The 42,635-nt window shown below is 68.2% G+C and carries 40 protein-coding genes and 2 tRNA genes; 32 read left to right on the top strand and 10 right to left on the bottom strand.

The annotated features are described in order from the left end of the window. Positions 1 to 23: 23 nt before the first annotated feature. On the top strand, positions 24 to 851 hold the full coding sequence (locus ON33_RS05680) for an enoyl-CoA hydratase (protein ID WP_051151683.1): 828 nt from the start codon (positions 24 to 26) through the stop codon (positions 849 to 851). A 157-nt stretch (positions 852 to 1,008) separates the two neighbouring features. Here ON33_RS05680 and ON33_RS05685 read toward each other — a convergent pair whose 3' ends face one another. Then, positions 1,009 to 2,064 (bottom strand): Hsp70 family protein, encoded by a 1,056-nt coding sequence (locus tag ON33_RS05685; RefSeq protein WP_040856033.1) that lies wholly within the window; start codon positions 2,062 to 2,064, stop codon positions 1,009 to 1,011. A gap of 76 nt (positions 2,065 to 2,140) precedes the next feature. Then, a complete protein-coding gene (locus tag ON33_RS05690; RefSeq protein WP_040856036.1) occupies positions 2,141 to 2,683 on the bottom strand; it encodes a MarR family winged helix-turn-helix transcriptional regulator in 543 nt (180 codons plus the stop codon). 128 nt (positions 2,684 to 2,811) lie between these two features. Here ON33_RS05690 and ON33_RS05695 point away from each other — a divergent pair. Continuing rightward, positions 2,812 to 2,886 (top strand) — tRNA-Cys (locus ON33_RS05695). Positions 2,887 to 2,929: 43 nt separating this feature from the next. On the opposite strand, the gene ON33_RS05700 is transcribed toward ON33_RS05695, so the two are convergent. Next, positions 2,930 to 4,336 (bottom strand): metallophosphoesterase, encoded by a 1,407-nt coding sequence (locus ON33_RS05700; protein ID WP_040856039.1) that lies wholly within the window; start codon positions 4,334 to 4,336, stop codon positions 2,930 to 2,932. A gap of 7 nt (positions 4,337 to 4,343) precedes the next feature. Then, positions 4,344 to 4,787: an Rv0361 family membrane protein gene (locus ON33_RS05705; RefSeq protein ID WP_157184418.1), complete on the bottom strand. Its 444-nt coding sequence runs from the start codon at positions 4,785 to 4,787 to the stop codon at positions 4,344 to 4,346. A gap of 180 nt (positions 4,788 to 4,967) precedes the next feature. Here ON33_RS05705 and ON33_RS05710 point away from each other — a divergent pair, with 180 nt between their 5' ends. From ON33_RS05710 to ON33_RS05735, 6 genes are all read left to right on the top strand, one after another. Further along, complete coding sequence (locus tag ON33_RS05710; protein ID WP_051151685.1) at positions 4,968 to 5,990, top strand: iron ABC transporter substrate-binding protein; 1,023 nt, start codon at positions 4,968 to 4,970, stop codon at positions 5,988 to 5,990. A gap of 44 nt (positions 5,991 to 6,034) precedes the next feature. Next, entirely contained in the window at positions 6,035 to 7,582 is a 1,548-nt protein-coding gene (locus ON33_RS05715; RefSeq protein WP_040856107.1) for an ABC transporter permease, read from the top strand. Further along, the gene (locus ON33_RS05720) at positions 7,579 to 8,697 is read left to right on the top strand and encodes an ABC transporter ATP-binding protein (RefSeq protein WP_083868622.1); all 1,119 of its coding nucleotides are present in this window, start codon (positions 7,579 to 7,581) and stop codon (positions 8,695 to 8,697) included. Before ON33_RS05715 ends, ON33_RS05720 begins: the two co-directional genes overlap by 4 nt. 123 nt (positions 8,698 to 8,820) lie before the next feature. Next, complete coding sequence (locus tag ON33_RS05725) at positions 8,821 to 9,174, top strand: hypothetical protein (RefSeq protein ID WP_040856041.1); 354 nt, start codon at positions 8,821 to 8,823, stop codon at positions 9,172 to 9,174. 204 nt (positions 9,175 to 9,378) lie between these two features. Further along, a complete protein-coding gene (locus ON33_RS05730; RefSeq protein WP_040856044.1) occupies positions 9,379 to 10,704 on the top strand; it encodes a hypothetical protein in 1,326 nt (441 codons plus the stop codon). Between the two features lie 9 nt (positions 10,705 to 10,713). After that, positions 10,714 to 11,313: a TIGR03086 family metal-binding protein gene (locus ON33_RS05735; protein ID WP_040856046.1), complete on the top strand. Its 600-nt coding sequence runs from the start codon at positions 10,714 to 10,716 to the stop codon at positions 11,311 to 11,313. A gap of 3 nt (positions 11,314 to 11,316) precedes the next feature. Here ON33_RS05735 and ON33_RS05740 read toward each other — a convergent pair whose 3' ends face one another. The 4 genes from ON33_RS05740 to ON33_RS05755 form a co-directional block, all read right to left on the bottom strand. Continuing rightward, complete coding sequence (locus ON33_RS05740; protein ID WP_083868623.1) at positions 11,317 to 12,594, bottom strand: alpha/beta hydrolase family protein; 1,278 nt, start codon at positions 12,592 to 12,594, stop codon at positions 11,317 to 11,319. A 480-nt stretch (positions 12,595 to 13,074) separates the two neighbouring features. Then, positions 13,075 to 13,150: transfer RNA gene (locus ON33_RS05745), tRNA-Arg, on the bottom strand. 123 nt (positions 13,151 to 13,273) lie between these two features. After that, a complete protein-coding gene (locus tag ON33_RS05750; protein ID WP_040856113.1) occupies positions 13,274 to 13,987 on the bottom strand; it encodes a DUF305 domain-containing protein in 714 nt (237 codons plus the stop codon). 11 nt (positions 13,988 to 13,998) lie between these two features. Beyond that, a complete protein-coding gene (locus ON33_RS05755; RefSeq protein WP_040856049.1) occupies positions 13,999 to 14,952 on the bottom strand; it encodes a thioredoxin-like domain-containing protein in 954 nt (317 codons plus the stop codon). A 122-nt stretch (positions 14,953 to 15,074) separates the two neighbouring features. Between ON33_RS05755 and argS the strand changes: the two genes are divergently transcribed. The 9 genes from argS (at position 15,075) to prmC (ending at position 27,474) form a co-directional block, all read left to right on the top strand. Beyond that, positions 15,075 to 16,733, top strand: a complete 1,659-nt coding sequence (gene argS / locus ON33_RS05760) for an arginine--tRNA ligase (protein WP_040856051.1) — start codon at positions 15,075 to 15,077, stop codon at positions 16,731 to 16,733. Continuing rightward, positions 16,734 to 18,155: a diaminopimelate decarboxylase gene (gene lysA / locus ON33_RS05765; RefSeq protein ID WP_040856053.1), complete on the top strand. Its 1,422-nt coding sequence runs from the start codon at positions 16,734 to 16,736 to the stop codon at positions 18,153 to 18,155. After that, positions 18,152 to 19,507, top strand: a complete 1,356-nt coding sequence (locus ON33_RS05770; RefSeq protein WP_083868624.1) for a homoserine dehydrogenase — start codon at positions 18,152 to 18,154, stop codon at positions 19,505 to 19,507. The genes lysA and ON33_RS05770 overlap by 4 nt, the downstream gene beginning before the upstream one ends. Further along, positions 19,504 to 20,592, top strand: a complete 1,089-nt coding sequence (thrC, locus tag ON33_RS05775) for a threonine synthase (RefSeq protein WP_040856058.1) — start codon at positions 19,504 to 19,506, stop codon at positions 20,590 to 20,592. Before ON33_RS05770 ends, thrC begins: the two co-directional genes overlap by 4 nt. 25 nt (positions 20,593 to 20,617) lie before the next feature. After that, positions 20,618 to 21,574, top strand: a complete 957-nt coding sequence (gene thrB, locus ON33_RS05780; protein ID WP_040856059.1) for a homoserine kinase — start codon at positions 20,618 to 20,620, stop codon at positions 21,572 to 21,574. Between the two features lie 475 nt (positions 21,575 to 22,049). Beyond that, complete coding sequence (rho, locus tag ON33_RS05785; protein WP_040856061.1) at positions 22,050 to 23,975, top strand: transcription termination factor Rho; 1,926 nt, start codon at positions 22,050 to 22,052, stop codon at positions 23,973 to 23,975. Positions 23,976 to 24,855: 880 nt separating this feature from the next. Beyond that, on the top strand, positions 24,856 to 25,077 hold the full coding sequence (rpmE, locus tag ON33_RS05790) for a 50S ribosomal protein L31 (RefSeq protein ID WP_040856062.1): 222 nt from the start codon (positions 24,856 to 24,858) through the stop codon (positions 25,075 to 25,077). Positions 25,078 to 25,302: 225 nt separating this feature from the next. Further along, entirely contained in the window at positions 25,303 to 26,385 is a 1,083-nt protein-coding gene (gene prfA / locus ON33_RS05795) for a peptide chain release factor 1 (RefSeq protein WP_040856064.1), read from the top strand. A gap of 210 nt (positions 26,386 to 26,595) precedes the next feature. Beyond that, the gene (gene prmC / locus ON33_RS05800) at positions 26,596 to 27,474 is read left to right on the top strand and encodes a peptide chain release factor N(5)-glutamine methyltransferase (RefSeq protein ID WP_040856066.1); all 879 of its coding nucleotides are present in this window, start codon (positions 26,596 to 26,598) and stop codon (positions 27,472 to 27,474) included. Positions 27,475 to 27,484: 10 nt separating this feature from the next. On the opposite strand, the gene ON33_RS05805 is transcribed toward prmC, so the two are convergent. Then, the gene (locus ON33_RS05805; protein WP_040856069.1) at positions 27,485 to 27,778 is read right to left on the bottom strand and encodes a DUF427 domain-containing protein; all 294 of its coding nucleotides are present in this window, start codon (positions 27,776 to 27,778) and stop codon (positions 27,485 to 27,487) included. 90 nt (positions 27,779 to 27,868) lie between these two features. Here ON33_RS05805 and ON33_RS05810 point away from each other — a divergent pair, with 90 nt between their 5' ends. From ON33_RS05810 to ON33_RS05860, 11 genes are all read left to right on the top strand, one after another. Beyond that, positions 27,869 to 28,534, top strand: coding sequence for an L-threonylcarbamoyladenylate synthase (locus ON33_RS05810; protein ID WP_040856116.1), 666 nt, complete (start codon positions 27,869 to 27,871; stop codon positions 28,532 to 28,534). Positions 28,535 to 28,544: 10 nt separating this feature from the next. After that, positions 28,545 to 29,741, top strand: coding sequence for an MraY family glycosyltransferase (locus tag ON33_RS05815; protein ID WP_051151686.1), 1,197 nt, complete (start codon positions 28,545 to 28,547; stop codon positions 29,739 to 29,741). Positions 29,742 to 29,743: 2 nt separating this feature from the next. Next, entirely contained in the window at positions 29,744 to 30,181 is a 438-nt protein-coding gene (locus ON33_RS05820) for a Cg1360 family ATP-synthase-associated protein (RefSeq protein ID WP_174391485.1), read from the top strand. Positions 30,182 to 30,543: 362 nt separating this feature from the next. After that, complete coding sequence (gene atpB, locus ON33_RS05825) at positions 30,544 to 31,323, top strand: F0F1 ATP synthase subunit A (RefSeq protein WP_505790874.1); 780 nt, start codon at positions 30,544 to 30,546, stop codon at positions 31,321 to 31,323. Between the two features lie 75 nt (positions 31,324 to 31,398). Continuing rightward, entirely contained in the window at positions 31,399 to 31,644 is a 246-nt protein-coding gene (locus ON33_RS05830) for an ATP synthase F0 subunit C (RefSeq protein WP_040856073.1), read from the top strand. A gap of 26 nt (positions 31,645 to 31,670) precedes the next feature. Further along, positions 31,671 to 32,222, top strand: coding sequence for a F0F1 ATP synthase subunit B (locus ON33_RS05835; RefSeq protein ID WP_040856076.1), 552 nt, complete (start codon positions 31,671 to 31,673; stop codon positions 32,220 to 32,222). Between the two features lie 19 nt (positions 32,223 to 32,241). Beyond that, positions 32,242 to 33,051 (top strand): F0F1 ATP synthase subunit delta, encoded by an 810-nt coding sequence (locus ON33_RS05840; protein ID WP_040856078.1) that lies wholly within the window; start codon positions 32,242 to 32,244, stop codon positions 33,049 to 33,051. Positions 33,052 to 33,139: 88 nt separating this feature from the next. Beyond that, positions 33,140 to 34,777, top strand: a complete 1,638-nt coding sequence (atpA, locus tag ON33_RS05845) for a F0F1 ATP synthase subunit alpha (RefSeq protein ID WP_040856081.1) — start codon at positions 33,140 to 33,142, stop codon at positions 34,775 to 34,777. 56 nt (positions 34,778 to 34,833) lie between these two features. Then, complete coding sequence (locus ON33_RS05850; protein WP_040856083.1) at positions 34,834 to 35,805, top strand: F0F1 ATP synthase subunit gamma; 972 nt, start codon at positions 34,834 to 34,836, stop codon at positions 35,803 to 35,805. A gap of 18 nt (positions 35,806 to 35,823) precedes the next feature. Beyond that, the gene (atpD, locus tag ON33_RS05855) at positions 35,824 to 37,254 is read left to right on the top strand and encodes a F0F1 ATP synthase subunit beta (RefSeq protein WP_040856086.1); all 1,431 of its coding nucleotides are present in this window, start codon (positions 35,824 to 35,826) and stop codon (positions 37,252 to 37,254) included. 6 nt (positions 37,255 to 37,260) lie between these two features. Next, positions 37,261 to 37,641 (top strand): F0F1 ATP synthase subunit epsilon, encoded by a 381-nt coding sequence (locus ON33_RS05860; protein WP_040856089.1) that lies wholly within the window; start codon positions 37,261 to 37,263, stop codon positions 37,639 to 37,641. Between the two features lie 115 nt (positions 37,642 to 37,756). Here ON33_RS05860 and ON33_RS05865 read toward each other — a convergent pair whose 3' ends face one another. After that, a complete protein-coding gene (locus tag ON33_RS05865) occupies positions 37,757 to 38,848 on the bottom strand; it encodes an NAD(P)-dependent alcohol dehydrogenase (protein WP_040856091.1) in 1,092 nt (363 codons plus the stop codon). A gap of 518 nt (positions 38,849 to 39,366) precedes the next feature. On the opposite strand from ON33_RS05865, the gene ON33_RS05870 reads away from it, so the two are divergent. From ON33_RS05870 to murA, 4 genes are all read left to right on the top strand, one after another. Further along, positions 39,367 to 39,513 (top strand): hypothetical protein, encoded by a 147-nt coding sequence (locus ON33_RS05870; protein WP_157184419.1) that lies wholly within the window; start codon positions 39,367 to 39,369, stop codon positions 39,511 to 39,513. A 440-nt stretch (positions 39,514 to 39,953) separates the two neighbouring features. Then, positions 39,954 to 40,376, top strand: a complete 423-nt coding sequence (locus ON33_RS05875; RefSeq protein ID WP_040856125.1) for a DUF2550 domain-containing protein — start codon at positions 39,954 to 39,956, stop codon at positions 40,374 to 40,376. Positions 40,377 to 40,525: 149 nt separating this feature from the next. Next, positions 40,526 to 41,119: a cob(I)yrinic acid a,c-diamide adenosyltransferase gene (locus ON33_RS05880; protein ID WP_040856096.1), complete on the top strand. Its 594-nt coding sequence runs from the start codon at positions 40,526 to 40,528 to the stop codon at positions 41,117 to 41,119. A 10-nt stretch (positions 41,120 to 41,129) separates the two neighbouring features. Beyond that, positions 41,130 to 42,392 (top strand): UDP-N-acetylglucosamine 1-carboxyvinyltransferase, encoded by a 1,263-nt coding sequence (gene murA, locus ON33_RS05885; protein WP_083868627.1) that lies wholly within the window; start codon positions 41,130 to 41,132, stop codon positions 42,390 to 42,392. Positions 42,393 to 42,635: the final 243 nt, after the last annotated feature.

The following is a 42,635-nucleotide window of genomic DNA, read 5'->3' on the forward strand; positions in this document are numbered from 1 at the left end:
AAGCGATCTGAAGGGGAGAGCAAATGACCGTATCGCGCAGCGATTCCGTTGGGGGCGGCGGCGGGGCGACGGGCGGGCCGGACTTCGAGACCATTCTGCTGGAGCGCAAGGGGCGCGTTGCCCTTATCACGCTGAACCGGCCGAAGGCCCTGAACGCGCTGAACTCGCAGGTCCTGACCGACATCTCGGCGGCGCTGGACGAGCTGGAGAACGACGACGAGGTCGGCGCGGTCGTGCTGACCGGGTCCGATCGAGCCTTCGCGGCCGGCGCGGACATCAAGGAGATGCAGACCAAGTCCTACATGGACATGTACCTGACCGACCACTTCGCCGGTTGGGACCGACTGGTCGCGTTCCGTAAGCCCATCATCGCCGCGGTCGCCGGCTACGCCCTCGGCGGCGGCTGCGAACTCGCCATGATGTGCGACATCCTGCTCGCCGCCGACACCGCCAAGTTCGGGCAGCCCGAGATCAAGCTCGGCGTCATCCCCGGCATGGGCGGCTCCCAGCGCCTCACCCGCGCTGTCGGCAAGGCCAAGGCCATGGACCTCATCCTCACCGGCCGCAATATGGACGCCGAGGAGGCCGAGCGCGCGGGCCTGGTCTCCCGCATCGTCCCGGCCGCCGAGCTGGTCGCCACCGCCATGGAGGTCGCCGAGACCATCGCGTCCATGTCGCTGCCGTCGGTCATGATCGCGAAGGAAGCTGTCGACCGCGTCTTCGAGACCACCCTCGCCGAGGGCGTGCGCTTCGAGCGCCGGGTCTTCCACTCGCTCTTCGCGACCGAGGATCAGAAGGAAGGCATGACCGCCTTCGTCGAGAAGCGCCCCGCGAACTTCACCAACAAATAAGCGCGACAACTACTCTCGTCGCTCTCGTGCCCCGCTGCCGGATGGCAGCGGGGCACGTTGACGAGAGCGGACGGGCATTGCCCGGCGCGCCTCGTGGCCCAGGCGCCATCGGCGCGGGGTACCGGCCGTGGAGAGCGGGCGTGCGGTTCGGAGTCTGTCAGCCGTGTTTGGGCGGGCCTACAACCTCGACGGTGGGAGGTTTGCCGTCGGTGTGATCGGCGCCTTCGCGGTTCATGGCCAGCGCGCCGACGATGGTGCCGCCCAGGGTGGCGGTAACCGCCACGGCCGCAACGAGTTTGCGGCGGGAGACGGGGGAGGGGGGCGGCGGCTCGTGGGTAGTGGCGGCCGGAGGCCGGTGGACGCTGCGGATACTGCGCGCCGACGGGCGTTCGGCGGCCAGCAGCACCGCGCCGCGGGTGGAGACGAAGTCGGGCTCGGGATCGTAGATGAGCGGATAGCCCAGCTGCAGCTTCAACTCGTCCCGGATGCTCTTGTTGCGGGTGCAGCCGCCCAGCAGGGCCATACCGGTGGGCTGGATGCCGGTCTCGTCGATCATGTGGCGGACGAAGGACGCCGAGTGATGAATGCCCGCTTCGACGAGTTCGGCGAAATCACTGCGGGTCACCACGGCACGCTGCCCGGTGATCGGATCGCAGACGGCCAGAACGCGTTCGGAGGCCAGCGCCTCCTTCTGCCGGCGCGTGGTGGCCAGATCCACGGTCACCCCACCCCGGGTGAGCAGCCAGCGCAGCAGGGCATCGTGGCCGTCACCGCCCAGAACGGTGCTGCGCTTGGTGGCGAGGACGGCATCGGTTCGGCAGTCGATCTGGGTGAGGGTCAGTCCCGACGCGCCGAGGTCGTAGAGCAGGACCGAACCCTCGGTGGGTAGCTTCCGGGTGAATCGCAGGTACCGCAGCTGAGCCACCGGCTCGTCGATGACGGTGAGGCGATTGCGGCCCGCGGCGGTGCGAATGGCCTCGGCCTGCGTGGTGCTCCGGCAGGTCACGGCGATCCCGGTGATGAACTCGTCGCGCTCGGCGGCCGACTTCCGCATCTGCTGAATGGCTTCGAAGACCGTCTCCTCCATGCGCTCGCCACCGGCGCGGCGCGGCACCTTGCAGCGGTCGATGGGGGGCAGGTGTGGCTGGTCGGAATGGGTGAGCATGGCACGTGCGCCAGCACTGCCCGCCGACACCCCGAGGACCAGCACCATGGCCTCAATGGTGAACCTTTTGCGGGCCGAATCCAAGACTATGACGCAGGAAATTGGCTGCCGAGTCGCTGAGCGGTTACTGACCGGCCCATCGTGTCGGCGAGCTACCCGGGTCGAAGTCGCCGGCGCTCTGCCGGAACTCCGCCAGCAATTGCAGCAGTAGATGCAATCGTTCCGGCGGCAGCCCGGCCTCGGCGAAAACCCGCCGGTTCAGCTCGGTGGTGGCCTTGGCCACCAATTCTCTTCCGGCATCGGTGATTTCGATGAGCGTCGCCCGCCGGTCACTGGGATGTGGCACGCGCTTCACCAAATGGGCCGCTTCCAGCCGGTCCACGGTGTTGGTGACGGAGGTGGGATGCACCTGCAGACGGGCGCTGGCCACCGCCATCGGGAGCGCGCCGGTTTTGCTGAAACTCAGCAACATCAGTAACTCATACCGGGAGAAGGTCAAACCGGACGGCCGCAGGGCTTCGTCCACCCGCGCCATCACGATCTGCTGGGCCCGCACCAGCGACGTCACCGCCGCCATCCCGTCGGCCACGTCGCCCCAGCCGTGCTCGATCCACTGACGATGCGCCTCCTCGATCGGATCGAGCGGCAGCGGACGTGGTCGGGACATGTCCCGATCATCGCACGTCGCGAACCCGTAGGTCGCAGCGCCGAGCCGATCCGCCGGGTCGCATAGGAATCACGGTGATTCAAAACCTCGGCCGCAGGCCCGATTCGCCGCATTATCGAACACGCCCCGCGGCTGTGTCCGAGTTGGTCAGGAGCAGGCCTGCAAAGCCTGTCACACGGGTTCGAGTCCCGTCGGTCGCTCCATCGGAGAACGCCTCCCGTGCCCGCACGGGAGGCGTTCTCCGCATCAGAGCGCGGTCACGCCGGTGAGATCGCGCGATACCGCGAAATTGCGGTCGGCGATCGTGCCCAGGGTGTATTCGGGCAGCAGGCCGAAGTATTCACCGCGCGAGCGCGTGCTCCAGCGCCGCGCGCCCTCGGTGCGGGTCTTGTAGAAGTTCACCAGGTAGCCGCCCTCGAAGAGACGCAGCAGTGTGTAGCCGCCCGGATACTCCTTGGCCGCCGCGACTTCCAGGAATTCCACTGGAATGGGCAGATCGGGCCGGGTGCGGCGGTTCCGGTGGGTGTGCCCGGCGTGATGCAGGAAGACGCCGGGGGCCGACCGGTAGATCGACTGCAGCTCGGCCGCATTCGCGGCATCGAGGATGAAGCCCGGTCCGGCCAGATTGGACCAGCCGGACTCGGTGGTGACCGGGTGGTGGCCGAAAACGAGTGTGGGGCGGTCCGGGTCGGCGATGAGCCGGTCCCGCAGCTCGTCGAGCTGGGAGCGGTCCAGGGTGCCGCCGGCTGCGTCGAGCTGGGTGGTGTCCAGGGCGATCAGGCGCAACTCGCCGACCTCGTGGGCCGCCAATTGCTGTCTGACGGTGAAGGAATCGCCCCAGCAGTCGTAATGGTCGAGGTACGGGGTGCAGTCCGCGTAGTCCGCGCCCAGGTGCGGGCGGTCGTGGTTGCCGCGGGCCGCGAACCAGTCCCGGCCCGGCGCACCCCAGTTCGCGAGGTGGGTGTGGACGCCGCGCACCTGGTCCGGGGTGGCCTCGGCGGTGAGGTCACCGGCCAGCAGCAGATGGTCGACGGCCCGGTCGGGACGGTGCATATCGTCGAGCAGAGCGGTCAGCATGACCTCGGGGTACGGTGCGAGACCGGGCTCCTGACGCAGGCCGGGCGGCAGACCGGCGGCGATGAGCCCGCTGACCTCCTCGCCGTAGTGAATATCGTTGGACAGGGCCAGGGTTCGCAGCAGCCGCCCCGGCGGCGGCACCAGCGTGGTGAAGACGCCTTGCGATTCCGGCGTATTCGGCACGCGCGTGGCCACATTCGGCGCGGGCGCGGCCGGGATACCCTGCGAGCGGGCCTCGAATCGATAGGCGCGCCCGGGTTCCAGGCCGGTGACCTCCGCGTAGTGGTAGGCGGTCGGCTGCGCGGCGCCGAAGACCTGCCGGAGTCCGGATCCGTCCGCGGGACCCAGCCACACCTCGCTGTCGGTCTCGACGGGAACGGGATCGCCGGCCGCGTCCGGGCCCAGCGTCGTCCAGGTGAACACGGCCGACTGCTCGGTAACGGTGACCACCTCGAGATCGGTCACCACCAGCGAACCCGCCTGTGCCCGAGCCGTTCCCGGCCCGAACATCGGTACCGCCGCGGCCGCTGCCAGCAGGCCCAGGACCTGTCGTCGATTCGGCCCGCAGCAGCTCATGACGGTCCTACTTCGCGTCGGTGGAGCAGACCTTCCATACGCCGTCTTCCTTGCGCAGGTGTTCGTTGGTGGAGCGCTTGCTGTCGGGGGCGCCGGGCAGGGTGAGGATGCCGAAGGTGGTCGCGGTGGCGTGGTCGCCGGTGATGACGATGCCCTGCACCGAATCGACCTTCATGGCGATCTTGCCCTGGTCCATGGCTTTCTTGTTGGCCTCGGGCAGCGCGTCGTACTGGGCGCGATCGCCGGCGCAGGTCTTGCCGACGGCCTGCGAGGCGCCGCCGGTGCCGAGCGTGTCGTAGAAGTCGCGCACCGCGGTCTCGACCCGCTTGTCGTCGCTGGTTCCGGAGTCCTTGCCGTTCAACGTCACCGCGGTGGCGATGCCACCTCCCACGAGTACCACGGCGGCGACGCCGAGTCCGATGGTCAAGGGGGTACGCCGCTGCAAGCTCATCGAGATCCTTCGACTCCGGCCGATCTTCGGTTGGAACGCACGCAGACTACAGCGATTCCGTGTCGATTGGTGGGGTGGCATTTGAACCCGTGACGTGGGACGGTACGTTGGTTAGGCAAACCTCAGAGGTTGTTTCCTGGATCTCCGGGAACATGAGGCTGGGCAGAGGAAAGGACGGTCATGACGGCGGCTCGATGGAAACTGGTGTCCGGTGCACTGGCGGCGATCGCGGTGCTGGGCGCGACCACCGCCTGCACCGGTTCGTCCAAGGACGACAACGAGATCCTGGTCTACAACGCGCAACACGAATCCCTCACCAAGGAGTGGATCGACGCGTTCACCAAGGACACCGGCGTCAAGGTGACCATTCGCAACGGCGGCGACACCGACCTGGGCAACCAGATCGTCGCCGAGGGCAAGAACTCGCCCGCCGACGTCTTCCTCACCGAGAACTCCCCGGCCATGGCGCTGGTCGAGAACGCCGGCCTGTTCTCCGACGTCGACCAGAACACCCTCGCGCAGGTCCCCGAGCAGTTCCGCCCCTCCACCGGCAAGTGGACCGGAATCGCCGCGCGCTCCACCGTTTTCGTCTACAACACCGCCAAGCTCCCGGCCGACCAGCTGCCCAAGTCGCTGCTCGACCTGCAGCAGCCGCAGTGGAAGGGCCGCTGGAGCGCCGCCCCCTCCGGCGCCGATTTCCAGGCCATCGTGGCCGCCCTGCTCGCCCAGAAGGGCGAGGAGGCCACCAAAGCGTGGCTGAAGGGCATGAAGGACAACGCGGTCACCTCGCAGAACAACACCACCGTCATGAAGGGCACCAACAGCGGCCAGTTCGACGGCGGCGTGATCTACCACTACTACTGGTACCGCGACCAGGCCAAGACCAAGGAGAACAGCGGCAACACCCAGCTGTTCTACTTCAAGAACCAGGACCCGGGCGCCTTCGTCTCCATTTCCGGTGGCGGCGTGCTGAAATCGAGCAAGAAGCAGGCCAACGCCCAGAAGTTCCTCGAGTTCATCACCTCCAAGAAGGGCCAGCAGGTCCTGCACGACGGTGACTCCATGGAATACCCGGTGGCCTCGGACGTCGCGGCCAACCCGGCGCTGCCGCCGCTGGCCTCGCTCGACGCGCCCAAGATCGACCCGAGCAAGCTGGACGCCAAGAAGGTCACCCAGCTCATGACCGAGGCGGGCCTGCTCTAACCGTGGCTGTTCGGACCGCTGTACCCAACCGGGCCGGGAAGGACCTGCCCAGCAGGGCTTCCCGGGCTTCGGTCATCCGGCCCGGGTCGCTCGTCACGGTCGCCGCCCTGCTCATGGTGGCGGCCACCTTCGTGCCGCTCGGGTACATCGTGTCCACGCTCGTCTCGACCGGCTGGCACGACACCGCGCAGCTCGTGTTCCGCCCGCGCGTGGCCGAATTGCTGCGCAACACCGCCGAACTGGTGGTGCTGACCGTGCCGATCTGCGTGGCGCTGGGCATCGGCCTGGCCTGGATCGTGGAACGCACCGACGTGCCCGGCGCGGCCTGGTGGGGCCCGATCTTCGCGGCGCCCCTGGCGGTTCCGGCCTTCGTCAACAGCTACGGCTGGGTCAGCGCCATCCCCTCGCTGCACGGACTCTGGGCGGGTGTACTCGTCTCGACCGTCTCCTACTTCCCGCTGGTCTACCTCCCGGCGGCCGCCACCCTGCGGCGGCTGGATCCCGCCGTGGAGGAATCGGCCCGGGCCCTCGGCTCCGGGCCGGTCGCCGTGTTCGCGCGCGTCGTCATGCCGCAGCTGCGACTCGCGATTCTCGGTGGCGGACTGCTGATCTCACTGCACCTGCTGGCCGAGTACGGCGCCTTCGCCATGATCCGGTTCGACACCTTCACCACCGCCATCTTCCAGCAGTACCAGTCGAGTTTCGCGGGCGCGGCGGGCAGCACGCTCTCGGGCGTACTCGTGGTGCTGTGCCTGGTGCTGCTGGCCGGCGAAGCCACGGTGCGCGGCCGGGCCCGCTACGCCCGGATCGGCGGCGGCGCGCAGCGATCCGCCAACCGGATTCGCCTGGGCCTGACCAAGATTCCCCTGTTCCTCGTGCTGGCCGCCGCGCTGGCGGCGACGCTGGGCGTGCCGCTGTGGACCATCGGCCGATGGCTGAAGATCGGCGGGTCGGCCGTCTGGAACACCACCGGCATCGGTGAATCCCTCGGCCAGACCCTCGGTTTGGCCGCCACCGCCGCGGTCGTGACCACCCTGTGCGCCTTTCCTGTCGCCTGGGTCGCGGTCCGCTCCACCTCGCGGTTCGCGCGGATCATCGAGGGCGCCAACTACATCACCAGTTCGCTGCCGGGGATCGTGATCGCACTCGCCCTGGTGACCGTGTCGATCCGCTGGTTGCCGGCCCTCTACCAGACGGCCGCGACCATCCTGGCCGCCTACACGCTCATGTTCCTGCCGCGCGCCCTGGTGAGCGTGCGCGCCGGACTGGCCCAGGTGCCCGTCGGGCTGGAGGAGGCCTCGCAGGTGCTCGGAAAGTCCCCGGCCGCCACCTTCTTCCGCGTCACCCTGCGGCTCACCGCGCCCGCGGCGGCCGCGGCGGCGGCCATGGTGTTCGTGGCGGTGGCCACCGAACTCACCGCCACCCTGCTGCTGGCCCCCAACGGCACCACCACCCTCGCCATGCAGTTCTGGCAGCTGTCGGGCGAACTGGACTACGCGGCGGCGGCGCCGTACGCGCTGATCATGATCGTCGTCTCGGTGCCGGTCACCTATCTGCTGTTCACCCAATCCAGGAAGGCGGCGGGACTGTGAGTCGTCTTGTCGTAGACCAGGTTCGCAAGACCTTCGGGCAGACGCCGGTGCTCGACGGCATCAGCCTCGACGTCGCCGACGGCACCGCCACCGCGGTGGTCGGATCCTCCGGATGCGGCAAGACCACGCTGCTGCGGGTGATCGCCGGATTCGAGAACCCGGACGCCGGATCGGTGTCCGTCGGCGGGGAAACCATTACCCGCCAGGGCTTCTCGGTGCCGGCTCACCGCCGCCGGATCGGCTACGTGGCCCAGGACGGGGCGCTGTTCCCGCACCTGACCGTGGGGCAGAACATCGCCTACGGGCTCGGCGGCGGCCCCGGCGCGCGGCGCAAGCACCGGCAGCAGGTCGCCGAACTGCTCGACATGGTCTCGCTCGACGCGTCCTTCGCGGACCGGCGGCCCCATCAGCTCTCCGGCGGACAGCAGCAGCGGGTCGCGCTGGCCCGCGCCATGGCTCGCAAGCCCGCCCTCATGCTGCTCGACGAACCCTTCAGCGCCCTGGACACCGGACTGCGCGCCGCCACCCGGCAGGCCGTCGCCGAGACCCTGCGCGCCGCGGGCATGACCAGCATTCTCGTCACCCACGACCAGGAGGAGGCGCTGTCCTTCGCCGATCAGGTCGCGGTCATGTGCTCGGGCCGGTTCACCCAGGTCGGCACGCCGGAACAGGTGTACGCGGCCCCCGCGGACCTGTTCACCGCCGGATTCCTCGGCGACACAGTGCTTCTCGACGCCACCATCGGCGCCGAGACCGCCGAGACCGTGCTCGGCCGCATCCCCGTGCAGGTGAACGCCCCGACCGGGGCGGGCGCGGTCATGATGCGGCCCGAACAGCTGCTCGCCCGCGCGGCCGCCGCCGGCCACACCGGCTGCGCCACCGTGCGCGCCCTCGAATTCCGCGGCGCGGACGTCATGCTCACCCTCGACCTCGACGGCTGCCCCGAGCTCATCCACGTGCGCCGGGTGAGCGTGGACGCCCCCGCGGTCGGCGACCGGGTCGAGCTCGAAGTCCTCGGCGCGGCAGTCGCTTTCACCGCCGAGCAGTGCGCCGCCGCCGGTCGGTCGCCCGGCGAGGTCGCCGTGAGCCTGTCCGACGCGGCCGCCGCGGTCTGACCGATCGGCGCCTCCGGTCGTCCGGAATGTGACCGATCCGACCGGGGAGTACCTATAGTGGCGCGGAGGCCGAATCGTCGGTCGCTGAGGCGAACCGCCTCAGCCAATCCCGAAGGAGACCCGGTGCGCCGCACGCCGCTCGTCACATCCGTCCTCGCCGCCGCGTGCGCCCTGACCCCGCTCGCCGCCGCGGAGCCGCCGGCCGATCCGGCGCTGAAGGTGCAGGCGGTCTTCGGACCCGAGCAGTTCCCCATGGCCGGCGTGGCCGCCGACATCGCGCCCTGCGGCGGCGGCGCGAACGTGGCGAGCCTCACCACCGGCGCCGACGGCACCGCGGTCTACACCGGCGCGCTCGGCTGCTACCGAGTTCAGGTCAGCACCCCTATCGGCTGCGCGCTGGACGGCGATCAGGCCGTCCAGGTCACCTCGGCGCCCGGCGTCACCCCGGTCGCCAACTTCCGTTTCCGCTGCGCATGACGGTGTCGCGGACCCGCTCCCGGCCCGCGCGTGAACTGTGACCGCCTCCACATCTCGGGATTCGCATACACCGCAGCTGTTAATCTCGCGAGGGATAGCTGCTCGTTATTGCTGTAACGCGGAAAGCGTCGCATCACCGAGGGAGTAGGTGACGAGATGGGCGCGAGATTCGCGTTGGCACACCCGCCGGACATGACAGCGCCTATGACGCTCCGACGCTACGCGGTCCCGATCGAAGCCCTGGCCGCCCTGCTGGCCGCAGCGGTGGCCGGTCTGCTGCTCACGGCCCCCCTCGATCTCGGCTGGACCTCCGAAGGCCCGGTGCTGCAGCTGGACCTGCTGGTCCTGAACATGCCGCGCGCGGCCGCCGCCGGCGCGGCGTTCGCGGTGGTGTCGGCGGCGCTGGTGGTCGCGCTCGGCCGGAAGACCGCCTGGATCGTGTCGGGCGGCAGCATGGTGGTGCTGCTGGTGGACCAGTTGTGGAACCGGGACGCCGCGACCACGGGCAATCTGACCACCGCCAACTACATCGACGCCATCTTCAGCGGCATCCTGCTCGGCGCGCTCGCGGTCGCGGTCTTCGGTAAACCCGTCGCGACGGGCGCGTACCTGATCGGGGCGCTGTCCGCGATCCTGATCGGCGACCAGACCTCGCTGCCCGTCGGCCACGGCAATCCGCTCATCTCCTGGGCTTCCGCCGGAACTCCACCGGCGTGGCTGTTCGTGCTGGCCGGTGCGCTGCTCGTCGCGGGGATCGTCGTGCAGCGGCCGGAACCCGCGGGCGAGGAGGTGAACACCGATCTGGCGATCGGCCCGATCCTGTCCGCGCTGGTGCTGATCACCGCGACCACACTGTCCGCGGAATGGTTCGTGCGGCACGCGGGCACGCTCGTGCAGATCGGGGCGGCCGCGGCCATCACGATCTGCGCGGCCATGGTCGCGGCGCTGCTGCTGCCCGGACGCGAGGGCACCCTGGTGCTCCTGACGGTCGCGGTGGCGGGCGCGGGCAGCGCGATCATCGCGGTGCCCCGGCCGGATTGGACCGCGCCGTTCCCGGTGCTGGCCGTGGTGGCGGGGCTGGCGGCGGGACGCCGGTGGCGTTCGCCCTGGATCGCGCTGGCCGCGACCGCCGGACTGGCCGTCTTCGCGGCCGGCACCGCCGGTTTAGCGCACGAGTACCCGCTGATCCCGGTGGTCGGGGTGATCCTCACCGCGCTGGCCATCGGCTTCTGCTTCGGCGCGGCGGTCCCGAAGACCGCGGGCAGCGTCGTGGTGGCGCTCGCGGTGCTGGTGGTGCCGTGCCTGGTGGTGGCGCTGCGGGGCAGTGCCTTCGGCCGGGTCGCCTACTCACCGCGCTGGTACCGGGATCCGAGCGGCGCGGTCTCGGCCGTTCCGGGCCTGGTCGCCCTGGTGATCACCGTCGGCTGCGCGGCCGGGCTGTACCTGCTGTGGCGGATCCGCTCCCCGCAGGCCGCGCCACGGGTGATCGCCGTGCCCGATGCGGCGCGGAACGTCTTGTCACAGGGCTAGTCTGGCCGCATGGCCGACACGTCACCGGTGGACCCCACGATCGAACTCCTGGAGCGGGCCGTCGCCCAGATGGGCGATGTCATCGCCGCGATCACCCCCGACCAGGCAGCGCTGCCGACGCCGTGCGAGAACTGGCACGTGCGCCGGCTGCTGGACCATCTCGTGGGCCAGATCCTGCGCGACTTCACCATCGCCGCCCGCGGCGACATGCCGGACTGGGGTGCGCCGCACGACCCGGTCGGCGCGGACTGGTCCGCCGAGTTCCGCGCCGGCGCGCAGCCGCTCCTCGAGACGTGGCGCGCCGCCGATCCGGACCGGCTGGTGCCAGGCATGGGCGGGGAGTCCCCGCTGCGTGGTCGCGCCGATCAGCAGATCACCGAATTCGCCATGCACGCCTGGGATCTCACCCGCGCCACCGGTCAGGGCCGCACCCTGGATCCCGAACTCGCCGAGCACGGCCTGGCCTGGTCCAAGCAGATGCTGAAGCCGGAATACCGCGGTCCCGGAAAGGCTTTCGGGCACGAGGTGCCGATCGCCGCCGACGCGCCCGCCTACGACCGGCTGGCCGCGTGGTTCGGCCGCGATCCGGGCTGGACGCCCGCGGCCTGACCGCTACCGGCCGAACCGGGCATTCACCCAGGCCAGCGCGTCATTGAACGACGCGTCGAGCACGCCGCGGTGGTCCGCGCCGGCATAGTTCAGGTACTGCACCGGCCGCCCGCCCGCGAGCTGCTGCACCACCATGGCGTCCGTGGCCGGCGCCGGCACCGTGGTGTCGGCGCGGCCCTGCAGCACCAGCAGCGGCTGCGTGAAAGACAGTGCGCTGGGATCGTTCTCGTTCAGCACCCGGGTCAGCGCGGAGAGGTCGCCGTCGCGGGTGAAGACGTCGTCGGCGGTGAGTCCGCCCCACGAATCCGGTTGCCGCAGCCGGCCGATGCATCCGCTGTCGGCGAGCGAGAGCATGGATTGTGCACGGGGCGTGAGGAATCGGGCCGGATCCAGCGCCGATACCGTCTGCGCGCCGCGAATGAGCAAGGGCAGGAACGACACCGCCCCGCCGGTGAGCGGGGCCAGCGCACCCGCCACGCCCGCGCTGGTGGCCAGCTGCGAGGCCTGCAGCCCGAGGCCCTGATGGGAGGCCGGCGCGAGCGCCACCGAACCGAGTAGCTGCAACGCCGGGGCCCACCGCTGGGCCTCGGCGTCGGTGAAGATGGCGGCCTGACCGCCCTGGGAGTGCCCCATCGCCACCCAGCGGACCCCGATGTCCGGGTCGACTTCCCGTGCGGCCCTGGCCATATCGGTGACGGCGCGCTGTTCCGCGGTGCCGATCAGGTAGCCGTGCGGGCCGGGCGTGCCCAGCCCCTGATAGTCGGTCTGGGCGACGGCGTACCCGGCCGCGATCCAGCGTTCCTGCAGGCGGCGCACCAGCGAGGTGTAGTCGTGGGCGGGGAACTCGGGGGAGGTGTCCTGGGAGGGCGCGCAGACCTCGGCGACGCCGGTGGTGCCGTGCGCCCATGAGATGAGCGGCCAGCCGCCGGGCGGCGCGGTGCTGTCCGGGACCGCGAGCGTGCCCGACACCGCGACCGGGTTGCCCGCCATGTCGACCGAGCGGTACAGCACCAGGTAGTTGCGTGCCCCCGCGAGGGCGGGATCGCCTGTGAGCGGCCGCAATTGGATGACCGAACCAGGGGTGCCCGGGACCCGGTCCCCGGCCGGGAAGTAGAACGAGGCGAGGTTCGTCTCCTCCGGGGCGATCGGGGCGGCGGTGACCGGCGCGGCCAGGCTCAGGCCCGCGATGGCGGCCGTCAGGACCATGCTGAATCCCCCGGCGAGCCGGCGTGAGACGCGACGCTGCGGCTGTTCTGCACGGGCGCTCTCGTTGTCCGACACCTGTCAGAACATACCGGCCTGTTCTTGTTTCAGATGGCAAGCGGGGCCGCTCGCACTGCGAATGAGTCGGCGGCGTGACCGGCGGCGTCTTCACCACCATTCGCGCCGAGCCCTCCGGCCGCGTCCCGCTCCCCGCACTCCACCTGATTCCGGTGATCGCTGCCATGGCCCCGAAAACGTGGCCCGACCGCCCGGCATCGAGTTGGGCCGCACCCCGCGCGGTCCGAAACCGTCAGCGTCCCAACCGATACCGTGTACCTGGCGTGGCATCGGTCCGAAAAACGCGGTCGCGGTGTCCGGCTGCCTCCTGCACAACCGGACACCGCGATGCGCAACTCCTACCTTTGCCCCCGAACCCTCGAATCGGAATACTGATCGGCCACGATGGCACGAAAAGTCAGTCGCCCCGCGCCGGATCGTGCCCGACACCCCCGTCAACGAGCAAGGCCCCGACCGTGATTCATGGTCGAGGCCTTGCTGTGGTGCCCTCGGCAGGATTCGAACCTGCGGCCTTCTGCTCCGGAGGCAGACGCTCTATCCCCTGAGCTACGAGGGCGGGGATGGTCCCGTCCGGTCTCCCGGTCGGGCTGGGAAAGCGTATCGCATCGGTCGCGCTGCGCCAAAAACAAACCCGGACCGGGCGTTTCTATGCCCGGTCCGGGTTCGTGACGGAGCTTTCTCAGTTCAGCGGCAGCGGTGTGACCTTGCGCTCGGCCAGCATCTGGGTCATCAGATCGGCCTCGCTCTTCTGGGTCTTGGCCATGCTCTCGGCCAGCGAGCGCACCGCGTCGGTGTCCGCGCGCTGGGCGGCGTACTCGATCATCGGCATGCCGCCCTGGTGGTGGCGCAGCATGAGCTGCAGGAACAGCGCGTCCAGGGCCGGACCGGTGGCCTGGCCCAGGGCGGCCATCTCCTGATCCGACGCCATACCGGGCATGGCCTGCACCGCGCCCGAGTGCATGGCGGTGCCCGAGTGCTGATGCGTGGACATATCGGTCATCCAGCCCATGTAGCCGTCGGGGGAGATGAGCGGCTTGTCCCACTGCTGCAGCCAGCCCTGCATGCGGCCGGCCTGATTGGCCTGAGTAGTGAGGATGTCGTAGGCCAGGCGCTTCACCGCCGGGTCCGTGGTGCCGGACAGCGCGACGCCCGACATCTGGACCGCCTGGGCGTGGTGCACCGACATGTCCTGGGAGAAGCCGACGTCCACCGCGCCCGGGGTCTCCGGGCCGTGGTGCATGGCATTGCCCACCAGCAGCCCGGCCATGAAACCGATGAGGAGTACCGCGACCACCCCGATGGCCATCAGGGCCGACCGCTGATTGCGGCGCGTTTGCGGCACCGGTTCGGCGGCGGGATCGGGCTCGGAGCTGCGGTCTGGGATGTCGGACATGAACGGCGGCACTACTGCGTCGGAGCCGGCTGATCCGGCTGCGTCGGGCCGTCGGTCGGGGCCGGGATGGATGGGATGCCGCCGGGCAGGCTCGGGCTACCGGTGGGCAGACCCGGCACGCCGTTCGGCAGGCCCGGGATACCGCCGGCGGGCATGCCCGGAATGCTGCCGCCGCCCAGCTCGCTCGAATCCTGCTGCAGGCCCTTGCCGTCCATCGGCACGGCGTCGGGGCCGGGCGCGGTCGGGTCGAAGGCCGGCGGGTTGTCGACATTGAAGGTCGGGTTCGCGCAGTCCGCGCCGACCTCCGGGTAGGCGTACTGGTTCAGGCGCAGCGCGGTGATGAACTCGCCCACGCGCTTGTCGTCGGGGCTGTTCAGCTTCAGCTGGTGGCCCCACGACTGCAGTGAGATCGGGGTGTCCAGGCCCGGATACGGCGACATCAGGCTGTAGGGCTTGCCCTTGACCTTCGACTTCAGGGCGTCGATGGCCGCCTGATCGACCTTGTCCGGGTTGTAGGTGATCCACACCGCGCCGTGCTCGAGCGAGTGCACCGCGTTCTCGGTGCGGATCGCCTTGGCGTACACCACACCGGTGCAGGCCGCCCACGAGCCGTCGTGCGGGCCGCCGAAGGGTGGGGACTGGTCGTAGTTCACGCGCTGAGTGGCCGCGACGTGCATGCCCGCCGCGTAGTCCTTCTTCACCACGCCCGGAATCTGATCCGAGGGATCCTTCTTCTGCGCGGACGGCGTGTACTTGTCCTGCTCCTGCTTGTCCTGGATCTTGGGCACCAGCACCCAGGCGATGCCGCCGATGAGCGCGAGGATGCAGACCACGGCCCCGATCATGAGCCACGGAATCTGACGCTTACCGCCCAGGCCGCCGCCACCGCCCTTCCTGGACGATCCGGCTGACTTGCCCGCGGCCTTGATGGCCTTGGCCGACTTGGCACTGGTCTTGCTCGGCATGCTTGTTGTGCTCTTTTCGACGTGTCGGACAATCAAACGACGCGGCCGCATCGTTTGCTGGGCACCTGCCCGGTGGTGCCCGCTCGCGGCGTTCACCTGCTCAGACCATAGGATAGTGACTCGTGACTCCAGCTGACCTTGCAGATCTCCTTCGTGCTACCGCGGCGAAGGTACTTGTCGAACGCGGATCAGACCCTGCGATCCTGCCCGACGAGGTCAAGGTGGAGCGTCCCCGCAACCCCGAGCACGGTGACTATGCCACGAATGTGGCCATGCAGGTAGGTAAGAAGGCGGGAATGAGCCCCCGCGATTTCGCAACGCTGCTGGCCGCGGCGCTGTCGGAGGCCGAGGGCATCGACGCCGCGGAGGTCGCGGGACCTGGCTTTTTGAACATCCGCCTGGCCAAGGCCGCGCAGGGCGCGATCGTGGAGAAGATCCTCGAGGCCGGCGCGAAGTTCGGCACCGCGGACGCGCTCGTGGGCACGAAGATCAACCTCGAATTCGTCTCCGCCAACCCGACGGGCCCGATCCACCTGGGCGGCACCCGCTGGGCCTCGGTCGGCGACGCGCTGGGCCGGATTCTGGCGAGCCAGGGCGCGGACGTCACCCGCGAGTACTACTTCAACGACCACGGCGCGCAGATCGACCGCTTCGCCAATTCGCTGGTGGCCGCCGCGCTGGGACAGCCGACCCCCGAGGATGGCTACGCGGGCGCGTACATCAACGAGATCGCCGACACGGTCGTCAAGGCCAACCCGGGTGTGCTGGAACTCCCGGAGACCGAGCGGCACGAGCTGTTCCGCCGCGAGGGCGTCGAGCTCATGTTCGCGCACATCAAGAAGACGCTGCACGACTTCGGCACCGACTTCGACGTGTATTTCAACGAGAGCTCGCTGTTCGCCTCCGGCGCGGTCGAGCAGGCCATCGAGACGCTGAAGGCGTCCGGCAAGCTGTACGAGAAGGACGGCGCCTGGTGGATCGCCTCCACCGAGTACGGCGACGACAAGGACCGCGTCGTCATCAAGAGCGACGGCAAGTCCGCCTATATCGGCGGTGACATCGCCTACTTCCAGAACAAGCGCTCCCGCGGCTTCGATCTGTGCATCTACATGCTGGGCGCGGACCACCACGGCTACATCGGCCGCCTCAAGGCCGCCGCGGCCGCGTTCGGCGACAACCCGGACACCGTCGAGGTGCTCATCGGCCAGATGGTGAACCTGGTGAAAGACGGTGCCGCCGTTCGCATGTCGAAGCGCGCGGGCACCGTCGTCACCCTCGACGACCTGGTCGAGCAGATCGGCGTGGACGCGGCCCGCTACTCGCTGGTGCGCTCCTCGGTGAACTCCAGCATCGACATCGACCTGGACCTGTGGACCCGCCAGGACAGCGAGAACCCGGTCTACTACGTGCAGTACGCGCACGCCCGCACCAACCAGATCCTCGGCAACGCGGCCGCGTTCGACTACGCCTCCGTCACACCGGATTTCGCGCTGCTGACCGACGACCGCGAGGGCGCGCTCATCCGCACCCTGGGCGAGTACCCGCGCGTGGTGGCCACCGCCGCCGAGATGCGGGAGCCGCACCGCGTGGTGCGGTACCTCGAGGAGCTGGCCGGGGCCTATCACCCCTTCCAGTCCGACAAGACGCTGCGCGTCATACCGCAGGGCGACGATGTGGTCACCCCGCTCAATGCCGCTCGCCTCGAGCTGGTCAAAGCCACCCGTCAGGTTCTCGCCAACGGCCTCGGCCTGCTAGGCGTCAGTGCACCGGAGCGTATGTAGATGAGTGCCCACCCCGCCGGACCCCGCCACGCGGACATCCCGCACGCGCCGACGCTCGCCGAGCGGCCCAGCGCCCCGGCGCAGATGATCGAGCTGCCCGCGAATGTCTGGCCGCGCAACGCCTCTCGTGACGCGGACGGGGTCGTGCGGCTGGCCGGTGTGCCGGTGCACGAGCTGGCCGCCGAGTACGGCACCCCGCTGTTCGTGATCGACGAGGACGACTTCCGCTCCCGCTGCCGGGACATGGTCCGCGCCTTCGGTGACGGCGCGCGAGTCCACTACGCCTCCAAGGCGTTCCTGTGCGGCGAGGTCGCCCGCTGGATCCGCGACGAGGGCCTGCACCTGGACGTGTGCTCCGGCGGCGAGCTGTCGGTGGCGCTGCACGCCGGCTTCCCGGCCGAGCGGATCGCCCTGCACGGCAACAACAAATCGGTGCCCGAGCTGGAGATGGCGGTCGCGGCGGGCGTCGGCGACGTGGTCGTCGACTCGCTGATCGAGATCGAGCGGCTCAAGGCCGTGGCCAAGCGGGCCGGCAAGGTGGTGGACGTGCTCGTCCGCGTCACCGTCGGCGTGGAGGCCCACACCCACGAGTACATCTCGACCGCGCACGAGGACCAGAAGTTCGGCTTCTCCATCGCCGGCGGCGACGCCATGCAGGCCATCGCCCGGGTCTTCGAGTCCGACAATCTGCGCCTGGTCGGCCTGCACTCGCACATCGGCTCGCAGATCTTCGAGATCGACGGCTTCGAGATCTCCACCCGCCGCATGCTGGGCCTGCTGCGCGAGGTCGCCGACAAGTTCGGCATGGAACGCGCCGAACAGATGCGGGTGCTGGATCTCGGTGGCGGCCTGGGCATTTCGTACCTTCCACACGAGGATCCGCCGGCCCTGGACGGCTTCGCCGCCAACCTGCGCCGCATCGTGGCCGAGGAGGCCGAGCGGGCCGGGCTGCCGGTGCCGACCATCGCGGTCGAGCCGGGCCGTGCCATCGCCGGACCCGGCACCGTCACCCTCTACGAGGTCGGCACCATCAAAGATGTTGTGCTCGACGGCGGTAATCGCCGACGCTATGTGAGCGTCGACGGCGGCATGAGCGACAACATCCGTCCGGCCCTGTACCAGGCCGAGTACGACTGCCGCCTGGTCTCGCGCTCCAGCGAGGCCGGTCCGGTGGTGGCTCGCGTGGTCGGAAAGCATTGCGAGAGTGGGGATATCGTCATCCGCGATACCTGGCTCCCGGCCGATGTGGGCCCCGGCGACCTGGTGGCGGTGGCCGCGACCGGCGCGTACTGCTACTCGATGTCGAGCCGCTACAACTTGCTCACCCGGCCCGCGGTGGTCGCTGTGCGAGACGGCAAGGCGCGCTTGATCCTTCGCCGTGAAACGGTGGAGGACCTACTCAGCTTGGAGGTGAAGGCATGACCGGGTCCACGGCGAGCCGTGAAATTGGTTCCAGCAAGAATGGCGTGTGGGGACAGGATCACCCCATCGGCGTCGCCGTCCTCGGCATGGGCACGGTCGGCACCGAGGTGGTCCGCATCATTCGCGACCACGCCGACGACCTGTGCAACCGGGTGGGCGCGCCCGTCGTGCTGCGCGGTGTCGCGGTGCGCGATCTGAGCAAGGACCGCGGCGTGCCCGCCGAGCTGCTCACCGCCGATGCCGAATCCCTGGTCACCCGTGACGATGTCGACATCGTCGTCGAGGTCATGGGCGGCATCGACCCGGCCCGCGCCCTCATCGCCGCCGCCCTCAACGCCGGCAAGTCGGTCGTCACCGCCAACAAGGCGCTGCTCGCCGACTACACCGGCGAGCTGGCCGCCGCCGCCGAGAACCACCGCGCCGACCTGTACTTCGAGGCCGCCGTCGCCGGCGCCATCCCGGTGATCCGCCCGCTCATCCAGTCGCTGTCCGGTGACCGGGTCAACCGCGTGGTCGGCATCGTGAACGGCACCACCAACTTCATCCTGTCGGCCATGGCCGAGACCGGCGCGAACTACGCCGACGTGCTGGCCGAGGCCACCCGCCTGGGCTACGCCGAGGCAGACCCGACCGCCGATGTCGAGGGCTACGACGCGGCCGCCAAGGCCGCGATCCTGGCGTCGGTCGCCTTCCACACCCGCGTCACCTCGGGCGACGTCTACCGCGAGGGCATCTCCAAGATCACCGCCGAGGATCTGGAGACCGCGGCGGCCGTGGGCTGCACGGTGAAGCTGCTGGCCATGGCCGAGCGCGTCACCGACGAGGACGGCAAGGACAAGGTCTCCGTGCGCGTCTACCCGGCCCTCATCCCGCGCAAGCACCCGCTGGCCTCGGTCAACGGCGCGTTCAACGCCGTGGTCGTGGAGGCCGAGAACGCCGGCCGCCTGATGTTCTACGGTCAGGGCGCGGGCGGCGCTCCCACCGCGTCGGCCGTCATGGGCGATCTGGTGATGGCGGCGCGCAACAAGTTCTTCGGTGGCCGCGCTCCGGGCGAATCGGTCTATGCTGAGCTGCCGATCGCTTCGATCGGCGACACCCCGACCCGCTACCACGTGAACCTGCAGGTAGCCGATCGCACCGGTGTGCTGGAAGCGGTCGCGGGTGAATTCGCCAAGCACGGTGTGAGCATCTCGACGGTCCGCCAGGAGGGACACGACGAGGGTGCGCGCCTGGTCGTGGTGACCCACCACGCGCTGGAGTCCGCGCTTGCGGATACCGTTGCCGCGTTGGCCGAACTGGACTCCGTCACGTCCGTGACCAGTGTTCTGAGATTGGAAGGCACCGAGGAATGAGTGCAACTGCACGGGCCGCGACTGTGCACACCCCGTGGCCGGGGCTGATCGACGCGTATCGGGATCGTCTCTCGATTCCCGCCGACTGGAAGGCCGTCACTCTCTTCGAGGGCGGTACCCCGCTGGTGCCCGCGCACCACCTCTCCGAGCTCACGGGCTGCGAGGTGTACCTCAAGGTCGAGGGCGCGAACCCGACCGGTTCCTTCAAGGACCGTGGCATGACCATGGCCATGACCGACGCCAAGTACACCGGCAAGACCGCCGTGCTGTGCGCGTCGACCGGCAACACCTCGGCGTCGGCGGCGGCGTACGCCACCCGCGCCGGTCTGCACTGCGCGGTGCTGATCCCGTCGGGCAAGATCGCCATGGGCAAGCTGGCCCAGGCGGTCATGCTGGGCGCCAAGATCATCCAGGTGGACGGCAACTTCGACGACTGCCTCGAGCTGGCCCGCAAGGTCACCTCGGACTTCCCCGAGGTCGGCCTGGTGAACTCGGTCAACCCGGCTCGCATCGAGGGCCAGAAGACCGCGGCCTTCGAGATCGTGGACGCGCTGGGCAAGGCGCCCGATGTGCACGCGCTGCCGGTCGGCAACGCGGGCAACATCACCGCGTACTGGAAGGGCTACAGCGAGTACTACGCCGACGGCGTCACCGCCTCGCGCCCGCGCATGCTGGGCGTGCAGGCCGCCGGCGCCGCGCCGCTGGTCAACGGTGCCCCGGTCGCGAACCCGGAGACCATCGCCACCGCCATCCGGATCGGTGCGCCGGCGTCCTGGAACCAGGCCGTGGCGGCCAAGGAAGAGTCGGGCGGCGCCTTCCGCGCGGCCACCGATGACGAGATCCTCGCCGCGTATCACCTGGTCGCGGCCAAGGAGGGCGTCTTCGTGGAGCCCGCCTCCGCCGCGTCGATCGCCGGTCTGCTGGCCGCGCGTGCCGAGGGCTGGCTGGATTCCGGCCTCACCGTGGTCTGCACGGTGACCGGCAACGGCCTCAAGGACCCGGACAACGCGCTCAAGGGCATGCCCGAGGTCACGCCGATCGCGGTCGACCCGGTCGCCGTGGCCCACGAACTCGAGCTGGCCTGAGTTGACTGCGCGCGACGCTCAGCTCATGACGCGGACGCTGCCCGCCGGAATCTCCGTCACCGTGCGGGTTCCGGCGTCCAGCGCCAACCTGGGCCCGGGTTTCGATTCCCTCGGAATCGCTTTGGGGCTGTACGACGAGATCACGGTGTCCACCACCGACTCCGGGCTGACCATCCGGGTGGAGGGCGAGGGCGCCGACGATGTGCCCTGGGGCCCTTCGCATCTGGTGGTGCGGGCCATCGAGCGCGGCCTGCAGGCCGCGGGTGTGTGGGCCGACGGCCTGGACGTGGTGTGCCGCAACGTGATTCCGCATTCGCGAGGCATGGGTTCGTCGGCCTCGGCGGCGGTCGGGGGACTGGCCGCCGGGCGTGGGCTGGCCGCGAAGTTCGATCCTGACCTGGCCTACGGCGACGAGGTGCTGGTCCAGCTGGCCGGTGAATTCGAAGGCCACCCGGATAATTCGTCCGCCAGCATCCTGGGCGGATTCGTGGTGTGCTGGACCGAAACCGACCGTTCGGCGGACGAAAACGGCAGTGCCGACGCGCATCACGCGCGCCTGTACCGCGCGGTGCGGCTGGAACCGCATCCCTCGCTGCGGCCCGTGGTGCTCATTCCCGAGGAGCGTTCGGCGACCGCGCACACCCGCGGCCTGCTCCCGGAGACGGTGCCGCACGCGGACGCGGCTTTCAATGCCAGCCGGTCCGCGCTCGCGGTGGTCGCCTTGACGCAGCGGCCCGACCTGCTGCTTCCCGCCACGGCCGACCGGCTACACCAGGGCTACCGCGCCTCGGCGCTGCCGCTCACCACCAAATGGGTGGAACGGTTGCGTGCCGCGGGCATCGCGGCCACCGTCTCGGGCGCCGGCCCGACCGTGCTGGCCTTCGCGACCAGCGAATTCCCCGAAGAACTGCGCGAACTCGCCGTCGCGGACGGCATGCGCGTTCTCGAGCCGGGCATCGCCGGCGGCGTCTCGGTGGATTGACAGCGCGCCTGCCTTGCCGATGCAAAAGGTGGGAGCTATCCTGAGCGAGTCCGTACATCGTGCGCGTCAGACGCCGGTGCTTCATCAGGGCAAATCGCTCCAGAGGCTCCTTGCTCAGGCTCGAGGCTTGAGGCTCGAAACTTGGGGGTAGCCAGTCAACTGGAATGATCTCTCCCACCTTGCGGTCCGAAGCATCAGCATTCGGTGGTGGAGCCCACGTGGTGGTGCCCCCACCGGCCCGGCGGGACAGGCGATACGGCATCCGAGTTCGGCACGAGACCGGACTGCAGGAGGAACCCTCGAACAGGCACACGGCGGTCGAGGGAAGGAAAGGATTTCCGTGACAGATACGGACCTGCTCGCGACACCCGGGATGGATAGCGATTCAGCGTCCTCGGGTAGCCGCGAAAGTGACTCCGGACAGATTTCGAAGATGAGCGAACAAACTGACGTCGCACGATCGGGGCTGACTGGAATGTTGTTGCCGCAGTTGCGTGCGCTTGCGGGAGAGCTCGGTATCCGAGGCACTTCCGGGATGCGTAAGGGTGATCTCATCGCCGCTATCAAGGAGAACCAGGCCGGGGGCGCCAAGCCCGTCGCCGCTGCCGCCGGCGGCAAGCCCACGCGGAACGCGAAGGCCAAGGCCGAGGACGCGCAGACCGGCGGGGAGTCCGCGTCGGCCCCCGCTCGCGAGGTGAAGAAGGCCGCTGCGGCTGCCGATCCCGCTCCGGCCGCGGCCGAGGTGAAGGCGGAGGCGAAGGCCGGGCGCGCGGACAAGGTCGAGTCGCGCAAGACCGACGCCGAGCCGCGCAAGAACGACGAGCCGCGCCAAAACGCTTCGGAGACTCGCGAATCCAAGCGCGAGGAGGGCGAGAACGCCCGCGCCGAGGGCGGCGACGACAGCCGGGACGGTGGCCAGCGCGGCCGCGGCCGCCAGCGTCGGGGTCGTGAGCAGCGTGGCGCCGCCACCGCCGAGACCACCGCCGAGGCTCCGGCCGCCGACAAGGTTGAGCAGGACGGCGGCGAGCGCCGCCGGGATCGCGGTAACCAGGGTGAGCGCGGCAACCAGGGTGACCGCAACCAGCAGAGCCAGAACGGCGCCGGTCGCGGTGGCCAGCGTGACGACCGCGGCGGTGACGACGAGGAAGGCGGCCGCGGTCGCCGGGGCCGTCGCTTCCGTGAGCGTCGTCGCGGGCGGGACCGCGAGGGTGGCGCCACCGGTGGCGAGGCCCGCGAGATGGAGATCCGCGAGGACGACGTCCTGCAGCCGGTCGCCGGCATTCTCGACGTGCTCGACAACTACGCGTTCGTCCGCACCTCGGGCTACCTGGCCGGCCCGAACGACGTGTACGTCTCGATGAACCTGGTCCGCAAGAACGGCCTGCGCCGCGGTGACGCCATCACCGGCGCGGTCCGCGCGCCGCGGGACGGCGATCAGAGCAACCAGCGGCAGAAGTTCGATCCGCTGGTGCGGTTGGACACGGTCAACGGCGCGGACGTCGAAAGTGCCAAGCGCCGACCGGAATTCAACAAGCTGACCCCGCTGTACCCGAACCAGCGCCTGCGGCTGGAGACCCAGCCCAACAAGCTGACCACCCGCATCATCGACCTGATCATGCCGATCGGTAAGGGTCAGCGCGCGTTGATCGTGTCGCCGCCCAAGGCCGGTAAGACCACGATCATGCAGGACATCGCGAACGCGATCTCGGTCAACAACCCCGAGTGCTACCTGATGGTGGTGCTGGTGGACGAGCGTCCCGAGGAAGTGACCGACATGCAGCGCTCCGTGCGCGGCGAGGTCATCGCCTCGACCTTCGACCGGCCGCCGAGCGACCACACCTCGGTCGCCGAGCTCGCCATCGAGCGGGCCAAGCGCCTGGTGGAGCAGGGCCAGGACGTCGTCGTGCTGCTCGACTCGATCACCCGATTGGGCCGTGCGTACAACAACTCGTCCCCGGCCTCGGGCCGAATCCTTTCCGGTGGTGTGGATTCCACCGCGCTGTACCCGCCCAAGCGGTTCCTCGGCGCGGCCCGCAATATCGAGAACGGCGGCTCGCTCACCATCATCGCCACCGCGATGGTGGAGACCGGTTCCACCGGTGACACGGTCATCTTCGAGGAGTTCAAGGGCACGGGTAACGCCGAGCTCAAGCTCGACCGCAAGATCGCCGAGCGCCGCGTGTTCCCGGCGGTCGACGTCAACCCGTCCGGCACCCGCCGCGACGATCTGCTGATGTCGCCCGACGAGGCCGCGGTCCTGCACAAGCTGCGCCGAGTGCTCTCCGGCCTGGACTCGCACCAGGCCATCGACCTGCTGGTCGACCGGTTGAAGAAGACCAAGAGCAATGTCGAGTTCCTGATGACGGTCTCCAAGACCGCCCCGGGCGCGCTCGACGAATAGTGAAAAGGGGGCTCCGCAGTGCGGAGCCCCCTTTCTCGTTTCGCAAGGGTAACAAGTGATTTCGTGCCGATCGGGGTAACTCGTCGGGTACGTACGGAACTCGCGGAGCTACGAGACCGGTGGCGCGGGTTGGGAGCTCGGTGGCACGTAGCCGCCCGCTGAATATGCCGGGAGGCGGTACTGGGGCTCCGCTTCTGCGGAGCCGCCGCCGTCGTTCCGGCAAGGCCTCCGGTCTTCTCGGGACCGGGCGCGGGCTGTAGAAGAACAGTCCGATCAGCGCGCCGCCGGCGATCATGAAGCCGAGAATGAGCGCGGTCACGGTACCGGACACGTCCGCTGCCGTGACCGCTGTGTAGGTGAGGGTGGCGTCCCCCCGGGGCGGGATGGGGGTCGGATTCAGGGGTCCCACCGCGTTGCCGGACTCTCCGGGAGCCATCCACCAACCCGCTACCGCCAGAAGCGTCAGTGTGACCAGGACCGCCCCCGCGACGAGCTCCGCACGCCGCCGGTCCGCCCTCCCGGCCTCGGCGTGCACGGTGACGGGGGACAGGTCCCCGATCGTCGCGTCCTTCCTGGTCACTGTTGCCCTTCCGATGGTCGCTCTCACCTGGACGAACTCTATGAACATGAATGTTCGTATTCCTGAGTAGCGAGCTACTCGACTTCCAGCCTCACTCGAATACACGAAATATGCGTGCCCGTAGTTTTATGGGCGAACGGCGGGAACAAACGGGTCCAACCGCCTGTTCAGGACGGTGTCACCCCTCGTGACGGCCACCCGCCCGCGGCGCATATACTGTTCCGTCGGCAACCATGCCTAGTCGGTTCCGGTTCACGTCTCGCATCGCCAGGCGACCCGGAGCCTTTCGAAAGGACATCCATGAAGGCAGGAATTCACCCCACGTACGTGGACACCACGGTCGTGTGCGGCTGCGGCAACACCTTCCAGACCAAGAGCACCAAGGAGTCGGGCCAGATCACGGTCGAGGTCTGCTCCCAGTGCCACCCGTTCTACACGGGCAAGCAGAAGATTCTGGACACCGGTGGCCGCGTGGCTCGCTTCGAGGCTCGCTACGGCAAGCGCGACAAGGCTGCCAAGTAGCTGTCCCGCCGACGCCCGTCCTGCGCACCGCAGGCCGGGCGTTGGCGTTTAATTGCCTCCGCTTCGCTCCGGCGGGTTCGCGGCCCTGCGAGCTCGATTCTTCCCTCCTCCGCTCCTCCGCTTCGCTTCCCCGCTCCGTCAGTCCAGAATCGAGCCGGGCCGCGAACCGTGGGCGGTTCCGCTCTTGCTGAATACTCAGCTCAAAGTTCAAGGAGCTCACACGCCATGGCCGACAAGCAGGCGGCCCCGTCCGCGATCGACGACATCCTGGCTGAGTACGCGGGTCTCGAAACTCAGCTCGCAGACCCGGCGCTGCACAACGATCCCGGAGCGGCACGGCGCGTGGGTAAGCGTTTCGCCGAGCTCGGCCCGATCATGGCCACCTACAACAAGCTGAAGACCACGCGCGAGGATCTGGCCGCCGCCGAGGAGCTGGCCGCCGACGACGCGTCCTTCGCGGCCGAGGTCCCGGGGCTGCAGGAGCAGATGGAGGAGCTGGACAAGCAGCTCACCGACCTGCTCGCGCCGCGCGACCCGCACGACGGCGACGACGTCATCCTCGAGGTGAAATCCGGTGAGGGCGGCGAGGAGTCGGCGCTGTTCGCCTCCGATCTGGCCCGCATGTACATCCGGTACGCGGAGCGGCACGGCTGGAAGGTCGAGGTGCTCGGCGTCACGTACTCCGATCTGGACGGGTACAAGGACGCCAGCTTCTCCATCAAGAGCAAGGAGCCCACCCGCGACGGTGTGTGGTCCAAGCTCAAGTTCGAGGGCGGCGTGCACCGGGTGCAGCGCGTGCCGGTCACCGAATCCCAAGGGCGCATTCACACTTCGGCCGCGGGCGTGCTGGTCTATCCGGAGCCGGACGAGGTCGAGGAAGTCGAGATCGACGAGAAGGACCTGCGCATCGACGTCTACCGCTCCTCCGGCAAGGGCGGTCAGGGCGTCAACACCACCGACTCGGCCGTGCGCATCACCCACCTGCCCACCGGGCTCGTGGTGACCTGCCAGAACGAGCGGTCGCAGCTGCAGAACAAGATTCGCGCCAAGCAGGTGCTCGCGGCCCGGTTGCAGGCGCTCGCCGAGGAGCAGGCCGACGCGGACGCCGCCGCCGGCCGCGCCTCGCAGATCCGCACGGTCGACCGCTCCGAGCGCATCCGCACCTACAACTTCCCGGAGAACCGCATCGCCGATCACCGCATCGGTTTCAAAGCGCACAACCTGGACTCGGTGCTGGACGGCAACCTCGATGACCTGTTCAACGCCCTGGGCGAAGCCGACCGCGCCGCCCGCCTGGCCGCGGAATAAGCGGAGTAACCGGCATATCATCACGGTCAGCGCTCGGCGGCCAGTATCGTCTCCCAACGTGACAACTGATTTCGTCGCGCCCGGGGTAACTCCTCGGGTACGTCCAGAATCGGTTCGGCACGCGACCGTCGGCGCGGATGCATGACGGTCGACGGCTCTTGGCCGTCCGCTGAAGGCTCGGAGAGGCGGGGGAGTGAAAGGCTGCGAACCGTGAGTCGTGCACCGTTGCGCCCGGCCATCCGGGAGGCCGTCGAGATCCTGGCCGCGGCCGGGGTCCACAGTCCGCAGGCCGACGCGGAATACCTTGCGGCACATGTGCTGGGCGTCGACCGCGGGCGCCTGGCCCTCATGCCCATGCTCACCCCCGACCAGCTGGAGGAGTACCGCAAGCTGGTCGCGCGGCGGGCGGAACGCGTTCCGCTGCAGCATCTTACGGGCATCGCGGCGATGGGGGAGATCGATCTCGCGGTCGGTCCCGGCGTTTTCGTCCCGCGTCCGGAGACGGAGTTGCTCTTCGCCTGGGCGCTGGCTCAGCTCGAGGCGGTCGGTCACGAGCATCAGCCGATCGTGGTCGACCTGTGCACGGGTTCCGGCGCGCTGGCCTTGGCCATCGCGCACGCCCGCCCCGATGTACAGGTGCACGCTGTCGAACTGGATCCCGAGGCCCTGGCCTGGGCCCGCCGCAACGCGCTGCAACTGGCCGACGAGGGTGATACCCCGATCGACCTGCACGCCGGTGACGTCACCGACCCGGCCATCCTCGAGAAATTGAACGGCCGGGTGGATGTGGTGGTCTCCAACCCGCCCTACATTCCCGAGGATGCCGAACTCGATCCCGAGGTGATCGACCACGACCCGCACCGGGCGCTCTTCGGCGGACCCGACGGCCTGTCCGTCATCCGCCCCATGACCGCCACCATCGCCCGCCTGCTACGCGAAAACGGCACGGTGGCAGTCGAACACGACGACACCAACGGTTCGGGCGTCGTCGACCTCTTCACCGCGCACGGCGGCTTCACGGACATCGTCGAGCATCCCGACCTGGCCGGCAAGCCACGTTTCGTGGTGGCCCGCCGCACCGCGGACTGAGGGCGTCCCGCTATTCGGGGCTGCCCTCGATCTCCACGCCGTGCCAGAACGCCACGTGGTCCTTGATCTTGCGGGCCGGCGGACTCGGCCTGGGGTAGTACCAGGCCGCGTCCGGATTCTGCTTCCCGTCGACGGTGATGGTGTAGTAGCTCGCGATGCCCTTCCACGGGCACACGGTGTGCTGCGAGCTCTCGGTGAAGTACTCCCGCTTCAGCGAATCCACCGGGAAATACTGATTGCCCTCGACCTCCACGGTCTGCGGGGCCTCGGCGATGACCGTTCCGTTCCAGATCGCACGCATCATGATTCGTGCCTCCTTCGTCGCCCCCGAGCCTACGTTCGTCCGGCCGCCCCTGAACGCGTTCGCGAGTTGATCCGTGCCAAGATGTCAGCCGTGAGTACCGTCTACGACTGTGCCGATCCCGACTCCCGCGCCGCCGGTCTGAGCGCCGCGCGCAGCACGCTGAAGTCCGGGCGATTGGCCGTCATTCCCACCGACACGCTCTACGGACTCGCCGCCGACGCGTTCGACAGCCAGGCGGTGAGCGCGCTGCTGGCCGCCAAGCGGCGCGGCCGGGACATGCCGGTGCCGGTGCTGGTCGGATCGTGGACCACCATCGACGGACTGGTCTTCTCGGTGCGCCCGCAGGCTCGCGAGCTGATCCGCGCCTTCTGGCCGGGCGGGCTGAGTCTGGTTGTGCAGCAGGCTCCTTCGCTGGCCTGGGATCTGGGCGACGCGCGCGGCACGGTGATGCTGCGTATGCCGCTGCATCCGGTCGCGCTGGAGCTGCTGCGCGAGGTGGGCCCGCTGGCGGTGTCGAGCGCGAACGTGTCCGGGCAGCCGCCCGCCACCACGGTCGCCGAGGCGCAGGCGCAGCTGGGCGATCTGGTCGGGGTGTATCTCGACGGCGGCCCGGCCGATCACGCGGTGGCGTCCACCATCGTCGATCTGACCGCCGACACCCCGCGCATCCTGCGCGAGGGCGCGGTGCCGATCGAGAAGATCGCGGAGGTGCTCGGCATGTCGCCCGAGGAGCTCCGTCAGGCGGGCGCGCGGTGACGGCCGTTAAATGCTGCTGAGTCAGGGCGTATTCAGCCAGGGCGCGGTCGTCCCGCTGCGGGAGCTGCTGCTGGTGCTGCTCGTCGCCACGGTCATCGCCTACCTGACCACCGGTGGAATCCGGGTGCTGGCCATCGCTTTCGGCGCGGTGGCCATCCCGCGTGAGCGCGATGTGCATGTGAAGCCGATTCCGCGCATGGGCGGGTTGGCCATCTATCTGGGCCTGCTGGCGGCCGTGCTGTTCGCGCACCAGCTGCCGGCGTTGCGCCGAGGATTCGACTATCCCAAGGACATTCCCGCGGTATTGGCCGCCGCCACGCTCATCGTGCTGGTCGGCATCATCGACGACCGCTGGGGCCTGGACTGGCTGACCAAGCTGGTGGGCCAGATCACAGCGGCGGGCGTGATGGCGGTGATGGGCCTGAGCTGGGTGGCCATCTACAACCCCTTCACCAACGAGACCGTGGTGCTCGACCCGCTGCAGGGCGGTCTGGTGACCGTGGGAATCACGGTGACGGTCGTGAACGCCATGAATTTCGTCGACGGCCTGGACGGTTTGGCCGCGGGACTCGGTTTCATCGCGGCGGTCGCGGTTTTCGTGTTCACCGTGGGTTTGCTCTATGAGGTGGGCGGTTCCACCGATACCTATCCGCCGGCGTTGCTGGCCGCCGCGCTGGCCGGCGCGTGCCTGGGATTTCTGCCGCACAATTTTTCTCCGGCCCGCATTTTCATGGGTGATACCGGATCCATGCTCATCGGATTGATGCTGGCCGCGGTGTCCACGGGCGCTTCCGGTCGAATTCCGCTGCAGGGTTACGGCCCGCGCGACATCGTGGGTCTGCTGTCGCCGTTGTTGCTGGTCGGTGCGGTGATGTTCATTCCGGTACTCGATCTTGTTCTGGCGGTGGTCCGCCGGGTTCGCGCAGGTGTGAGTTTCTCCACTCCGGACAAAATGCATCTGCATCACCGTTTGCTGCAGATCGGGCATTCGCAGCGCCGCGTTGTGCTGGTGATCTATCTGTGGGTGAGCGTGCTCGCATTCGGCGCTGTCGGTACCTCGCTGATCTCGGATCGGCGCATGGTGGTGCTGCTGTTCGCCGCCGGACTGGTTTTCGCGCTGATCGTCACCGCGGTGCCGTCGTGGCGGGAACTGAAGATCAACTCCGTCCGCAAACCGCCCCGCGATCGCGAGAACGCCGCCGGGTAGAGTTGCTGACCGTGAGCACGCCTTCCGTTCCCGGTCCGGACGCCCCGCTGCGCGCGGCACTGCGCTATGGCATCGCCGGTTTGGCTGTGCTGGTTGTGGTTTCGGCCATCCTCTCGACCGTCTTCGCGGGCCTGCCCGGCCTGTGGGGCGCGTTGATCGGCGCCGCACTGGGCGGCGCCTTCATCCTCACCACCGCCGCCTCGGTGTTGTTCAGCGCGAAGATCGAATCCGGCCTGCAGGGCATCGTGCTGCTCGGCAGTTGGGTCGGAAAGCTGCTGCTGGCAGTGATCGTCGTCGCAGTGCTCCAGCAATACGACTTCTACAGCCGCGGCGCCCTGTTCTTCACCGTGGTCGGCGCGCTGCTCATCGTGCTGGGCGCGGAGACGTACGGCCTTCTGCGCCAACGGGTTCCGACCGTGCAGGTGGACCGCGACCTGTAGCCCGGGATCCCCGCGGCGACCTCGTGAAACACCGTTCATCACGCGTTTCGGCGACCCCCTACGCATTGTCGTAGATAACTTGATAAACTCTTTACCTGTAGCCAACCGAATCAACAGGGGGGTCCTCCGAGACTCGCCCGAGAGCAGGTTATGCTTACAGCCGTACCGGACCCTGTCGGGTCACGGTTCTGCACCGTCGACGATGTCGCCGACGCGCGTACAGACGCCAGGGCGTGATGCCACAGCTGCTGACGAACTTCGAGCCGACCTGAGTCGACCCACCAGATCGTCAATGTCCGATCGAACCGCGGGAGAATACTATCTCCTGCGGCCGACCACGGGAGAGAACGCTGAGCGTCACCATTTTGGCGGGCGAGTTCCACGCGCCGTCACTCAACGACTTCTTCCCTCCAGCAGTGCTGTTCGAGGGGACGCCTTTCGAGCTCGACCGTCTGATGCTGATTCGCATCCTCATGTCGGTCGTTCTCCTGGCCGTGATGTTCGCCGCTTTCCGTCGGCCGCAGCTGGTTCCGCGCGGACTGCAGAATGTCGCCGAATCCGGTCTGGTGTTCGTCAAGGAGCAGATCTGCGACGAGGTGCTCGGCAAGGAAACCGGCAAGAAATTCTTCCCGCTGATCGCGTCGATCTTCTTCACCGTGCTGTTCCTGAACGTCTCGGGTGTCATTCCGGGCCTGAACATCTCGTCGAACGCGCGAATCGGCATGCCCCTGGTGCTGGCGGTCGTCGCCTACGTCACCTTCAACTACGTGGGCATCAAGAAGTACGGCTTCCTGAAGTACATGCGCTCGTCCATCGTGGTGCCGAATGTTCCGGCCGCGCTGCACGTGCTGCTGATCCCGATCGAGTTCATCTCGACCTTCGTGCTGCGCCCGTTCACGCTGACCGTCCGTCTCATGGCGAACATGCTGGCAGGCCACATCATGTTGGTGCTGTTCTTCAGTGCCACCCAGTTCTTCCTGTTCGATGCCGTCTCCTGGATGAAGGTGTTCTCGCCGTTCTCGCTGCTCGCGGGCTTCGGCTTCACCCTCTTCGAGCTGCTGGTGGTTTTCCTGCAGGCGTATGTGTTCGCGCTGCTGACCGCTGTCTACATCGGTCTGGCGCAGCACGCCGACTCTCACTGACCGACCGCACCAACATCACAAACCTGCCTTCCACGCCGCCCGGCGGGTGGGCGACAGAAAGGGAATGAAACACACATGAGCACCCTCTCGTACCTGGCTGCTGAAGTTGCCGAGTCCAAGTCCAAGGGCTTCGGCGCCATCGGTTACGGCCTCGCTGCGATCGGCCCCGGCATCGGTGTTGGCATCGTCGTCGGTAAGGCCATCGAGGGCATTGCCCGTCAGCCCGAGCTGCAGGGCACCATCCGGACCAACATGTTCCTGGGTATCGCGTTCACCGAGGCCCTGGCGCTGATCGGTCTCGTCGCCGGCTTCATTTTCTGATTCCGGCAAAAGACTAGGAATCAACGATGAACAGCATTTACTTGCTCGCGGCCGAGGAGGACATCAACCCCCTCGTCCCGAAGACCTATGACATTGTCTGGTCTGCGATCGTCTTCATCGTTATCGCCTTTGTCTTCGCCAAGTACGTCGTGCCGCGCCTGACCAAGGTGCTGGACGAGCGTTCCGAGAAGATCGAGGGCGGTATCGCCAAGGCCGAGGCCGTGCAGGCCGAGGCGCAGGCCACCCTGCAGCAGTACCAGGAGCAGCTGGCCGAGGCTCGCCTCGAGGCTGCCCGTATCCGTGAGGAAGCCCGCACCCAGGGTGCGGCCATCCTGTCGCAGATGCGTACCGATGCGCAGGCCGAGGCCGACCGCATCGTGGCCGCCGGTCACTCGCAGCTGGAGGCTCAGCGCCAGCAGATCGTGACCGAGCTGCGGTCCGAGCTGGGCCGTACCGCGGTCGACCTGGCCGAGAAGATCATCGGTCAGTCGGTGGCCGACGAGGCCAAGCAGGCGGCGTCGATCGACCGGTTCCTCGCGGAACTGGACGCGAACGCCGGCATCGGGGTCGGAAGGTAACGACGCGAAAGTGGGAAGCATGTACGCAGCGAGCCGCGAGGCGAGTTCCCGTGCGCGGGAAGCTCTTCGGGCCGCTCTGACCGGTAGCGACACCGTCGCGGCTACTACGGGGTCGGAACTGTTCGCCGTTGTCGCCGTCCTCGACGACCAGCGTTCGCTGCGTGTGGCGCTCGCGGATAAGTCGGTGTCGAGCTCGGCACGCGCCGAGCTGGCCGAACGCGTCTTCGGCGGCAAGATCAGCGGAACCACGCTGGCCGTGCTGACCACGGCCGTGGCCCAGGACTGGTCGCGCGCCCGGGATTTGGTCGACACGCTGGTCCTGCTCGGCCGTGAAGCGCTGCTGCGCGCCGCGGACGAGCGTGGCCGCCTGAACGCGGTCGAGGACGAGCTGTTCCGGCTGGCCCGGATCATCGACGACAACCCGGACCTGGAGCAGGCGCTGCAGGACCACGGCAAGCCGGCGGAAGCCAAGCGTGCCCTGGTGCAGCGTCTGCTTGCGGGCAAGGTCGAGGAAATCACCCTGCAGCTGGTCGAGCAGGCCGTGCTGCGCCACAAGGGCGATGCCGGTACGGCCATCGACGAGCTGTCCGACCTGGCGGCTTCGCTTCGGGAGCAGATCGTGGCGCACGTCCGTGCCGCGGTGGCCCTGACGCCGCAGCAGCGCGAGCACCTGGCTGTTTCGCTGCAGCGCATCTACGACAAGCCCGTCACGGTGCACGTGCAGGAGGACCCGAGCCTGCTGGCCGGCGTCGTCGTGCGCGTCGGCGACGACCTGATCGACGGCAGCGCCGTCGGCCGCCTCCAGCGCTTGCGTCAGTCTCTCGCTTAGAGACAGCACGCCAACTGCGCAGCACTGCCGGCTCGCCGGCGGGCACTAACACACCGACATTCGAGACCACAGCGAGAGCAGGAAGAACATGGCGGAGCTGACGATCTCCCCCGATGAGATCCGTAGCGCGATCGAGAGCTACACCCAGAGCTACACCCCCGAGACCTCCATCGAAGAGGTCGGTGTCGTCACCGACACCGGCGACGGTATCGCCCACATCAGCGGCCTGCCGTCCGCGATGGCCAACGAGCTGCTGGAGTTCCCGGGCGGCGTCCTCGGCGTGGCGCTGAACCTGGAGGACACCGCGATCGGTGCCGTCGTCCTGGGTGAGTTCGACACCCTCGAAGAGGGCCAGCAGGTCCGCCGTACCGGCGACGTGCTCTCGGTCCCCGTGGGCGACAAGTTCCTGGGCCGCGTCATCGACCCGCTGGGCGCCCCGATCGACGGCCTGGGCGAGATCGAGGCCGACGAGCGTCGCGTGCTCGAGCTGCAGGCCGCCACCGTGCTGGAGCGTCAGCCGGTCGGTGAGCCGATGGCCACCGGCATCACCGCCATCGACGCCCTGACCGCCATCGGCCGCGGCCAGCGTCAGCTGATCATCGGCGACCGCAAGACCGGCAAGACCGCGGTCTGCATCGACGCGATCATCAACCAGAAGGCCAACTGGGCCACCGGCGATCCGTCGAAGCAGGTGCGCTGCATCTACGTCGCGATCGGCCAGAAGGGCTCCACCATCGCGGGTGTGAAGTCCGCGCTCGAGGCGCACGGCGCGATGGAGTACACCACCATCGTCGCGGCGCCCGCGTCGGACTCCGCCGGCTTCAAGTGGCTGGCGCCGTACACCGGTTCGGCCCTCGGCCAGCACTGGATGTACCAGGGCAAGCACGTCCTGATCGTGTTCGACGACCTGTCGAAGCAGGCCGAGGCCTACCGCGCCATCTCGCTGCTGCTGCGCCGCCCGCCGGGCCGTGAGGCGTACCCGGGTGACGTCTTCTACCTGCACTCGCGTCTGCTGGAGCGTTGCGCGAAGCTGTCCGACGAGCTGGGCGCGGGCTCGATGACCGGTCTGCCGATCATCGAGACCAAGGCCAACGACGTCTCGGCGTTCATCCCGACCAACGTCATCTCCATCACCGACGGCCAGGTCTTCCTGGAGTCGGACCTCTTCAACAAGGGTGTCCGCCCGGCCATCAACGTCGGTATCTCCGTCTCCCGAGTCGGTGGCGCCGCGCAGACCAAGGCCATGAAGAAGGTCTCCGGTTCGCTGCGTCTGGAGCTGGCCTCCTACCGTGAGCTCGAGGCGTTCTCCGCCTTCGCCTCCGACCTGGACGCCGCCTCGCTGGCCCAGCTGGAGCGTGGCGCGCGCTGGGTCGAGCTGCTCAAGCAGGACCAGTACGCCCCGGTTTCCGTTGAGGACCAGGTCGTCTCGCTGTACCTGGTCGACGCCGGCTACTACGACTCCGTCCCGGTCGGCGACATCCGCCGCTTCAACTCCGAGCTGCTGGAGAGCCTGCACGCCAGCGTGCAGTCCTCCTTCGACGCCCTGCAGGGCGGCGCCAAGGTGCTCGAGGGCGAGGCCGCCGACGCCATCAAGGCCGCGACCGACAAGTTCAAGCAGACCTTCCTGGCGTCCGACGGCACCCGCGTCGTCGAGGCCGAGGCCGGCCAGCTGGACCACGAAGAGGTCGAGTCCCTTTCCGTCACCCGCAAGCACGTCGAGAAGTAATCGAGACCAGCAATGCGACTGACCGAATCGACGAATGAAGGGAGTGTGAACCGCTAATGGCAAGCGTGCGCGAATTGCGCTCCCGCATTCGTTCTGTGAGCTCGATCAAGAAGATCACCAAGGCCCAGGAACTGATCGCCACCTCGCGAATCAGCAAGGCGCAGGCCCGAGTTGCCGCAGCCAAGCCGTACGCGGAGGAGATCACCAAGGTGCTCGCCGAATTGGCGAGCGCCAGTGGGAATCTCAATCACCCGTTGCTCAGCGAGCGTGAGAACCCGCGCCGCGCAGCGGTTCTGGTCATCACCTCCGACCGCGGTATGTGCGGTGGCTACAACTCCAACGTGCTCAAGCGCGCCGAGGAGCTCATGACCACGCTGCGCTCCGAGGGCAAGGAGCCGGTGCTGTACGTGATGGGCGCGAAGGGCCTGACCTACTACACCTTCCGCCGTCGCACCGTGAACGGTTCGTGGCTGGGCTTCTCGCAGCAGCCGAACTACGTAGACGCGTCCGCCGCGTGCAACCACCTGGTCGAGGCGTTCATGGCCGGATCCGACGGTGAGGTGGCCGCCCCGAACGGGGTTGACACCATGGCCGGCGTCGACGAACTGCACATCGTCTACACGCGTTTCGTGTCGATGCTGTCGCAGCAGCCGGAGGTGCGCCGCCTGGCGCCGATCCAGGTGACGTTCGTGGACGAGAACTTCGACATGGGCCCGGATTCCTTCACCGACTCCGAGTCGGCGGAGGTCAAGCCGCAGTACGAGTTCGAGCCGGACGCGGATCGCCTGCTGGGCGCGCTGCTGCCGAAGTACGTCAACACCCGGATCTACTCGTCGCTGCTCGAGGCGGCGGCATCGGAGTCGGCTGCGCGCCGCACCGCCATGAAGGCCGCGACGGACAACGCCACGGAACTGGTCAACTCGCTGACCCGGACCGCGAACTCGTTGCGCCAGGCACAGATTACGCAGGAAATCACGGAAATCGTCGGTGGCGCCAACGCGCTGGCGTCGAGCTCGGACCGCGACTAAGGCCCAGGAAGAGAACCAATGACCGCAGCTACTGAAACCCGGGTCGGCACAGGCCGTGTCGCCCGCGTCATCGGACCCGTCGTGGACGTCGAGTTCCCGCGCGGTTCCATTCCCGACCTGTACAACGCCCTGAACGTGGACATCGCGCTCGCGTCCGTGGCCAAGACCCTGACCCTCGAGGTCGCCCAGCACCTGGGCGACAGCATCGTTCGCACCATCTCGATGCAGCCGACCGATGGTCTGATCCGTGGCGCCGAGGTGCGCGACACAGGCAAGCCGATCTCGGTGCCCGTCGGTGACGTCGTCAAGGGCCACGTGTTCAACGCGCTCGGCGACTGCCTCGACACCCCCGGCCTGGGCCGCGACGGCGAGCAGTGGGGCATCCACCGCCAGCCGCCCGCCTTCGACCAGCTCGAGGGCAAGACCGAGATCCTGGAGACGGGCATCAAGGTCATCGACCTGCTCACCCCGTACGTGAAGGGTGGCAAGATCGGTCTGTTCGGTGGTGCCGGTGTCGGCAAGACCGTTCTGATCCAGGAGATGATCACCCGTATCGCGCGTGAGTTCTCCGGTACGTCCGTGTTCGCGGGCGTCGGTGAGCGCACCCGTGAGGGCACCGACCTCCACCTCGAAATGGAAGAGATGGGCGTCCTCCAGGACACCGCCCTCGTCTTCGGCCAGATGGACGAGCCGCCGGGCACGCGTATGCGCGTCGCCCTCTCGGCCCTGACCATGGCCGAGTACTTCCGTGACGTGCAGAACCAGGACGTTCTGCTGTTCATCGACAACATCTTCCGCTTCACCCAGGCCGGTTCCGAGGTCTCGACCCTGCTGGGTCGTATGCCTTCGGCCGTCGGTTACCAGCCGACCCTGGCGGACGAGATGGGTCAGCTGCAGGAGCGCATCACCTCGACCCGTGGTCGCTCGATCACCTCGATGCAGGCGATCTACGTGCCCGCGGACGACTACACCGACCCCGCGCCGGCCACCACCTTCGCGCACCTGGACGCCACCACCGAGCTTTCGCGTCCGATTTCGCAGAAGGGCATCTACCCGGCCGTCGACCCGCTGTCGTCGACCTCGCGAATCCTCGAGGCCTCGATTGTCGGCGAGCGGCACTTCCGGGTGGCCAACGAGGTCAAGCGAATCCTGCAGAAGTACAAGGAACTCCAGGACATCATCGCGATTCTGGGTATGGACGAGCTCTCCGAAGAGGACAAGGTCCTCGTCGGTCGCGCCCGTCGCCTGGAGAAGTTCCTGGGCCAGAACTTCATCGTGGCCGAGAAGTTCACCGGCCAGGAGGGTTCCGTCGTGCCGCTGGAGCAGACCATCGACGACTTCGATCGGGTCTGCAAGGGCGAGTTCGACCACCTGCCCGAGCAGGCGTTCAACTCCTGCGGTGGCCTGGACGACGTCGAGGCTGCCGCGAAGAAGATCGCCGGGAAGTAGTCACCCATGGCAGATATGTCCGTTGATCTGGTCGCCGTCGAGCGACTGCTGTGGTCGGGCCGGGCGTCCTTCGTCTCGGCCCAGACCACGGAGGGTGAGATCGGCATTCTCGCCGGCCACGAGCCGCTGCTCGGCCAGCTGGTCGAGGGCGGCACCGTGACCATCGTGTCCGACGACAACGAGCGGGTCGTCGTGGCCGTGCACGGCGGGTTCTTCTCGGTCACCGCCACTTCGGTGCGCGTGCTGGCCGAGTCCGCGGAATTCGCCTTCGACGTCGACGAGGCGGCCGCCAAGGCCGTCATCGCCGATCCGGCTGCGAGCCCGGCCGCGCTGGCCAAGGCACAGGGCCAGCTGCGGGCGGTCGAGAAGGCTGCCGCGGCGCACTAGCTCGACGCTGAAACGACGACGGCGGCCCCGGGAAATCCCCGGGGCCGCCGCTGTTTCGCCACTGCCCCCGATTTCACACGCGCGCCGGGCACCGGCCGGGCGCGCGTGCCGCTTCTCACTGAAAAGTGAGGATCGGCTTGATCGTGGTGCCGTGGTGGGCATCCGCGACCGCGGTGTCGATGTCGCTGAAAGCGTAGGTCCTGCTGATCTTCTCGATCGGGAACTTGCCCTCGGCATGCCACCGCAGCAGCTGCGGAATGAACTTCTGCGGATCGCCGCTGCCCTCGATGCAGCCGCGTACGGCCTTGCCGTTGCCGGTGAGGTGCCCGATCTCGAAGTCCATGCTGGCCTCACCGAGGCCGACGAGCACCAGGGTGCCCATGGGGGCCAGCGCTTCCAGGCCCTTGGCGATGACGGCGTTCACGGCCGTGGTGTCGAGGGCGAAGTTCGCGCCGCCGTCGGTCGCGGCGACGATCTGCGCCACCACGTCCTCGGCCGAGCCGTCGATGGTGACGTCCGCGCCCAGCTCCTTGGCCACCGCGAGGCGGTCCGCGGAAAGGTCAATGGCCACAATGGTTCCCGCGCCGAGGGCCCGGGCCGCCATGAGTGCCGCCATGCCCACGCCGCCTACGCCGAAGATGGCGATGGAATCGTCGGGGCCCGGCTTCATGACATTGGCGACCGCGCCCGCGCCGGTCTGCACGCCGCAGCCGAAGGGGGAGGTGGCCACCAGGTCCACCGACTTGTCGACCACCACGACACTGCGCGCCGATACCAGCGCGTGGGTGGCGAAACTCGACTGCCCGAAGAAGGCGCCCATGACGCGTTCACCATCAGCGCTCAACGGTGAGGTGAAATCGGCGCGACCACCGGACGTATTCAGAATGACGAAATTCTCGCAATAGGGCGGCAGCCCGTTCGTGCATCGCGAGCAGGTACCGCAACTGGCATACGTGAGTAGAACGTGATCGCCGACTTCGATTCCGGTTACCTCCGAGCCAATCTGCTCGACGATCCCGGCGCCCTCGTGTCCGAGCACGATCGGCAACTCTGCGGGAAACACGCTCTTCGAGACCAGGTCGGTGTGGCAGACCCCGGTCGCGACGATGCGCACCAGCACCTCGCCGGGTCGCGGTTCCTCCAGGGTGAGGGTCTCCATCGAGAACGGCGCGTCCGCTCCCCGGGCCACCGCAGCGGTAATTTCCACGGAATCTCCTTCCAAGACATCCCAATTGTCCGGAGCATAAGAACGTGTTCCAGTTTACGGCCATCGGGGATCCCGGTCAGCGGGTCGGGTAGTGGGACCTTGGGGCCGGGAGCTGGTAGGCGCGAGCCGATCTCGGGTTCTCCGGGATTTGCCCGTGATACCGGTTACCTCGATGCGGTTGAATGCGTCCGCCGGTATCTGGATGCGATCTGAAGCATCTCGCAAAATATCGGCAATTCCGGCATTCTCGGCTTTACCTCACGTTGCACATTGCGTACATCGAGGGCCCGGGCGTGACACACGAGTCTCGTTGAGCGGGCGATCATTTCGCGCTCACTGGCCGCGAACGGCATGGACTCGCCGGAGGGGTGCGAGAGGACCAGCGACGGAGTCGAGCCGGCCAGCCGGTCGATGTCACGGCCGTAGCGGCGCCGGCCGCACCTCCTGGGTGCGAGATCAGCGGTTCGATGGGGGACACGCCGATCCGATGCAACGTCTGGACCACCGCGGTGGCCAGCGTGGACCTCGAGGGACCGACTGCCTCGTCCGCAACCATCAAGATCGGCCCCGGATACGTGGCCGGCAGCCAGATCGACATCGGGACTCTTTCTCCGAACGAGAACGCCGGCGAGCAGCAATGGAATGACATCGGGCGTCCCCAGTAAGTCCCTCGGCGCCGGAATCACCCTCGGCTCGGGCTAGCGGTGGCTCGCCTGATACTCGGCCTGGAGCGGCCCGACGACTACCGCCAGGAATCGCACAAGCGCTACAACAAGGTTCCCGGCACGCACGCCAGTATCAGCCGGGTCGACGAGACCTTCGCCGTCGACGGCTGTGGTGGTACGCCCAGGCGCGCTCGTCCGTGGCGGTCGAGGTCGACAGCTCGACCTACATCGGCAACCTGGTGTTTCGGGGTGAACCGTCCACTATGGGTTGATATATCTCCTGCACCCCGCTGATCAGCGCATACGTCACATTCGGTGGATGGCCGGACTTCGCCTTTCCGCGGTCGCTAATATCGACCGAAAGCGGGGCCCGGCCACTGGCCGGTCGATGATCGACAGCAACGCGGATGTGAAGGGACGGAGCGGCATTGCAAACCGGGATGTGGCTTCTGATCATTCTGGTGTTGCTGCTGGTCGGCCTGGCCCTGGCCTCGACGTATCGCCTGGTGATGCTGCGCCGCGGGGGCACGGCCGCGCTGCTGCGGGTCCTGCCCGCGCGCGGGCACGGCGGCGGCTGGCGGCACGGCCTCATCCGCTACGACGAGGACACCCTCCTCTTCTACAAACTCTCCAGCCTCAAACTCGGCCCGGATTCCACCATGCGCCGGCTCGGCATCGAGGTGGGCGCGCGCCGGACCCCGCAGGACGACGAGTACGACATCATGACCGACGAGGTCATCGTGCAGGTCTCCGACGGCGACGACAGTTTCGAACTGGCCCTCGACCGCGGCGCCATGGCCGCCTTCCTGTCCTGGGTGGAATCCCGCCCCTCCGAGCGCATCCGTCGCCGCCGCGCGGGGTGAGAGGCGAATGTCAGCGTGACAAGTGATTTCGTGACGGCTGGGGTAACTCGTCGGGAACGTCCAGAACCCGGCCTCGTACCCGTCCTCCGGTCCGCGACGCGACTAAGGTGGCTCCTACAGGTCGGCAAGAGGCGCGGAGAGGCGGGACAGTGAGCGTTCACTTGACGCGGATCTACACCCGCACCGGCGATGACGGCACCACCGGGTTGAGCGACTTCTCGCGGGTGGCCAAGACCGACCCGCGGCTGATCGCCTACGCCGACTGTGACGAAACCAATGCCGCGCTGGGCGTCGCCATCGCGCTCGGGCAGCCGGATGAGCGGATGCTCGGTGTGCTGCGTTCCATACAGAACGATTTGTTCGACGCCGGCGCGGACCTGTCCACCCCCGTTGTCCCGGAGCCCAAGTACCCGCCGCTGCGCATCACCCAGGCCTATATCGACCGCCTGGAGAAGTGGTGCGATGAGTTCAATGCGCCTCTGGCGCCGTTGAATTCGTTCATCCTGCCCGGCGGCACGGCACTGGCCGCGCTGCTGCACACCGCCCGCACGGTCGCGCGACGCGCCGAGCGTTCGGCCTGGGCCGCCGTCGAGGAGCACCCGGACGATACGAACGTCCTCCCCGCCAAATACCTCAACCGCCTGTCCGACCTGCTGTTCATTCTCGGCCGGGTCGCCAATCCGGACGGCGACATACTTTGGCGGCCGGGCGGAGACGCCGCGAGCGCGAGAGAGGACCACTAGGCTGACCCCCGTGAGTGAACGGTTTCTGGTGACCGGGGGCAGCAGGCTCGTCGGTGAGGTCACGGTAGGCGGCGCGAAGAACAGCGTCCTCAAGCTGATGGCCGCCGCGTTGCTGGCCGAGGGGACGACCACCATCACGAACTGCCCGGACATCCTCGACGTGCCGCTCATGGCCGAGGTGCTGCGCGGTCTCGGATGTGACGTCACCGTCGACCACGAGACCGTGACCATCGCGACGCCGCCGGAACCGAAGTATCACGCGGACTTCCCGGCCGTCACCCAGTTTCGCGCCTCGGTGTGTGTGCTGGGTCCGCTGATGGCGCGATGCAAGCGGGCCGTGGTGGCGCTCCCGGGCGGTGACGCCATCGGTTCCCGTCCGCTGGACATGCATCAGGCGGGTCTGCGCCTGCTGGGCGCGACCTCCGAGATCGAGCACGGCTGCCTGGTGGCGCGTGCCGAGGAGCTGCAGGGCGCGCGGATCCGTCTCGACTTCCCGTCGGTGGGCGCGACCGAGAACATCCTGATGGCCGCGGTCCTCGCCGAGGGCGAGACGGTTATCGACAATGCCGCGCGCGAACCGGAGATCGTGGATCTCTGCAATATGCTGGCGCGCATGGGCGCGAAGATCTCCGGCGCCGGCACCTCGGTGCTGACCATCGAGGGCGTCGACAAGCTCTCGCCCACCACCCACCGGGTGATCGGTGACCGCATCGTCGCCGCGACGTGGGGCATCGCCGCCGCCATGACCACCGGTGACGTGCGGGTGACGGGCATCAACCCCAAGCACCTGTCACTGGTGCTGGACAAGCTGCGCTCCGCGGGGGCGCGAATCTCGTTCGAACCGGACGGTTTTCGCGTGGTGCAGCCGGATCGCCCTCGCGCCGTGAACTTCTCGACCCTGCCGTTCCCCGGGTTCCCCACCGATCTGCAGCCCATGGCCATCGGCCTGGCCGCGATCGCGGACGGCACCTCGATGATCACCGAGAACATCTTCGAGGCGCGCTTTCGCTTCGTCGAGGAGATGATCCGGCTGGGTGCGGACGCCCGCACCGACGGGCATCACGCTGTGGTGCGCGGGATTCCGCGCCTGTCATCGGCGCCGGTGTGGTCCTCCGACATTCGGGCCGGCGCGGGTCTGGTGCTCGCGGGTCTGGTCGCCGACGGCGTCACCGAGGTCCACGATGTCTTCCACATCGACCGTGGCTACCCGGATTTCGTGGAGAACCTGCGCTCGCTCGGTGCCGAGATCGAACGCGTCGGAACCGCGGACTGAACAACCGGTGTCGGGGCGGGTTCGCGAAAACCCATCCTGAACAGGCGATTTGACATGAGAACAACCAACACGTAACTTATTCCAGGTCAGAGCGACACGGACACCGACTCCGGTGAGACGAGCTTCGCCTGATGATCACACTAGCTCCCCCCCAACCAGCCGATTTGGTTCTGCTGTGCGGACGGGGCTAAGCTGTAAAAGTTGCCTCACGATCGAGCGGGACTAAAAGCCCGGGAGATTGTG

Origin of the sequence: Nocardia niigatensis NBRC 100131 (assembly GCF_000308655.1) — a bacterium.
GTDB classification, from domain to species: Bacteria; Actinomycetota; Actinomycetes; order Mycobacteriales; family Mycobacteriaceae; genus Nocardia; species Nocardia niigatensis.

Excerpts from the sequence above, each read along its gene's own strand:
- ON33_RS05680 (WP_051151683.1), top strand. The coding sequence starts at position 24 with ATGACCGTATCGCGCAGCGATTCCGTTGGGGGCGGCGGCGGGGCGACG.
- ON33_RS05685 (WP_040856033.1), bottom strand. The coding sequence starts at position 2,064 with ATGGTGCTGGTCCTCGGGGTGTCGGCGGGCAGTGCTGGCGCACGTGCC.
- ON33_RS05690 (WP_040856036.1), bottom strand. The coding sequence starts at position 2,683 with ATGTCCCGACCACGTCCGCTGCCGCTCGATCCGATCGAGGAGGCGCAT.
- ON33_RS05700 (WP_040856039.1), bottom strand. The coding sequence starts at position 4,336 with ATGAGCTGCTGCGGGCCGAATCGACGACAGGTCCTGGGCCTGCTGGCA.
- ON33_RS05705 (WP_157184418.1), bottom strand. The coding sequence starts at position 4,787 with ATGAGCTTGCAGCGGCGTACCCCCTTGACCATCGGACTCGGCGTCGCC.
- ON33_RS05710 (WP_051151685.1), top strand. The coding sequence starts at position 4,968 with ATGACGGCGGCTCGATGGAAACTGGTGTCCGGTGCACTGGCGGCGATC.
- ON33_RS05730 (WP_040856044.1), top strand. The coding sequence starts at position 9,379 with ATGACGCTCCGACGCTACGCGGTCCCGATCGAAGCCCTGGCCGCCCTG.
- ON33_RS05735 (WP_040856046.1), top strand. The coding sequence starts at position 10,714 with ATGGCCGACACGTCACCGGTGGACCCCACGATCGAACTCCTGGAGCGG.
- ON33_RS05750 (WP_040856113.1), bottom strand. The coding sequence starts at position 13,987 with ATGTCCGACATCCCAGACCGCAGCTCCGAGCCCGATCCCGCCGCCGAA.
- ON33_RS05755 (WP_040856049.1), bottom strand. The coding sequence starts at position 14,952 with ATGCCGAGCAAGACCAGTGCCAAGTCGGCCAAGGCCATCAAGGCCGCG.
- lysA (WP_040856053.1), top strand. The coding sequence starts at position 16,734 with ATGAGTGCCCACCCCGCCGGACCCCGCCACGCGGACATCCCGCACGCG.
- ON33_RS05770 (WP_083868624.1), top strand. The coding sequence starts at position 18,152 with ATGACCGGGTCCACGGCGAGCCGTGAAATTGGTTCCAGCAAGAATGGC.
- thrC (WP_040856058.1), top strand. The coding sequence starts at position 19,504 with ATGAGTGCAACTGCACGGGCCGCGACTGTGCACACCCCGTGGCCGGGG.
- thrB (WP_040856059.1), top strand. The coding sequence starts at position 20,618 with ATGACGCGGACGCTGCCCGCCGGAATCTCCGTCACCGTGCGGGTTCCG.
- rho (WP_040856061.1), top strand. The coding sequence starts at position 22,050 with ATGTTGTTGCCGCAGTTGCGTGCGCTTGCGGGAGAGCTCGGTATCCGA.
- rpmE (WP_040856062.1), top strand. The coding sequence starts at position 24,856 with ATGAAGGCAGGAATTCACCCCACGTACGTGGACACCACGGTCGTGTGC.
- prfA (WP_040856064.1), top strand. The coding sequence starts at position 25,303 with ATGGCCGACAAGCAGGCGGCCCCGTCCGCGATCGACGACATCCTGGCT.
- ON33_RS05805 (WP_040856069.1), bottom strand. The coding sequence starts at position 27,778 with ATGATGCGTGCGATCTGGAACGGAACGGTCATCGCCGAGGCCCCGCAG.
- ON33_RS05815 (WP_051151686.1), top strand. The coding sequence starts at position 28,545 with ATGCTGCTGAGTCAGGGCGTATTCAGCCAGGGCGCGGTCGTCCCGCTG.
- ON33_RS05830 (WP_040856073.1), top strand. The coding sequence starts at position 31,399 with ATGAGCACCCTCTCGTACCTGGCTGCTGAAGTTGCCGAGTCCAAGTCC.
- ON33_RS05835 (WP_040856076.1), top strand. The coding sequence starts at position 31,671 with ATGAACAGCATTTACTTGCTCGCGGCCGAGGAGGACATCAACCCCCTC.
- ON33_RS05840 (WP_040856078.1), top strand. The coding sequence starts at position 32,242 with ATGTACGCAGCGAGCCGCGAGGCGAGTTCCCGTGCGCGGGAAGCTCTT.
- atpA (WP_040856081.1), top strand. The coding sequence starts at position 33,140 with ATGGCGGAGCTGACGATCTCCCCCGATGAGATCCGTAGCGCGATCGAG.
- ON33_RS05850 (WP_040856083.1), top strand. The coding sequence starts at position 34,834 with ATGGCAAGCGTGCGCGAATTGCGCTCCCGCATTCGTTCTGTGAGCTCG.
- atpD (WP_040856086.1), top strand. The coding sequence starts at position 35,824 with ATGACCGCAGCTACTGAAACCCGGGTCGGCACAGGCCGTGTCGCCCGC.
- ON33_RS05860 (WP_040856089.1), top strand. The coding sequence starts at position 37,261 with ATGGCAGATATGTCCGTTGATCTGGTCGCCGTCGAGCGACTGCTGTGG.
- ON33_RS05875 (WP_040856125.1), top strand. The coding sequence starts at position 39,954 with ATGTGGCTTCTGATCATTCTGGTGTTGCTGCTGGTCGGCCTGGCCCTG.